Raw genomic sequence first — 57,058 nt, 5'->3', positions numbered from 1 at the left:
AGTGGGTTGAATGTTTTCGGCAAATCGTGACATAGATTCGCTTCCTTTCCGTATCGTTATTATTGATGGCTTATGGGGTAACAGTGTATGCTAATAGTGGTTGCACTATTAACTAGCCGACAGAATATAGGAGGGATATTCGATGAAACCGTTGCAAATTTCGGCGGATACCGCCGTGAAATTAGCCGCAAAACTCAAAGTGCCGATTGAGCACCTTATGCATATGCCGCAGCACATTCTATTGCAAAAAATCGCTGAATTAGCCAAAGAAGAGGCGGGCAACCCGCCTGCCGATTCGGAATGATCCCTTTTAATCAGTCGTGGCCCTATGACGTCGTCATGGGGGACGTTTATGTACATGAATGCCCGTTTTGCTCCAGCAGCAACGTGCTGCTGCCGCTGAAGCCCCGCGAGCTGAAGACGATCCATGAAGGGAAGAAGAAGCTGCTTGTCTTTCCCTGCTGCGGGAACAAGCTTCATGTCCTGGACTGCGACAACGATTACCTGTTAACCGATACGGTTGTTCGGTAAATCCAGCCGCTGAATTCCAAGACGCCTAGGAAAATCGATACGCAACGAAGGGCCGTTTCTTCCGAGACGGCCCTTCTTGATGCTTAACTCCCGTGAAGGCTTGTCCGTCAACCGCGCATTTCTTCAGGCAGCTCGTGCCCGCCGCTAAGCATTTCCTCGCGAAGCAGCGCCCACTGTTCGCGGGAAGCCCGGATCATTGCCGCATCCACAATTCGCTTGTCGTTGATGACGCGTCCAAACCATTTGACCGCATCGTTGTAATTGCCAACCCGCCGGTACAACTCGCCGATCAAATACATCAAGCGGGCATCGCTGCCGCCAACGCCTTCATTTTCGTATACGCGGATATAGGCCTCCAGCGCAAACTCCAGAAACCGTTTCTCCTGTTCGACATTGCTTTGATACCGGTACAGCCAAGCGATGTGATGCAGCAAGCTGGCAATGATCCGGTCGGTTTCTCCGATGGTCTGGGCGCAAATCAACGCAAGCTTGTAGGTCTCCAGCGCCGTTTCCCAATCGCGATGGCCGCCGTAGCTCTTCTTGTTGAATCGGCTGGCGATCGCGTCCTCGAATAGAGCGTTCTGCCGGTCGGTCAGGCGGGATACCGAATTCTCCGTCGAAGCAAATCCGCATGAGGGACATACCCGAACCACATAATAATCCGGGTTCTCCTTCTGATAATATCCGCAAAAGTCCGTATCCGTGCGTATGGCCCGTTTAAAGCTGGGACGCACGCGCGAGGTTGAAAATTCATTTTGGCAATGGATACAAGTGACTTTGATCTGATACAGAGGTTCAAGTTCCAAATCGTCCTACTTCCTTTCAATAGTCCGCTCGGCGGATGATCTGTTATCGACTAAGGTGTATTTACAAAATGAAAAGCCGGACCGGACAACCGCTCCAGCACGAATTCTCGCAACGGCTCCTCGACCCCTATCTCCTCCAGCGCGGCACTCATGCAGGCCAGCCAGGCCTCGGCGCGTTCCTGGGTTACCGGAAACGGCAGATGCCGAGCACGCATCATCGGATGGCCAACGGCGTCGGAATAGAGCGAAGGTCCGCCAAAAAACTGCGACAAGAACATAAATTGCTTCTCCATCACCGGGGTAATGTCTTCCGGGAATAAAGGGCCAAGCAACGGTTCACGCTGAACCCGGGGATAGAAGGCCTCCACCAGTCGCCGAATCGTCTCTTCACCGCCAAGATTGTCGTATAGGCTTGCGCCTTGATTCATCAGTTCACCGCCTCCGTTTTTCCTTATTATATCAAAAAAAAATAAAAGCTCCTACCGGAGCTTCTACTTATATGCGGGTCTGGAATCTATCAGTAGCTGCGCCAATCCTCTTCGCCGGAATGGACGAGAGAGGCGCGGATAACATAAACAAAAGCACAGACAAGGATCCCTGCGACAATGCTCATGAACATCACTCCATCCACAAAATTTGGCTGCTGCCACGTTTAGGATCGGATCATAGCTGGTTCAAAAGATCCAAATTGGTCTTCTAGAATCATTTTAACATAGAAGTTCAGAAATATCAGCTCTTCTTGAAACCGCTTCCTTTATTTTTTTGTGCTGTTTGTCCCAGCCAAAACATACACTTCACTATGATTTGATGTGGAGGCGTACCCCATGGTATTCAAACGCTTGACGGCTTTTCTATTCCTCTTTGCCGCACTTTTGCTAGCCGTACTGATGATCAGCTACCCGGAAGCCTCCTGGCAAGCCGGGGTCCGCGGTCTGGCCATTTGGTGGGACGTGCTGTTTCCGTCCCTATTTCCATTCTTTGTGATCTCCGAAGTCCTGCTTGGCTTTGGAATTGTCCATTTTCTCGGCAAGCTGCTTGATCCGTTGATGAAACCGGTGTTTCGGATCCCGGGCAGCGGCGGTTTTGTACTGGCCATGGGATTTGCTTCCGGCTACCCCGTGAGCGCCAAGCTGGCTACCAAGCTGCGCGAGCAGCGTCTCGTTTCCCGAGTAGAAGGAGAACGTCTTGTCTCCTTTACCACGTCGTCTGATCCGATCTTTCTGATCGGGGCGGTTTCGGTTGGCTTCTTCGGTAACCCGAAGCTGGCCGGCGCGCTCGCGTTATCCCATTACGGAGGGGCACTCTTGATCGGGCTGGTCATGCGGTTCTACCGCCCTGACCGCAACGAACCGGCAAGTCTCGATGAAGGTGGCGAATCCGGTCGCTTCAGCCTGAAGCTGGCGCTGAAGGCGATGCACGAGGCACGGATTCAGGACGGCCGCAGCCTCGGGGAACTGCTGCGGCAAGCGGTCGCCTCTTCCCTGCAACTGATGACCGTCGTCGGCGGCCTCGTTGTATTTTTTTCCGTCATTCTTGAAGTGCTCACCGCTTCGGGCTTCATGAACTCTTTATATGCCGGGTTTCGCCATCTACTGCCGCTCTTGGGGCTGCCCAACCAGTTGGCCGAACCCTTGATGGGCGGTCTGTTCGAAGTGACCCTGGGCGCCAAATCGGCCGCGGCGCCGGAAGGAATCCCCCTCATGTTCAAAGCCGCAGCAGCCGCATTCATCCTCTCTTGGGGCGGCCTATCGGTACATGCTCAGGTAGCCAGTATCTTAAATGGCGCTGACCTGCGTTATTTCCCATTCCTCGTGGCTCGTTTCCTTCACGCCGTGTTATCCGCCGGGCTGTTGCTGCTCATCTGGAATCCTCTCATGGGGGCCGCACCGGCTTGGGCTATCGCTTCGCCTAAGTTTGGACGAGAAGAGGTCCTTTACGGTTGGCAGGCCCTTCCGGGAGCGCTCCGATTCTTTCTGATGACGATGGCGATCCTGCTTATTTTGTCATTCCTGTCCGGATTCATTCATCGCATGCGGCAGCGAAAATGAAACGTTGTGTTCTGCTGGTGAATTGATTATGATCTTTACAAAAGGATATTCAAGCGCGTGTTCAAAACGGCGTTTTTTTGAACAGCCTCTTTCAAAGGAGCTTGTCAACTTGAGATACTATGTACTTGACCGTGGGGACCAACTATCCGTCGAATTAAGCCAAACCTTCCATAAGCTCGCGGCGGAGCAAGGGCTTGAGCTGGATGCGAAATCCCCGGATATCGTCGTCTCCATCGGTGGAGACGGCACGATGCTTCATGCCTTCCATACATTTATCGATCAAATTTCTTCCATCGCCTTCGTCGGGATTCACACCGGCCATCTGGGTTTTTACGCCGACTGGAAAGCGGACGAAATACCCGAACTGGTGCAGATGATGAGCGGACATTCGGATCCCGGATTGCTTAGGCCCCGCATTGTCCGTTACCCCTTGATCGAGCTGGAAATCCAGAAGAAATCGGGGACATCCTCTCACATCTGCCTGAACGAGTTTACGCTGAAGGGCGTCGACGGGACCGTTGTTGCCCAAGTGGATATCAACGACCAGATGTTTGAAATGTTCCGCGGCGACGGCATTTGCGTATCCACCCCTTCCGGCAGCACCGCTTACAACAAAAGCTTGGGGGGAGCCATGATCCACCCCACGATTGAGGCGCTGCAGATCACGGAGATTGCTTCCATCAACAATCGCGTGTTCCGGACGTTGGGTTCCCCGCTAGTGCTGCCCAAGCATCATCACTGCGATATTTATTCGCGTAAGGAACAAAATTTATTGCTGACGATTGACCACGTCAATCTGCCGATGAATGATCTGGTCTCCGTCCGCTGCCAGGTCTCCGAGCGGAAAATCAGCTTTGTCCGCTACCGGCCGTTTCCGTTTTGGAATCGGGTGCGTAACGCGTTCCTGGATTAATTGGACGGGGAAGACAAGCTCCTGAATATCGAAATTTATGTAAAGGAAGAACTGAATATGATCTTAACTTCATTCCGCAAGTATGCATTAATCCCGATGTTATCCCTCGCGCTGCTGGGCTTGCCGCAAGCAGCCGGAGCGGTGAAGGCGGCTGGAACAGCAAGTACCGCCGAGGCCGGAACGATCATTCAACTAGGTTCGACGGAAACCTCTTCCGATCTCCAAGCGCTCCAGGAAGTATTGGATTATTTGGAAGCTTACAATATTGAAGGGGTGGAGCGCCAAGAGTTCCTGGATAATGCGATCCGCGGCATGGTTTATTCGCTGGATGACCCATATAGCGATTATTTCTCGAAAGAGGATCTACAGGATTTCGAGAATGGCGTAAATCAGGAATTCGTGGGCATCGGAGTTACACTTCGCTTCTATAACGACAAGCTGTACATCACCGATGTGTTGCCGAATTCCCCCGCATCCAAAGCAGGTCTTCAAGCGGGCGATATCATCACCAAGGTGGACGGGCAATCGGTAACCAGCAGTGAGGACGTGGCGCGGATTCAGGGGGAGGAGAACACCCAGGTCAAGATCACGGTTAACCGGACCGGACAAGCTTTGGTTTATCCGATTACGCGAGCCCATTTCTCGCTGCCTTCGGTTACCGGATCGATCATTCCTTCGAGTAAGGTCGGTTACATCGCGATCTCCTCCTTCTCTGATACGGCGGACGAGGAATTCGTACAAAAGCTAACCTCCCTGCGCCAAGCTGGGATCGGTGCACTCGTCTTGGACCTGCGCGACAATCTTGGGGGTTACGTGGAGTCGGCCGCCAATATCGCTAAGCAGTTTATGAAAAATGGGGTCCTGATGTATACCACCGATCAAAGCGGCGAACTGCAGCCCGTAGAGATCACGGGCGGCGAAGACATCGGGATACCGGTAGTAGTACTAACCAACGGGCTCTCCGCCAGCGCTTCGGAAATTCTGACAGGGGCACTACGCGACAACGGGATCGCCAAGGTTGTGGGTGCACAAACTTACGGGAAAGCTCGGATCCAGAACGTGTTCCCGTTATCCAATGGCAGCTCCCTGAAGCTGACGGTTCAAGCTTACCTAACACCAAAGAAACTGGATTTCAACCACGTTGGTTTGAAGCCGGACTTGGAGGTAAAGAACAACGCGGCGGCGCAGTTGATTACCGGAATGTATGAAGCCGGCGTACGGCATGTCAGCGTAAGCGGAGGACCTGCTTCGTTGAACATTAACGGAACGGCTTTCCCGGGTTATATCGATGTCCTTCAGAGCGGTAAGCAAGTGTATGCTCCTTCCCGCTTGTTGTCCTCGCTGATTCAAGCCACCCCAGCCTGGACTCCAAGTAACGGGAAATTAACCGTCACGGATCACCTCGGTAAGCAAACCGGCTTCACGTTGGCCGCCAAAACGGCCAAAATCGTGGATGGCGAATCCTATCTGGAACTGCACGAGTTCCAGAAGAAATTTCCGAAGCTGACTTGGAGCTATAAACAAGGCCTTCTGAACTTATCCATAAACTAATTTCATAAGACGAAATAAAACGGCCTCCGATTATTCGGAGGCCGCTTCTGTTTCCTGCAGCTGTTCGACTTTTCCGTTTCCCGCGTCTTTGTCCTTAGGGTTGTCCTTGTCCTTATGGTTGTCCTTCACCTTCTGCAGGACGAAATAAGCGCAGCCGAAATTGCAGTATTCATTGATATAATCCGTGATCCCGGAATAAGCCGTATCTCGATTCGCCTTGGGATGATTGTCCCGCAGAAAGCCCTTAAGGCGGAGCTTCTCGTAACCCCAATCGCCAATAATATAATCGTAGCGGTCAAGGACCTCGCTGTACCGCTGCTTAAAAGCCTCGGGATCCCAAGCCTCCCGATAATTCTGAATCAGTTCGTAGGTTCTGCCGCCGATTTGAATCAAAGGATCCATCCTCCTTCTGGTTTACGACGAAGCGGGAACGCCTGCTTGTTTCTTGGCCGAATTGACCTGTTCATGGGCGTGATACGAGCTACGCACGAGCGGACCGGATTCCACGTGGCTGAAGCCCCGTTTCATCCCTTCTTCTTTCAACTCCGCAAACTGCTCGGGCTTGTAGTACTTCTCTACGCGCAAGTGCTGTGGCGTGGGCTGCAAATATTGTCCAATTGTCAAAATATCGCAGTCCACGGCCCGCAAATCGTCCATCGCCTGCAAAATCTCGTCCCACTCCTCGCCGACACCCAGCATGATGCTGGATTTCGTCGGAATATCCGGCTTCATCGTTTTCGCCCGCTGCAGCAGTTCCAGGGAGCGGCGGTATTTCGCTTTCGCCCGGACACGGTCGGACATCCGTTCCACCGTTTCGATGTTGTGGTTCAAAATATCCGGCTTCGCTTCCATTACGATACGCAGCGCTTCTTCGTCGCCCTGAAAGTCCGGGATAAGCACCTCTACGTTGCAGAGGGGCAACCGTTCGCGTAGCGCCTTGATCGTCCCAGCGAAAATACTGGCCCCGCCATCCTTCAGATCGTCCCTGGCCACGCTGGTAACGACGCAATGCTGCAAGCTCATTTGCTCCGCCGCTTCAGCAACACGCTGAGGTTCCTGCAAGTCAAGCTCGGTCGGCAGACCGGTATTTACCGCACAGAAGCGGCAGGCCCGTGTACAAATATCGCCCAAAATCATAAACGTTGCGGTGCGGTTCGCCCAGCACTCATATATATTCGGACAGCGCGCTTCTTCACAAACGGTATGTAAGGTTTTGGAGCGCATCATTTGCTTGATATCTTGGTAATTATCCCCTGTTGTTAGCTTGATACGAATCCAATCCGGTTTCGGTTCCTGGATTTGTTTTGCCAAAGCGCAAGACCTTCCTTCTTGTGATTTAAGCCGTAGCGCCATTTATTATATCATGAAACCGCTGGAAAAACCTACTTCGCAAAATGGAATAAAAACACAACATTTGCCTCAATCTAAGAGAGGTCACGAATCGCGTGCAAAATAAAGGCGAAGGAGGAATACTTGCCTTGAAGTCTCATCGATTTGCCCGCGGCAAAGCGGTTTGGTGTATCGTCAGCGTGTCGCTTCTCACCTCGTTATGGCCGGGAACAGGGATTGGCGCTCTCGATGCCGATGCCGCCCCGGGGACATCGGCAGAAGCGGTAACCAGCGTTTACGATCAAAGGCGCACGTTATACGAGGAAATGGAGCTGTTGACTAAAGTTCCCTGGTATTGGCTTGCCGCAGTGGATCAGTACGAACGTACCATCACGCCGCGGAAGGAGCAACAGCAGCTGGAACAGCGTATAACCGGATTCCGTTTCAAGGAAGCCTTTTGGACCGGCCCGCTTAATCCGGATCCTGAGGACCGGAACCCGGCCACGATCGAGTTATTTGGCGGCAGCGGGAAAGACGCCACCGCCGATGGCGCAGCCGATCCGAAGAACGATCGCGACGCCTTGTTTACATTGGCTTCTTATTTAACCGGTTTCGGCTATAAGGAAGAGGACTTCCGCATTGCCTTATGGCGTTACTATCAAAACGACTCTGCCGTAGAGCGAATCCGTCAATTCGCGAAAATGTACAGGAACTGGGGACGGCTGGATTTGAGCGACAGCGCATTCCCGCTTCCGTTACGCAGCATCTATACGTTTCGCGATACTTGGGGTGATCGGCGCGGCTGGGGTGGACTGCGTATCCATGAGGGAACCGACCTGTTCGCCCCGATGGGCGTAACCGTGCGCAGCGTTTGCTACGGGGTGGTGGAAACAAAAGGGTGGAACCCCTACGGCGGCTGGCGCATGGGAATTCGGGATATCAACAACCGATACCACTATTATGCGCATCTGCAAGGTTATGAAAAAGGCATTGAAGTCGGCCATTTCGTCGAACCAGGTCAAACCATCGGATGGGTTGGCAGCAGCGGTTACGGCCCGCCGGGGACATCGGGAAAATTCCCGCCGCACCTGCATTACGGGATCTACCGGGATACCGGAAGCACGGAATGGGCGTTTGATCCTTATCCACTGCTGAAAAAATGGGAGCAAGCCGAACGTTCCAAAAAAAATAAAAGGGCGTCCAAATAACCGGCGCCCTTTAATTATGTCCCCCTGCATTTGTTTCTGAATTGGAAGGTATCTCCGTGCCCGTATTCCCTGACTCTGCATTTCCACCAGCTTCTCCCGCTCCGTCGGCCCCGTCCGGCGTAACCGTCTCCTCCTTAGTTGTCGGCGGTTCGGCCGTATCCGTGCCACCCGGCAACGCGGGAAGAGCAATGTTCGGTGCATCTGCTTGGCCCTCGCCGACCGGATTGCCCTTACTGTCATAATAATACATGGGTACATCCCCGACCACGAGCAGGTAAGAGACCGGGATTTCCGTTTCCACCGCCTGTGATTCCATATCAAAGGGGACAACCACGGCCAGTTCCGTTTTCACCCGAAGGTATACTTCCACAAGAATCATATTAATGCCGGCATCCTGGCGTCGGGTGTTCAAGTCGACCTTCACATCCCCTTTCGGCTCGATCTTGATCGGAATACTCGGACCAAAGGAAGCCAGGAGCGGACTACCCAAGGCTTGCCCCAGCGGGATGGTTTCCGATAACCGGGCCACTTCGTCCAGCGTGTGCCGAACCGTTTGAATCGTCTCGGAGGTCACCTTCATGTGCGCGGAGTAGTTCAGCATAAATCCGGTGATTTTTCCGTTATCGTCCGTCTTCCAATCGATCAATTGCCCAACTTGTTCTTGATTCGCCACCTGAGCGGTAATCGCATCGTTGATCGATTCGGTGGCGATCTGTTTGACCCGAATCTGAGCCAAGTGAACGATCGGTCCTGTCATCCGTCGCTCCACATACTGAACAAATTGAACCATACCAATGATGGTAATGATCACGACAGCGATCCAGACTTTCCGTCTGCGCTTCGGCCGCCTTGTCCGGCTCCGCCATCCGCGGCGTCGTATCCGCATGTTTCACCCCCCCTGCAGCGGGAAAACTTCTAAAGCATGTTCTATATTTCCATCTCTAAAAGTTATGCGGGACAGGAGGAAAAAAGAAGGACGCGCAGGTGGAAACGGAAACTTGTATGATTTGTCTCTTGATTTTTCATAATCAATTGCTTATAGTTCTCTAGTATCACTTTTTTAGTCGTAAAGTTCTAGAAATCGGCTTCAAAAGCTCTCATGATTTGTGATATAGTATTCAATATAGCGTATAAATATACGAGGGGATCAACATCATGAACAGCCCAAAAACATTGTATCAAATCACCGTAGAGTTAAGGAAAGATCAGCTTGCATCCCGCATAACACCGTGGAGATTGCTCGTCGAGACGAATCGTTATTACGAGATCAAACCGATCACTGGATCGGTCAAACGGCTGTATAAAGAGAAGCTCAACACCGCCATCCAGGAAACGAAACATTACTCCGACGGCATCCTGGCCATTTCCGCCTTCTGCCAGGAGGAGCATATTGAGGATATACGTTCGCATCTCATTGAACAATTGGATGCTAAAATCAATAATTATTTAAAGGATCTAGAATTGAACAAAAAAGCGCTTTGCTCGAAACTAGCCATCAACAGCTTTACCTAAAGTAAACCCCGAAACCATAGTTTCGGGGTTTTATGATTCGGGATAAAGCTTAGAGCTCGATTAGTCGATGATCTTCAAACGAACCGAATAACTATAGTAGTCTTTCAGCTCCGCAGGGATCCCAATTCCGATTGCCATCAGCCGATCCCCTCTCATGACAAGTCCGCTCTCCTCGACCTTATAGAGCTTATCAGGATCCAGTCCTTTTAAACGCAACTTACGTTGCGGAGCATTGGGCTCCGCCAATACTTTGAAATAGTACGCCAAGGCTTCGCTGCGATCTTCGGAGACGAACATCCAGGCCGCTTCGTGCCCGGCAAACGGGCTGACCAGACGATACATATCGCCCTGCTGAACCAGTGAACGGATCTCTTTATACCGCTTGATTTGCGCTTTGGCCAAATCCTTCTCCTCGTCGCTGAAGCGGGTCAGATCCATCTCATACCCGAAATTGCCTGACATCGCTACATCGCCGCGCATTTGGAGCGAGGTGACCCGGCCCACTTGATGGTTCGGCACCGCCGATACATGGGCTCCCATAGCGCTTACCGGATAAACGAAGCTGGTCCCATACTGAATCTTCACCCGTTCAACGGCATCCGTATCGTCACTTGTCCAGGTTTGCGGCATGTAATACAGCATGCCTGGATCAAATCTTCCGCCGCCGCTGGCGCAGCTTTCGAACAAAATGTTCGGGAAGCGAGTCGTGAGGCGCTCCAGCAGCTCGTATAAACCTAACATATAGCGGTGCGCGATTTCTGCCTGTTGCTCTGGACCCGCCGTGGCCGACCCGATCTCCGTCATGTTGCGGTTCATATCCCATTTGACGTACGAGATCGGCACGGTGCTGAAGATCTCGCTTAGGTTATCGTAGATGTAGTCACGAACGTCCTGCCGAGAGTAATCCAGGATCAACTGCCAACGGAATTCCGTGCGGCGCCGGCCTTCCACGTGCAAACACCAGTCGGGATGACTTCGGTACAAATCGCTGTCCGGGGAGATCATTTCCGGCTCGAACCACAACCCGAACTGTACTCCAAGGTCGTTGACCCGCTTGGCCAAATTCGTTAAGCCACCAGGCAGTTTGCTCGGGTTAGGCGTCCAGTCCCCCAACGAGGAGTGATCATCCTCGCGGCGCCCAAACCATCCGTCATCCAGAACGAATAACTCGATCCCCAGTTCCGCCCCGGCTTTGGCGATGTCCTCGATCTTCTCCTCCGTAAAACTGAAGTAGGTTGCCTCCCAGTTATTGACCAGGATCGGCCGCACGCGATCGCGGTGCACGCCGCGGCACAGCCGCGTCCGGTACAATCGGTGATACGTCCGCGACATCTCGCCGAACCCGGCACTCGAGTAAACCAGTACCGCCTCCGGCGTTTGGAAGGCTTCGCCCGGTGCGAGTTGCCAGCTGAAATCAAACGGATTGATACCGATCCCCACCCGGGTTGTGCGGAATGGCTCCACCTCGGCGGAGATGAAGAAGTTTCCGCTGTAAACAAAGCTGAAGCCGAACACGTCGCCATGATCCTCGTCCGCATCCGGAGCAGCTAACGCGAGGAATGGATTCAGCAGATGCCCGCTGGCGCCTCTGCGACTTTCGATCGTCGTGCCGCCCGGACCGAGCGGACGGCGCTGAACATGCGCCTCCCGGTTCCAGGTGCCAGCCAGATACACCGCGTCCAGATCGGAGCGCGGCATATCGATGCTGGCGCTGAGCGCACGCAGCAGTTGCAGCGGCTGCTCGCCTTGATTGTCAATCCGAACGGATCTGGCGATGGCCGCGCTGTCCTCAAACACGCTGTAGCTCAGCGTAACGATCAACCCGCTGTAAGCGTCGCGCAGCTCCAACTCCAGCGTCTCGCCTTCGTTCTCCGTCTCGCAATAGACGGCCGGCAGCCCTTCCAGCTGGGGCTTCCCTTTCAGGATTCGATAAGCGCTGTAAACCAGCTCGGTGATCCGGCTGCCATCGCCCAGACGAACTTGATACGCCGGGCTGCGGAAATCGCCGGTGCCGTATTGCGGATACTCCTGCGGCAGCCGGTCCAACAAAAACAACGGGCCTTCGGGTAGATCCACAAAGCTGTGCGGCTGTTCCTCAAACGCCAGTTGCTTCCCCCAGTAAACATGCGCAGGATAACCGTTAACGATTTGCATGATGTAGCTTGTTCCTTTGGACTGCAAGTGAAAGATCCCCTGCTCCTCATATACGCGTATCGCCATGTTTCTTCTCCTTTTCCCGATAAGCATTCGCTTATTCTCTTATTCTCTCAGCCCATTAACCCTTCACCGCTCCGTCTGCCATCCCTTTAATGAAATACTTCTGCAAGAACAGGTAGACCACCGTCAAAGGCATCATGCCCATCAAACAACCGGCCGCGACCCAATTAATATTGCTCTGGTGCTGACTGATAAACATCGATAAGGCCACAGGAATGGTTTGTCTTCCCGATTTCTGCAGGAAGAACACTGAGAACTGATAGTCGTTCCAGATTTGCACGCCAACGACAATAATGATCGTTGCTACGATCGGCTTCAGCAGCGGTAAGATGATCCGGAAGAAAATCGAGTACCGACTGCAACCGTCAATCAATGCGGCTTCATCCAGCTCTTTTGGCACATTCCCCATAAATCCCGTAAGCAAGAAAATCGTGAGCGGCAAAGCAAACGTCACTTGCAGCAGGATGATCGACCAGTATTGGTTCAATCCTCCGATATCCACGACGAACTTGTACAAAGGAACCAAAATGGTCAAGCTCGGTACCACCAAACACGAAATGCACAAGGAATAGATAAAGCTGTTCCATTTCGTCCGGTTGCGGGCCAGCGGATAGGAGGCAAACGCGCCGACGAGAATGACGAGGAGCACCGAGAAGACCGTGACGGTCAAGTTCGTCATGATCGCTTTATCGATATGAGCCCGCGTCCAAGCATTCACGAAGTTATCCCAGTATAACGTCGATGCCGGCTGCCATTTGCTGCTGGTATCCTCCGGCGGCTTGAAGCTCAAGTTGATAAGCAAGTAGAACGGAATCAGATGAATCAGACAGATCAAGCTAAAGACAACTCGTCTCGCCGTTTTCATTACGCCCGCACTTCCTTTCTACGCAGGAAATGCAGTACGGTCAAGCTGAGGACGCAGATGAGCAGGAACATCACGTTCCCCATGGCTGCGGCATAACCGGCATCCTGTCTGGCGAAATACAGGTTATACATCATCGTGGACAAGGATTGGGAAGCATAACCCGGCCCCCCGTTGGTCAAAGCGACGATAACGTCAAACAACTTCAGTCCGCCGATCAGATTAATGACGACGTTCACCGTAATGGCTGGCGCTAGCAAAGGCCAGGTCACATTGGCGAAACGCCCCCACCAGCGGGCACCGTCGATTTGCGCGGCCTCGTAATATTCTTTCGGAATCGACTGCAGTCCCCCCAGGTAGATGATCATGGCGATCCCCAAATATTGATAAGTATTAACGAAGGTAATGATCCAAACCGCTCGCGAACCATTGGCTAACCAGTCTGCCGGTTCCATCCCGAGCAGAAGCATGATATCGTTAAATGCCCCGCCGTCATATTGAAAAATAAAGTAGAAAATATAACCCATAATGAGCGGGCTAATAATGACCGGCATATAAACGATCGTCCGTGCCAATCCTTTGCCCCGGATCTTGCTGTCCAGGAACAGGGCATATGCAAGCCCGATCAGGTTTTGCAGCAGGGTGCTGCCAACACCGTAGATGAGCGTATTTTTCATCGTTGTGCCGATATTTTTGTCATGAAACATCCGGGCGTATTTCTCGAAGCCAACCCAGCTATAATCCTGGGAATATCCGTCCCAGTTGGTGAAGGAGATTTGAATCCCCTTGATTAAGGGGTAAAGGATAAAGACGCCGAATAACAGTAGCGCCGGCAAATACATGAAGTTTAATGCGGTTGTTGATTGGAAAAATGTTCGAAGAACCCCCGGCTTGCTGAGATTTGACCGAGATGGGCTTGCGGGTTTGATGGGTTCTGCTTGCACGGTTTCTCCCCTCCTCTTGGTTGTTGCGCTTTATGTCTGTTTGTCCTTCACTAAAGGGATAGCCCGTGCAGTTCATGCCGCCGGGCTATCGATCTTTAGTGCGGGTAGAACTTATTTATCCGCCGCGCGCAAGCGTTCATATTCGTTTTTCATATTCGTAGAGAACTCTTGAACGGTAATCCCGCCGGCCAACAGGTCTTGACCGTTCTTGCACAAGACGTCCCACATGCCGTTTGGCAGATACTCGCGGTCAAAGAATGGGATGACGCGCAGGTTTTCATACGTTTTGAAATCCTCGGTAAGATCGCCCAAGTTTACGTCGACACCCTTCAGGCCAGCTGGCAAGACCATCGCACCCGCTACTCTAGCGACATTCTCCGGTTTCGCATAGAAGCTTACGAACTTCTTGGCTGCTTCAATATTCGGAGAATCTTTCCAAACGCCCCAAGTTGTCTTCTCCCCGCCGGCAAAGGTTGGTGTATCCCCTGGCTCGATCGAAGGAATTGGCAGCAAACCGCCTTTTACGTCTGGGTTGGTCTTCTTCGCTTCTTCTATAATGTATGGACCGTAAGCGAAGAAAGCGGCTTTCCCTTCCGCAAACGCTTTCGCAGAATCCATGTATTTTGCGGTAAGCACGTCTTTGTTCAAGTATCCGTTCTTTTGCAGATCCAACAACATCTGAGGCAGTTTATCGAATTGAGTCCAATCAAAGGTGCCATCGAGAAACTGTGCCGCATAGTTTTGTTCCGCGCTAATGAAAGCCGGAGTCGCGAAGTAATCGAAGAACTGTCCGAGCGGCCAGGAATCCGCGCCGCCTACATGGAACGCCGTCACTTTCCCCTCGCTTTTCGTCTTGATTTCCTCAGCAGCTTTCATCACCTCATCCCAGGTTTGCGGGACGGCGATGCCATACTGCTCCAGGACAGCCTTGTTATATACCAAACTCGATTTATCTTGATCCATCGGCAAGACATACACTTTGCCGGATTCATCCGTCACCGCTGGTTTGATCGCATCGTGGAGCTGGGAAGCCCATTCTTCGCCTTGAAGATCCGCCAAATATTCGCCGTAACGGACCTTGGCCCAGCCATGCGTTCCGAATACATCTGGCATTTCATTGGAAGCCATTTTGACTTTCATAATGTTCTCATAGTCTGCGCCAGGTGCACTGAAATCGACCTTAATTGAAGGATTTTCCGCTTCAAACTCTCTGGCAATCGCTTCGATTACCGCACCTTGCTCCCCGGCAGGGGTGCTGGACATGACGGTAAGCGTAATTTTCTTGTCGCTTGGCTTGTCACCGGTCGAATCAGCCGGCGCAGCTGAGTTATTGCTGTTGTTGCTCGAACCGCAGGCCGCGAGCGACAGGGAAAGCGCTAACACAATCCCGAGCTGTAACCCTCTTGTTCTTTTCATGAGTATCCCCCTTATATTTTGTAAGATTGCCTTACGAATCCATCATAAAGGTAAACCCCCTTTTTTTGTACGACACCATTCTCCAATGAAAGCGCTCTTTTCTACACTCCCACCGTTTCTAATTGACGTTTGGGCAGAAAGGAAGCTAAGGTTAAAGGGAAGGGGGAGGAGCATGCGCTTTTTTCAAACGCTTCGGTTTAAACTTACGATTCTCTACTTGCTGTTTATCGTCGTTCCCTTTGTCATCTCCGCCTTTGCCCTTCCTTCTTACATTAAAGGGATGCTGATGCGAGAGACGCAGAAATTAACGATATCCACGATGAATGCCGTCTCAAAGAACATCGAAACCTATCTGGACGACCTAGTCCGTTTATCCACAATGCCTTATCTAAACGATGATTTGATGTCTGCATTGAAAATCAAAGCGAACAATACCTACGAAACCGCTAACGATTATATCAAATTAACCACAGACCGAGCTCTTAAAGGAACGCTGCCGCAATACCTGACGAATACCCGCCCGGATATCTTGAGCACGTTGATTGTACCGGTCAAGGGGCAAGCTTATTTGACGTCGAAGGGTTCGATTTCCCTGAAGCCTGACTTCATCTTTCACACGCAAGATTGGTACCAACAGGCATACAACGGCGATGGACAAGCGGTTTTCATCAGCTCGCATCCCCAGGACTACCTAAACTTGGAATCCGTACCGCAAGCCTTCTCGGTGGCCCGTTTGATTAAGGACCCGGACACGAGACGCCCACTGGCGGTGATCATGGCGGATGCGGATAAGAAGGTGCTGGAGAAAATCGCCAGTGACGTTGACTTTAACGTCTCTTCCATCGTCGTGATCCTGGACCAAAGCGGGAACACCCTATACGCCAACCAAACCGTGCCCGAAGAGCTGAAAGAGCAATTATCCTCTTTTCGCCAGAAAGATCAGTACGAAAGTAACAACTATTTAGGCATTTCCAAAAAAATCAGTCCCGCGGACTGGCGAATCGTCGTGTTTCTGTCCAACCAGGAGAAGAAGGACCAAGTTCGGTGGATTTATATCGTCGCGCTCCTGCTCACGGCGGCTGCCCTATTAGTCACCTTCGGCGTATTGATTTATTTTACCCGCTGGATTGTGAAACCCTTCAAACGGATGAATCATGTCATGCACAAAGTAAAGAGAGGCGACTTGTCCGAGCGGTACACGTTACCCGGCAACGATGAGTTTGCGCAACTCGGTCATTCTCTCAACAGCATGGTTTCCCGCCTGGATGAGCTCATCAACCAGGAGTATTTAGCGAAGCTCGCCCAACAGGATGCCGAATACCGGGCGCTGCAATCGCAAATTCAGCCTCACTTTTTGTATAACACGCTGAACGGATTTATCGGCTTGAACCGGGAGGGCCGTGCGAAGGAACTGGAAACGGCGATTATCTCCTTGAGTTATATGATGCGCTACAGTTTGGAGCCGGTCCATGAGACAACCCTTGAGAAAGAGCTGGACATCCTGCGTAAATATTGCATGCTGCAGCAATTACGGTTTGATGATCGGTTGGCATTCCAGATCGACTGCGACCCGGACGCCGCTTCATTCCCGATCCCGAAGCTGCTGCTGCAGCCATTGGTCGAAAACTGCATCATTCATGGCGTAGAACCGGCCGACAAGGAAATGGTATCCGTATCGGTACGGGCTCGAAGAAGGGAAAGGGATTCGCAGGACTACATTGAGATCTTGGTCAAGGACGACGGCGTTGGGTTTGACCCTTCTGCCTCCAATTCCGAGGACCAAATTGGATTGTCCAATGTCCGAACCCGTCTGACCATGAGTTACCCGGATGCCGTGATGGAGGTGGAGAGCCGGCCGGGTGCCGGAACCACCATCTCGATTTATATTCCGACGAAGGAGTACTCCCTATGAAAATCATCATCGCGGATGACGAGAAGCTGATTCGCTCTACCTTAAGAAGTATGTTGCAGGAACTGGAGCTTAAGAACTTGCCATGCCAGCTGATCGGAGAAGCCCGAAATGGCGAGGAATTGCTAGAGTTATTGCGTAAAGATACACCGGATCTCGTATTCGTGGATATCAAAATGCCGAAGCTTGACGGCATCGAGGCTATTCGGATCGGCAAGACGCTCGCTCCGCAGGCAAGCTGGGTCATTCTTAGCGGGTTTATGGAATTTGATTACGCGCAGCAGGCGCTCCGGCTGGGAGCCAGCGATTACTTGCTGAAGCCGGCCGAGCCGGAGCAGCTGGAGAGATGTGTCCGGGAAGCGATGGAAGGACGCGAACGGGATACCCAATTCCTTGATTATGAATTCGAGCACTGGTTATCGAACCGTTATCGGGAGTTCCAAACGGGGACGGGGACGCAGCCGCTAGACCCCGCTTATGAAGGTTATTGCTTTTTCGGCGTGCTTTTCTATGGAGTTCACCGGAGTAGGCCGTCCGCTTCCCGGTTAAACGATCTGGCCTTGACCATTCAACAGGCTGCGCAAAAGCATGCCCTGGCAAAAGGAATTCGTTGCGGACATCTGCAATTGAGCGAGGATAATCTAACCTCCGTCTGGGCTTGGCCGACTTCGGGCGCTGGATCGAACGACGAGGTTCACCAAGCCCTGCAGCGCCAGATTATGATGGCCCTTGGGCAAGGTCGCCATGGGGAGATGCTCTTCTTCCCAGTGACGGTCATGCCAAGCGAGAACTGTCTCTCGGTGCGCGAACTGTTAGGACAGCTGGAGGAACTGCATGCTGCTTCTACGCTTAGAGCTACCCTGCCGTTAAACAAGCTATATCCCTTGGCCGAGCTTCGTGCTGAGACATCCAGGGAAGATGTTGCCGCCCTCGGCAGATCGATTCATCAACTCATCGGCTTATATCAGGACCGAGATTATGTCGGTTATCTCAATAAATTATCTGCGTTCGGTAAGCAGCATTTGCCTGGGTTGCAAGGGGATCCCGTGCGTTATGAACGGATCACCGTCTTTTTGAGAGAAGCGATCTGTCCTGCCCTTCAGGTGGAACTTCCGCCTGCAGAATGGATCGAAGCCCTCCAGCATCAAGGGGACCTCCTATTGATCCAAGAGGGGAAAGGTGCCGCTGCCGCAAGCGGTGACCTTGTGAAGCGGGCGATGGACTACGTAGACGAGCATTATCAAGAAGATATTTCCATCGGCTCTTTGGCGGAGGAGCTTCAGGTGACCCCCAATTATTTGAGCTCATTATTCCATAAAAAACAAGGCATCACCTTCGTCAAATATGTCACTAGCATCCGTATGCTGAAGGCCAAGGAATTGCTCCTGACCGAGCCGGACGCTAAGGTTCAGAATGTTGCCCAACGCGTAGGCTATTTCAGCTCCCGCCACTTCACCAAGCTGTTTGTCGATTACTATGGCTGTTATCCTTCCGAAATCCGCAAGAAGTTGGGGGATACCTAAAAAAGACCGGAAGAGATCTTTTCAAGCAGATCCTTCCGGCTTTTTGTTTTTGATTCTTTGTTTTCCGCCTCAACTAATACCAAAAGGTAGGGTACTTGCGATGACGATGCAGGTTATTGATAATTATCGCGATAACCACGATAAGAACAGAACCCACAAGTACGGGTGTAACTAGAAACGACCATCCGCTGCCTGCAAGGATAACCACTATCGGATCAGCCCCCGCGGGCGGATGCGTTGTTTTCGTCAACATCATGGCTGCAATGGCGCTGCCGACTGCCAAACCTACAACCCATACACCGTCGCCGAAAAGATGAAAATAGACTAAACCAACAAACGTAGAGACGAGATGTCCTCCTATGATGTTCCGTGGCTGCGATAGCGGGGCGTCCCAGATCCCAAAAGCAAGTACACAACTCGCTCCGAAAGGAGCCATAATCCATACGGCAGAAGTCATATCGGTTAAGAGGGAAAGCAAGGAAATCGTGACCAGGCCGCCTACAAAACCCATCCCTGCGTTTCCCGGCACCACTTTTAGCGGGCTGCTTCCAGCCCCCTTCATTTTATGTAAATAGGTTCGGATCATCCCGCAACATCCCCTTACAGTACAATTGGAAAATACCCATCTTTTATATATTGGGCGAACGGAAGATGTCCTCCCGTGTTTTCATTTCCGACAAGCGGCACCCCAGCTTCCTGCATTTCATCCGCGGTATCGAAGAATCCGGAACATGCTTGGCAGCCGCCTTTGACGATCCCCGACTTCATCGCTTGCTTATACACAGCGTTGAAAGGGTGCTCCGCCTTGCTGAACTCATTTGGCCACTCCGTCCCTGCTCCGTCGAAGAGGATATCCACTTCGAACCCTTCCTCGTGAAGCTCATATCCATACAGCAATCCGTGAACAGCCTTCCCTACATCCTGTTGATTCGCTTGGATAATGATCACAAATTTATTGGCTATTGTCATTGAAGCCAACCTCCTGATTATAAATTAGTGGTTGCGATATTGATGGGCTTGCCGGGGAAAACTCGTGAAATTCCCACATGATCGGTGTATCGTTCTCGATGTATATCACTTCGTCGATCGTGTACCTGACAAGCCTTTCCGCCCCTGGAACCCGGGAAATCTGCGCCTTGTCCCAGATCGTCTCGGTACGTCCGCTTAGCTGCAGTGAATGTCCGCCGTTAAAATCGATAAACAGCAGCCCGGCAGCTGGATTGCTGTATAAATTCCCAAGCGTATTATACATGGAGTTGCCGAAATAATCGGGAAAAAGCAATGTTCGATCATCTTCAATCTTCACGAATCCCGGCTGCCCCCCGCGATGCGAGGCATCCATTTTCCTTTCCGAACTGGCACTTCCGATAAAAAAAGTATCGGCCTTTCGAATCCAATCCTGTTGTTCCGCATTGAGGGCATGCCCGCGTTGGGACAAACGTTCCCTTCGGTAGGTTCCGCTTCCGGGTTGCAGCGAACGCTTCTGTATATATTTGGGGCAGTTGCCGTATGCCTGTTCGACCGTTACCCGAAGCTGCTCCCCGTCATATACACCCTTTCCATTGATTCTCATCCGAATTCTCCGGAAGAAGTCGATCGCTAAAAGACCAATATCGGGACGGTCCTGCAAGTCATGCCAGATGGGGTCGCTCGTCACTGGTTGTGAGCTCACGGTAAGTTCCTTCTCCGAGACCACGTGGATGAACCCTGGTTCACCCGTCAAAAACGAACACCATACTTTCCCGTCATTCGCCATGGTGGAACAAACGATCAGCGATTGGGTTCGCAAATATGAAAAAGCTCCTTGAACCACAACAGACTTGATACTCAAACCGTTCCGCTCTGCAACGATTTGCTCTCCGGCCAACGCCTGAACTGCCAATTCCCCGGCATGGTACACTCTGCTCTAGCCACCTCCCATTTAACCTCCTTAACTCTATAATGGGTATTATATTTCATTAACATTAACCTGTAAATAAGAATTTTGGGTATTAATAAAATCAAACAAAAAAAACCCGGATACTCATCCGGGGTTCTTAGTTTCTTCATTCTCCGCTCGTTTTCGTCTTTCCAAATAGGCAGCCACCTTCATTCGGTTCCCGCACGTCTTCTGGCTGCACCACCTTCTGGTGCTATTCTTGCTGTTATCGTAAAAATGCAACACACATTGGGGATTTTCGCACTTTTTTACCAATCTCAAATCATACTTCGTTAATAAATCCACCGCAGCTTCCGCGACGGGTAGAAGCAGGTCGGCCGGTCTCTGGGCTTCAATGTGCCGAACCGAAAAGAATTGGCCACCCTGTTGGAGCAATGTTGTTGTGATGACCTTGCTCCTAAGGAATCGGTTAACTCGCTCTACCTCTTCGAAGGCTGCTTCCGCCCCTTGCATCCCCTGTAGGAGGATGGCATGTAGGGCCGTCCGCAGTTCGATGGCTTCCTCGACCAATGAACTTCCTGCCCTCCATTGGGTTACGGAATCCGTTGGTTGATCGACGAGTAAATCGGTTTGATTCAACCAGTTCCATACATCGTCTGACGTTTGCAGCAGATCCACGAGTTTCCCGTCGGCAACTACCTTCGTATTCATAAAATCCAAAGCAAGGTGGTTCCCTATAAAGCAAAAGGACGGAGCTATCTTTTTCGGCATCCTACCGCGCTCCTTATTTGCATTTTATTTGCTGACCAAAGGCTTGCCTTAACGATAATGCCGCTGCCGCATCGCCTCATACAGCAGGACGGACGCGGCCATCGCCACGTTCAGCGATTCGGCTTGGCCGCGCATCGGAATGAGCAGCCCGTCGTCCATCAGCGTGCGGACTTCCGGGCTGAGGCCGCTGCCCTCGCTGCCGAACAGCAGCCACACCGGCTGCGTGAAGTCGTAAGCGAAGCAGTTCGCGGCCGCCTGCAGGCTTGTGCCAGCCAGGCGGATGCCCCGCTGCTTCGCCAGCGGCAGCACCTCTGCCAGGTCGCCGTGCACGACCGGCAGGTGGAACAGCGAGCCCATGGTGGCGCGCAGCACCTTGGGCCCGTAAATGTCGGCGCAGCCTGCGCCGACAATCACCCCGTCCGCCCCGACCGCGTCGGCGCTGCGGATGATGGTGCCGACGTTGCCGGGATCCTGCACGCCGTCCAGGACCACCACCAAGCTCCGCTCGAGGTCCAGGAGCGGAGCGATCGTCCCGCGGTCCTTACGCACGACCGCGAACACCGGCTGCGGCGACTTCGTATCGCTGCACTTGGCGATCACGGCGGCGGACACGCCGATCCAATCGACGTCCAGCCCTGCGGACGCCGCTGTCTGCAGCTCGGCTGGTATGCCGCCGAGGGTGTCGTAGCAGACGCATTCCACGTCCGCCTGCGCCTGAAGGGCCTCCTGCACCAGATGTAGGCCTTCGATTAAATATTTGCCTTGCTTGTCCCGGTTTTTCTTCTCGAGCAGCCCCGCCCATTCCTTGACGCGGGGGTTCTGCAGAGACAATATTTCCATACCTACTCCATCCTCAACCAATGTTTTTCCGACCGTTTGTCCTAGGACTCCGCGTAAGCCAGCTCCAGCTTCGTCAAATCGTTTTTCTCGCCGACGATAACAAGCACGTCTTCTTCCGTCAGCCGGTCTGTTGCTGCCGGAGAAATATTCATTTTGCTGCCCTGCTTGATCGCCATCACGTTGCAACCAAACCGTGCGCGGATATCCAGCTCCTTGAGGTTCTTCCCGATCATCTGCGAGCTAACTCGCATTTCCACGATGCTGTACTCGTCCGATAATTCGATGTAATCCAATATGTTCGGGGATGTAAGATGATGTGCCACCCGAAGCCCCATATCCCGTTCCGGAAAAATGACCTTATCGGCCCCAATTTTTTGCAGTACCTTGCCATGCAATTCGTTCTGCGCTTTTACGACGATAAGCGGCCCGCCCATATCCTTCAGAATCAGCGTCGTTAAAATGCTGGCCTGGATATCCTCGCCAATGGCCACAACGACGACATCAAAGTTGCGAATCCCGAGTGCACGAAGCGCATCTTCATCGGTGGAATCTGCGGAAACCGCGTGTGTCACCAGATTCGCCACAGCTTGCGTATGATGCTCGTCGGCATCGATGGCCAGTACATCAAATCCCATGTTGCTGAGTGCAGTTGCCACACTTAAACCAAACCGGCCCATCCCGATGACGGCAAACTGTTTTTTGGCTGCATTTGCCATACTCTCACCACCCATAACATAATTCTCATCCGAATTAGTATACCACAATCCCGCAAAGAGCCGCTTATTTACAAGCTTGCATGTTCATGAAACCGATCGGGCAAATTAACACCGGGCAATCACATATTTCAAGGAGGGAAAAAACGTGCCATCCATTACACTCGACCTGCGTCAAGCGGTTATGCACAAAATCCACGGCCAAGACGAGCAGGGGCTGCGGGAGATGATCGAAGGCTCGATTGATGCTCAGGAAGCCGCGTTGCCTGGCTTAGGTGTCGTTTTCGAAACGATCTGGAAGCATATCGATACGTCGGAACAAAATGAACTGGTATCCGTGCTCAAGCAGCAAGTGGATCAGGCCAGCCTCAAACCGTTGAAATAGAACTGCCCGCTAAAACAAAGACCGCCTGTTCAAGGGCGGTCTTTGTTTTAACTAATGCGTATCGCCGATTAAGGCGCAGTTTCCAGGAACTTGGCATCCGGATTCTTCTCCATGGCCGTCCGCATCGCATATTCGTTTTCGAACAATGCAACGTAATTGCCTTTCTTGTCCTTCACCAGCGTCGAATTGATCCGGAACTTGGACGGATCGATCTTGTCGCTTACGATCCAGCGCGCGAACTGAAACGGCATCCGCTGCAGCTGCACATCCACCCCGTATTCGCCTTTCATCCGGTACTCGAACACCTCGAACTGAAGCTGCCCGACCACGCCAAGCAACGTGTCTTCGAAGCCGACCGTCGTGAATACCTGGATCGTACCTTCTTCGGTCAACTGGTCGATACCCTTCTGGTATTGCTTATGCTTCAGCGCGTTCTTCACCGTCACCTTGGCGAAGATCTCCGGCGAGAACGTCGGCAGCTCGTCAAACACGATTTCGCTGCCTTGGCTAAGCGAGTCGCCGATCCGGAAAATCCCCGGGTCAAATAACCCGATGATATCCCCCGGGTAAGCCTCACTAACGATATCCCGGTCCTGTGCCAGGAATTGCTGCGGCTGGGACAATTTGATTTCCTTGCCCGCACGCACATGCTTCACGGACATGCCGCGTTCGAACTTGCCCGACACGATGCGCAGGAAGGCGATCCGGTCGCGGTGGGCCGGGTTCATGTTCGCCTGGATTTTGAATACATATCCCGAGAACTTCTCGTTTGTCGGTTCGATCATGCCTTGCGTGCTGCGGCGTGGTTCCGGCTTAGGCGCTAGCTGCAGGAAATTGTCCAGGAACGTCTGCACGCCGAAATTGTTGACCGCGCTGCCGAAGAATACCGGCGTCAACTGCCCGCGAAGAACCTTCTCCAAATCAAAGGGATCGCCTGCGACATCCAGCAACTCGAGGTCCTGGCACAGTTGATCATGAAGATAGTCGCCTGCCATTTCACGGATCACAGGATCGTTATAGCTCTCTACCTTCTTCACCTGGATCGTGGAATGGTCGTCGCCCTGGAACAGCTCTACCTGATTCTTCATTCGGTCATAAACACCGGATAGTTCGCGGCCCATCCCGATCGGCCAATTCATCGGTACCGAACGGATACCCAGCACCTGCTCGATTTCCTCCATCAGCTCAAACGGGCTCCGACCCTCCCGGTCCAGCTTGTTAATGAAGGTAAAGATCGGAATGCCCCGTTTGGCGCACACCTGGAACAGCTTGATCGTCTGCGCCTCGACGCCTTTAGCCACGTCGATCAGCATGACAGCGCTGTCCGCCGCGGTCAGCGTACGGTAGGTATCCTCCGAGAAATCCTGGTGACCCGGTGTATCCAAAATGTTCACCCGATGGCCGTTATAATCAAACTGCATGACGGAAGAAGTGACGGAAATCCCCCGCTGCTTCTCAATTTCCATCCAGTCACTTGTTGCGTGTTTACTCGCTTTACGCGCCTTGACCGATCCGGCGAGGCGAATCGCGCCGCCGAACAGCAGCAGTTTTTCGGTTAGCGTCGTTTTCCCGGCGTCCGGGTGGGAAATGATCGCAAACGTGCGCCGTTTGTCCACTTCCTGCTGCAGCACTTGGTCCAATGCTTTGCTCATGCTCACTTTCCTCTCGTTCCACAAATTCACGTTCTCTATTGTAACATATTTTGTCCTTCCGTTAAGCAAAAACACCTTATGTCCTCGCCGGGACATAAAGGTGTTTCCAGCTACCCCTATTCTATTCGCCCGCCACCCTTTCGGGTGACGGGGAGATCCATTAATTCGGACTGATCCAAATGACGTTGTCTTCCTCCTGACCGTTCACCGGCCACCAGTGGAAGCCATCCTTCGCAAGCAGCTCATCGGCTTCCTTCGGTCCCCAAGAACCGGCAGGATACGTGCTGATGTCGGACGGATTTTGCGCCCAGGCTGCAGCGATCCGATCAACGAAGGCCCATGCCGTCGCTACTTCGTCCCAGCGGGTGAAGTAGGTCGAATCCCCTTGCGCTGCGTCATGAATCAGGCGTTCATAAGCCTCTGGCGAGTTGATGCCCACCAGGCAGCTTTGGCAGAATTCCATCGCCAACGGTTCAATTTGCGATTCCGAACCCGGCTTTTTGGCATTGATTTTCACGTAGATGCCTTCCATCGGGTTCACGCGAATGACCAGCAGATTCGGCTCTAATGTATGTTTTTGACCGAGATAAACATTGGTTGGCATCTGCTTGAATTCCACGACAACTTCCGTTGTCTTGACGGGGAGCCGCTTCCCGGTGCGGATATAAAACGGTACGCCCGCCCAGCGGAAATTGTCCACGAACACTTTGGCCGCAAAATACGTTTCCGTGTTCGAGTTCGGGTCAACCTTGTCCTCCTGACGATAGCCCGGCAGCTTCTTGCCTCTAGTTTCGCCTTCGGTATATTGCCCACGCACCACGTATTCCTTGACTTCCTGAGCCGAATCGTAAGGCCGCAGCGATCGCAGCACCTTCACCTTCTCGTCACGGATGTCCTCAGGGAACAAACGGCTTGGCGGCTCCATGGCGATCATCGTGAGCATTTGCAACATATGGTTCTGCCCCATATCGCGGAGCGCACCGGCATGATCATAATACCCGCCGCGTTCCTCTACGCCGACCGTTTCGCTCAGCGTAATTTGCACATTGGCAATATGCTTATTGTTCCATAGCGGTTCAAAAAAGGCATTCGCAAAGCGAATCACTTCAATGTTCTGGACCATTTCCTTGCCGAGATAGTGGTCGATCCGGTAGATTTCCTCTTCCTTAAACACCTGGCTCAATTCTTCGTTCAGCTTCTGAGCCGATTGTAGGTCATAGCCAAACGGCTTCTCAATCACCAACCGATGCCAACCGCTGGTGCTCAGCATGCCGCCCTTCTGCAGGTTAAAGGATACGCTGCCGAACAGCTCCGGCGCCAGCGCCAGATAAAACAACCGGTTTCCGGGAATGCCAAATCGCGTTTCCACGGATTCGGTCAATTCTCTGAGCTCGCGATAGCCATCAACGTTATTGATGTCCAGCGACTTATAGGAGAAATGTTCGGCAAACCGCGCCCATTGTTCCTTGTCGCTGATCTTATATCGGCAAAATTCTTCGATAGAACGATAGAGATCGTCCTTGAATTCCTCGTCTGAACGCGGACGCCGGGCCACGCCAACCACGGCGAAATCCTCGGCCAATTTGCCTTCACGATATAAGGAATAGATGGCCGGGAAGAGCTTGCGGCGCGCCAAGTCTCCGGTGGCACCAAAAATGAAAAATACCGCCCCTGGGGGCCGAACAGTTTCCTGAGTTAGATTTTCAGCCATGGCTCCTCATTCTTTCTATGTAAGATTAGTGATGGTTCATTTAATTCCCGATCAAGTACATGTCTTTACATGGCATCACGGGATGTGATGCCATTTTAGCATATTCGCTACTTGGATGCCATCATATAAATTTCAGAAAACAATCGCTTTTCAGAAACTTATGCAAACCTTTCTACGAAGTCCTGTCATGAATAAGATACCCCGCTCGAGGCTTGATCTCTTCAAAACCTGCCGTGTGGTGGGTTTGATAGGTGATCGGCTTGTGGCTACCCACAATCATCATATTTCGCTGATCATGAGGTTGATCCGTCGGCAGTGTAAACACCCGAACACAGGTCATCACTTCCCGCAATGTCGAGGTCAGTGCAGCAACCCACGTGTCGTCGGCTCCCCGGCCGAACACGTTCAGAAGTAATAAACCTTCCGGACTCAACCTCTCCGCGGCAATTTGAAAGAAACCTAACGACGTCAAATGGGACGGCGTACCCTGTTCGGAAAAAGCATCGACAATAATTCCGTCGAAGATTCCCGGGTTCTCCTGTTCCAGCAGGTAGCGGCCGTCCCCGATTCGCACCGAATCTCCCGAATAACCGAAATACGTTCGGCTAATTTCCGCCACAAGCGGATCAATTTCCGCCACCATGATACGAACATCCTTCAAATGACTGGCCAACGTCCCCGCTCCCTGGCCGATCATGAACACCCGGCCTAGCGCCGGAACGTGTTGCCGAAGTAGATACAGCATCGCGCGCGGATATTCTAGTATGATCCGTGCGGGCTGGTTCATATCCATAGCGCCCTGCACCGCTTCGCTAGCGAATTGCAGGACGCGAAACAAACCACGCTCTCCATACAGCTCGTCCGTTTCATAGACGGAGATTTCCGAGTAGCGGCTTCGTTCATGCAGCAGCAGACGTCGCACCAGCTTCTCGCCTCCTTGATTTTCACTAATATTCCACGGTCAATAACGGTGTGCCGATCGTGATCTCATCCATTCCGATGCCGCTGTTTCGGTGGACCGCTAATTGCAGCGCCACGCGATGCCCGCCGCTTTGGACAGCAATCGGGAAGGCGTCAACCACGTAGGTGCGGCTAGCCGTTTGCTCGTCTGCAAACTCTTCTGCCTGCTTTAATTTAAGTTTGGGTATTTGATTGATTTTAGCTTCCAGTTTGTCGAACGTGACCGTTAGCTTGGCCTCCCCGGAATTCGTCTCCCCATTGGCTGCAACTGCAGGCCAAGCCACGCCCTGAACGGCTGCGTTCCAATCGGTTTGGACCCCTTCATCCGCCAGGGATTCCCCTGCGATCCGCTGCGCTTCCTGTAGACGCTCCAATGCCGCTTCTTTCCCACCTACCGCTTCCAATCGAAGCATCGCGTAGTGCGTGCCTTCCGCAAGGTTTGTCAGCTCCAACTCCGCCGGAAAACCTTCGATATGACCCTTGGCCTCATAAACCGCGCGCCCCTGAACGGATCCTGCTTTCGGGCTCGGCAATCCTAACCGGCTGGCTAACACACCGGCAGCTTCTTCCGGAGAAAGCAGCGAGCTCCATTCTCCCTGCCATTTCAACGTCAGTTGAAAGGGATTTGACGTCACCGCTTGGCCCATAGAATACAAGGCGGCCAGTTGAAACTCCGCCGCTTCTAGCGGGCCCGGGGCGGTGGCTTCCCGCCCCGTTTCTTTTATGCGCTGCAAACCAACTAGCAGCATGGCGCAAATGAGGATCAACAAACCGATATTCCATAACTTACGGTTTTGCATGCTACGAACCTCCTCTGCGAATAATAAACCATGAATAAAGAGCCAGAACATTTCAGATGGGAGTAGTCTATGATCCGCTCACCGAAGCCAACGAAACTTCATGCCATCATGACCTTGATGCTCACCATCGGGATCACCAACCATGTCTTCATCATACCCGCGTTGCTGCAAATGGCCAAACGCGATGCCTGGTTCTCCGTGCTCCTTGCTGCTGTACCTTTTGCGATTATGGTGTGCTTGATTGGGTTCGCTTCGTCTCGGATCGGCACTCAGCCCCTTCCCGAATGGATTCGCCAACAACTCGGGCGAATTCCTGCTTTTTTGTTTCAATGCATCATCATTGTGTATTTCTTCGCAACAGCGTGGTCTAGTTTATTCGATACCGGCGGTTACAGCGTTATTGCCTCAGATAAGCTGTACGACCGAAGTCTGGAAGGGGGAGGGCAAGCCCGTTTCCCAAGTGAAGCTAGTCGGCGCTTATGCTATTGCGCAAGGAGCAAATCGCGGACTCGTTAATCCAACTATGCTCCAGGGCGCCAGATATATCGCTTTCGATCGAATGGACAAATTTCCGTTGACGCTAACCTTGGAAGACAGTACGCCGGTAACGCTTAGCATTATCCATAGCCATTCGGACGTCGGGGTAAGCACTGAAGGGGAGCACCCTAAGGTTCGTATCCGAGCGCGGGTCAAAGCCTATATCGCGGATGCGGGCATGGCCAGGAGGGCCACCGCCGCCGCCATCGATGAGCTGGCGGAGAAGAAAATTGAACAAGACACCCGGCGTTCCTTTGATGCGGCGAAGGCCAAAGAAATCGATATCTACAACTTGGAAGAGAAGTTGTACCGCGATAACCAGGCACGTTGGAAAGAGCTAATGTCCCGCGGCAAGCCGCTAATCACCTTGATGGAACTGGACGAGGTCCAGGTCGAAATGAAGCTCGTTCATTCCTCCTCCTATAAATTGCTGAACCGGTAAAAAAAACGGTTTGTCGGAGATATTACTCCGCCAAACCGTTTTTATAAGCGTAAATAGCCGCCTGGGTGCGATCCTCAACCCCCAGCTTTGCCAATATATTGGTGACATGGAACTTAACCGTTTTGATCCCGATAATCAGATCATCGGCGATGTCTTGATTGGATTTGCCTTGGGCCAGCAAACGCAGAACATCCATTTCGCGTTCAGTTAGCTCCTCATGAGCCGGAGCCTCCACCTTCGGCTGACGGAACCGGTTCATCATCTTGGAAGCGACCTGCGATTCCAGGACCGATTGGCCCCGGGCCGCAGCACGGATCGCCTCAGCGATTTCGGATGCTCGCGACGTTTTGAGCAGATAACTGAAAGCTCCGGCTTCGATAACAGGGTACATCTTCTCGTCGTCCAGATAACTGGTAAGCACGATCACCTTGCAGTCCGGATGCTGCGCGAGCAGTTGCCGGGTAGCTTCGATTCCGTCCATCCCCTCCATGACGAGATCCATCAGCACGACATCTGGCCGGTATTCCTGCGCCAAGCGAATTCCTTCTTCCCCGCTGCTGGCCTCTCCGACGACCTCGATGCCGTCTTCGGTGCCCAGCACCGCCGCCAGGCCGATTCTCACCATTTCATGATCATCCACAAGCAGTACTTTAATCTCCTTGTCTTCCATCTCCATGGCTGATCTCTTCCCCGCTTTCTTCATTGATTAGTGGAACGGTAATCTCAATGCGCGTCCCTTTGCCGGGCGCGGTAATAAACTGAATCGATCCGCCGATTTCATGGATGCGTTCCTGCATGGTGGACAGACCGTAGGAGGCCTGCTTCTTATCATCCAGCTCGAAGCCGATGCCGTTGTCGCGCAGCGTCACCTTGACCGCTTCGCCCCGGCGGTGGATCCGGATCTCCATCTTGTCCGCCTTGGCATGTCGCAGCGTATTGGACATCGCCTCCTGAATGATGCGGAACAAATGGTTCTCGATGCCCTTGCCTAAGCTCAAATCCTCGTCCATCTCGAGCGTTAAATCCATCGGGACCTTGGTTTTCAATTCCTTGACCAAATCGCGCAAGCCTTGGGACAACTCCTTGCCTTCCAGGTAAACCGGCCGCAAATGAAGTAATAACGCTCGCATTTCCGACTGGGCGACCGAAGCCATTTCCTCGATCAATTCCACCTGGCGCTGTGCCCTATCGAAGTCCTTCTCCAGCGTTCTCCCTACGGCCGTGGCCGTCATCGAGATGGCGAACAGCTGCTGGGACACGGCATCATGCAGCTCACGAGCGAGCCGCTGCCTCTCCTCCACAATGGCTGAAACTCGAGCCTGCTCGGCTAATTGGGCATTATGCGTCGACAATCGCTGAAGGGAAGACACTTGCTCCTCCCAGCGTTTACCGATCCGCTCCAGTTGCTCGGCCAGTCGGCCGAGTTCATCTTCGCCGAGCTTTGGAACGCTCCCGGTTTGGTTGCCTTTCTCCCATTGCAGGAGCGCTTCGCGTAGTCCGTCAATTTGGCGTTTGGGACGATATCCCTGAATTAAGCCGTAAGCCGCACCGATGATGATCAGCAGCGACAGTAGCGTGACGCCGGCCTTAATCCCCGTCCTCCAGGACGTTTGGGGGTGAAAATACCCATATGTATACAGCACGTAAAAGGTGGCCGCCATCATAATGACAGACAGGAGAATTCCTCCGCGCATGCTGCGGGATACCATATTGCTTGGCTTTTTCGATTTCATGCGGGACGTTCCTCCTGTCTTAAGTTAAACGTATATCGACATCCCCTACAAGATAGGAAATGATGATTTTCACTTTTTGTTCACGGATCTCATAATTCGGCGACTTCCAATACAGCCGATTGAGCATGCCCGTTTCTTTATCTTGGCTGAAATCGATTTGCCCGAACAGAACGAACGCTTCGATCTCCACGCCGTAATCCTCCGGAATCACCAGATCGACATCCCCGACGATCCCTTGAAACATAAGGACGTTATGTCCCCCTTCCACCATCGCCAGCGACAAATCGATGTCCAGCTCCCCGAGCACATGCCACATGCTCGTATTCCGCAAGCTCCACGGATCGCGGTCCCATCGGATACTGGAGGTGATGTTTTGCTTCTGTACATAATTGCCCTGGGGCTGCGTTTTGCGAATTTTCGCGTAGTAATAACCAAGTGAGATCATCAGAATCGCCAGGACCAACATAAAGTGGTCAAGCAGGATCATCCCTCCGCCGATCGCAAGAAAGATATAGCCGGTTTTGACCTGCTCTCCCTGCCGGATCTTATAAATGCCGAACGCAAGAAACAAGAGGGCGACAATGGTGAAGAAACTCAGCCACTTCCCGAAAATCAACAGTACCCCAAATCCAATCAAAGCGATGGCTAAGAACCTTTTCCGTGTATCCATATGCCGCACCTCCCTGCAGGTTCATAGAGTTGTAAAAAGCCATAACGGTATGGGACCCCATACCGCATGGCTTCACCAGTATTTAGAATATCACAATGTCCAACGGACGTGTAGTTATTCCTTGTCTTCTTCGCGTTCCGCGGTCGGGTTCAATTTTGCTTTCAGCGCTTCAAGCTGCGCATCCACCTTCAACTGCTTCTCGGCATCTGCTGGGCTGACGTACGTGGAAGGCGATGTGCCCCGATAGACAACGCCGGCCACTTCGGCTTCGGCTTCCAACTGCATGATTTTCTCTTCCATCCGGTGGAATCCGAGCGAAGCGTTGCCGCTTTCGATCGTATGCAGGCTGCTGATTTGCGACATTTGCTTTCTAGCTTTCGCCATTTGCGCACGGCTCACCAGCTCGTTCCGTTTGTTGCGCAGTTTATAGAATTCGTCCTTCATCTCATGCAGCTGTTGCTTGAGTTCAGCCGCCTGGGCCTCGGATTGAGCATGCAGCTCGGCGAATTCCGTTTGCTTTTGATCGTAATGAATTTTCTCTTCCAGCATTTTGCGGGCCACTTCTTCTTGCCCGTTGCGGAGAGCAATTTCAGCTTGAGCTTCCCGTTGCGTGGAGATGCGAGCCGCTTCGTCCAAGCGTTGCTTCATCCGGCGTTCATTGGCCATTTGCTTGGCCACCGTCACTTCGGCGTCGCGAATTTCAGCCTCCATATCGCGCAGATACTGATTGAGCATGACAATCGGGTCTTCCACCTTATCCAGCAAGTCGTTAACAGATGCTTTCGTAATATCTTTAATTCTTTTGAATACTCCCATGTTTTACACTTCTCCCTTCTCGTAGTCGGAGAGCTTCTTACGCAGCTCATCCAGTTCTTTTTTCATCGCTTTCTTCTCGATATCTTCCATCATGGAATCCAGATTAGAAGCTCCCGGGGCGGCATGGAAGCCGGTTCCCTGAGCGCCCGCGCCGTATTGCGGCGGCTGGGTTCCGTAAGTATTTCCGTTGGGATTTCCGAACGGCGGGCGGGCACCGAAACGGGGATCCTCGTAGAAGTCCCGGCGTTTGGGGCCGTAACCCGGCTGCGGGCCTCCGCCCGGCCATCCGCCGTTATAGTACGGATCGTGAGGCGGATACGGCTCCTTGGAGATGACCAAGGTGGCGATAAAGTAGATGAAAATCGTTGTCCCGCCGGTGAAGAATATGCTTAGAAAGGCGATCAGCCGGAGCACGCCGACGTTAATGCCGAAATATTCGCCCAACCCGCCGATCAAACCGCTGATCCAGCGATCCCGTCGGGAACGATACAAAGGTCTTCCCATCGATCTTACTCCTCTCCCTTGTTATTCAGCTTCTGCTTCAAGCGGGAGAGCTCCTGTTCCAGAGTCGATTGAATGGCGGAACCGGCTTGGTTTACGAAATCCGTACCCGCTCTCCGCAATTCACGCAGGCTGCGGGCTTCCCATTCCATATCGGACACCCGATCCTCCAAGCGATGGAACATCTTCGGCACATCCTGCACGCCGTAACCGCTCATCCGCTGGTTCATCCGCTGCTGTAAACGAAGCGTCTCCATTCTTGCGTAATAATATTGACGTTTGCTATAGACGACCTGATATTCGGTCTTCAATTCATTCAGCTGAGCTTCCAATTCCTGCAGCGATTCCAAGCTTTGCGAGTACAATTCGGTGTATTGCTCCACCTTTTCCTCATACAGCATCTTCTCCTGCAAGGCCAGCTTAGCCAAGTGCTCCTCGCCTGCTTTCAAAGCGAGCAGCGCTTGTTCCTCGCGTTTGTCGCGCATGACCTTGGCTTGATCCACCTGCTGCTTCATTTGCTTAGCATGACCGCTGTATTGGTAATGCAGCTTCTCGGCTTCGGCGATTTCCTGCCGCGTCTCGATCAGGAACTGGTCGATCAATCTGACCGGGTCTTGGGATTGCTCCAACTTTTCATTCAAAGTAGCTACCGTAATATCTCGTACCCGACGAAATACACTCATGACACCCTTCCCTCCTAACCTTTCGGTCCTCATTTCAAGTTGTTTTGCGTGTATGCTATTTAAATCAGTAGCTCCGTCTTCCTCTAAGGGAAGAGATACCGTATACGATTAATCCGATACCCAAGAGCGGAACGATCAACCAGGCCAGCTTGGAGATCAGGGAAATGACCCCGAAAATCAGCACCAGCCATCCGAAGAAGGCGTTCCCCCGGCGAATCCCGTAATAGCCGAGACCGATCATCACGATCGCGATCACCAGGCCGAACAGGCTGCCCAGGAAGGGAGTCAACTTGCCGAGCAGAATCAGAGCGCCCAGGGCAATTAGTACAATAGCGAATACATTCGGTCGATTTGTTTTCATCGATTTATCACCGCCTCTCATTTGATCAACCTTATGTCTTTATTCTAGGTGGATTATAGGTTTTCCAAAACGGACTACGGACGGTTTTTCAACCTAGACCTAAGTCGAGGATGTGCTCAGCCCAAGGGTTTACAGGCTAGGAGGCCGTTCCCCCCGCAAATCCTTTACTTTTAAATAAAATCAGTCTATAATGATGTGAGTTAGACCAAACAATAGAAAATGAGAGTTATCGGAGGAGCCTGCCATGTAGCGGGCTCTTTTTGCCTTTTTTTCAACCAAAATGGCATAATTCTGTCCCTGCATGGCAATCTAAAGATACCTCGAATTACGGCAACCTTGGAGAGGAGAATTCATTTGGAGCAACAAGCAATCTGGGCTATTATCATCTTTTTATTAACGTATGCACTGATCATTTCGGAGAAAATCCATCGTACACTTCTGGCCATGGTCGGCGCCGTCCTGATGATCATCTTCGGCATCATTGACCAGGAATCGGCGATCCATCACATCGATTTTAATACGCTAGGTCTCTTGATCGGCATGATGATTATCGTGAATACTACAGCGGAAACGGGATTGTTCAAATATATCGGAATTTGGACGGCCCGGAAGGCCAAGGGTAACCCTGTAACGATCCTCTGGCTGCTCGCGCTAATCACGGCAGTGGGTTCCGCCTTCTTGGACAATGTGACAACAATCATTCTCATGGTGCCTGTCGCCTTCAGCATTACCCGTCAACTCAAGGTCAAGGCCTTCCCGTTCATTTTCTCACTGGTCGTCGCCTCGAATATCGGGGGTACGGCAACCTTGATCGGGGATCCGCCGAATATCATGATCGGCAGCGCCGTAAAGGAACTGACCTTTGTCGCTTTCCTGCAAAACCTGGCACCGATCGTCATCGTGATTCTGGCGGCCACTTTGCCGCTTCTGGTGATGATGTTCCGCAAGAGCATCCAATCGACACCGGAAAATCAGAAGAATATCATGAACATTAGCTTGAATGGCTTGATCACGGATCGGAGCCTTCTCACGAAATGCCTCATCATCTTAGGCCTGACGTTGCTGGGCTTCTTCCTACACCAGACATTCCATCTGGAATCAGCCACCGTGGCTTTGGCTGGGGCTTTCCTGTTGCTATTGCTCACCGGAGAGCATGTGATGGAAAGAGCGTTTCGCAACGTCGAATGGCCAACTATCTTCTTCTTTATCGGATTGTTCGTCTTGGTCGGCGGATTGATCGAAACCGGGACCATTAAGCGGTTGGCCGAGTGGGCCATCGACCTGACCGGAGGCGACCCATTAACGTCTTCCATGCTCATTCTTTGGCTAAGCGCGATTGCCTCTTCTTTCCTTGATAATATCCCGTTCGTCGCAACGATGATCCCGATGATCCAGGATATGGGGGCCATGGGAATCAGCAACCTGGAGCCGCTTTGGTGGAGTCTAGCGCTTGGCGCTTGTCTCGGTGGCAATGGATCGCTGATTGGAGCCAGTGCCAATTTGATTGCCGCAGGCATGTCCGCTAAGGAAGGGGAGCCGATTTCGTTTATGCGCTTCCTTAAATACGGCTTCCCGCTAATGCTCCTATCGATCGCGCTCTCGAGCGCGTATATCCTTATCCGGTATTTCCTTTGAAAAGGAAGATGTCGGTATGCTATCCTTAAGATAAGTAATTCGATGTCCAAGGGGAGGGATTAAGCATGAACACGCAAAACTCAAGTCTTCGCTGGTTGGTTGCTGTGATTTTGTCGTTGTTTATGGCTTTTTCCCTGCCTTCCTTCCTTTCAACCCCACTTCAGGCGGAAGCCAGCGGGGAAGAAACGTTAGAAACGGACTATCACACTGTCCACCACAAAGTACCGCTGCGCCTCAACAATGCAATGTCCAAAGGTAAACTGTTTATCGACAGAACCCCGCATCAACTGGATACCGTCCCGGCCCTGATCAGCTTTTTGCTGCTGGCGCCAGGGGTGCGTTTCCGCCCTTTATATTGCCTGCTGTTAAAGCGGCTCCTGCTTATGCCCATCAAATTTACGAGTATGTTCGTGGCTTAACCCAAGTTGACATGTTTTGAAACTAGCCTTCTGCCTTGCTTTCACGTTTTCAAAAAACGAAAAACGCATGAGGCTTATTTTGCAATACCCAAAATGGGAATGATGACTCTAAAAACTGGAGGCTTGACTCAAATGAATCTCAAAGAAACAGATCTGCCGGGAATCGGAAAAAAATTCGTGATCCAGGCTCGCAGCGGCGACAAACTGACGATTATTATTCATGATGACGGCAGACGCGAGCTATATCATTTCGATCACGACGATCCGGACGACAGCGTCTCCATGGTAACCTTGGACGACGATGAAGCGAGATACGTCTCGGCCATCGTCGGCGGCGTGACTTACAAGCCTACGGCTTTGGAGAACATTGAAGTCGCTTTAGGCGATCTGATCATTGAATGGTATAAATTAGAGCCTAATTACAAAGCCATCGGTCATACGATTGGCGAGCTCAAGATCCGTCAACGTTCCGGAGCGACCATCATCGCTGTTATTGAGAAAAATCACAAAAAACACATCAATCCTGGACCCGATCTCATGCTAACGGCCGACGCGATGGTCGTCGTGTTAGGCGAACGGCTCCACCAACAACAAATTAGACAGATCCTATTGAATGGAAGTGGTTGAATTGGATCATCTCGTGCTTGAGATCGGTCTGGCCATCGCCCTGATTGCGGCGGCCGGACTGCTCTCCGCTAAACTTCGTTTATCCGTCATCCCGTTCTACATTCTCATCGGGATGGCCGTTGGTCCGCACGCGATGGAACTCGGACATTTGGATTTCCGCTTCATTGAAAGCGCGGAGCTCATCGAGTTCCTCGGTCGGATCGGCGTCTTGTTCCTGCTCTTTTATTTAGGTCTCGAGTTCTCCGTCAGCCGGCTCATCAAATCCGGCAAATCGATCGTGCTTGGCGGAAGCATATATATCTCCATTAATTTTGCCTTGGGCATCATTTTCGGCTGGGTAGCCGGCTTCCAATTCGCGGAGGTCCTCCTGATTGCCGGTATCACCACCTTCTCCTCCAGTGCCATCGTGGCTAAAGTACTCGTCGATTTGAAACGGACCGCCAACCCCGAAACGGAGATGGTCCTAGGTATTACTATGTTCGAGGATGTTGTCCTCGCTCTCTACATTTCCGTCCTGTCGGGTTTAATCTTAAGCGGTTCGTCAACGATTGGCGGCATCCTGTTATCGACCGCCATTTCTTTTGGCTATATGCTTGTTCTGTTGCTTGTCGGCAGAAAAATTGTTCCCTTGCTCAACCGCGCACTAAATATCCGTTCGAATGAGTTGTTTATCTTAGTCGTGTTCGCGGTTCTCTTCCTGATTGCCGGATTCTCCGAAACGCTGCACGTTGCCGAAGCGATCGGTGCCTTGCTGCTTGGCCTCGTGCTCGCGGAGACGGAGCATGTAAAGCAAATCGAGAAATTCGTGATCCCATTCCGCGATTTCTTCGGAGCGATTTTCTTCTTCAGCTTCGGTTTATCGATCGACCCGACGGAGCTTGGCGGTGCCGTCTGGTATTCACTGGCTGCCGTAGCCATTACCTTGATCGGCAACATTACCGCCGGAATGATCGCCGGGCGAAAAGCCGGATTGTCTCCGAAGTCATCGATGAATATCGGCCTCACGATCATGGGCCGCGGGGAATTTTCCATCATATTAGTTAATCTGGGGAAAGCCGGCGGGCTGGCGTCCATTTTGCAGCCGTTTGCCGCATTGTACGTGCTGGTCCTGGCGATCCTGGGCCCGCTGCTCGCGAAGGAGAGCAAGCATGTCTTTAAGCTGCTGGATAAAGTGTTCCATTTCGAAGCGCGGCATGTGAAGCGGAAGGAGCAGCAACAACAGCTTCAAGAGGAAACTTCGCCGCAATAACGGCCTGATCCGGTTACCAGGTTTATGAACCGCCTACCCTTGAAGATGGTTTCATCCCGTAAGGAGGGGTCGGTTTGAAACACCAGATGAGAGTACATTCCTCCGGGAAGATTCGCGGTGGCATGAAGCATGTATTTCCGGCGTTTCCCCGTGCCGTTGGCGTCATTGCCGGGGCAATGCTTGCCTCCGTCGGCTTAGAGCTGTTCCTGATGCCCCACGGCATCGTCGTTGGAGGGATGACAGGTTTATCCGCATTACTGGCATTAAAGACGGAGTTGCGGCTCGGATTATTCTTGTTTTTGCTAAATCTGCCGCTGCTTCTGTTCCATCGCAACAACATCCATTGGTCCTACGGGATCTTCACAGTGATGGGAGTATTGGTATTCTCACTCGGGACCCTCGTGCTCCATCCCTACCCCTCCTTGATTGCCGAACCGCTGCTGGCGGCGCTAATTGGCGGGGTGGCTCTGGGACTTGGGCTCGGTTTATCCTTACGTTTTGGAGGGGCTTTGGACATCGCCGAGAAAGCCGTAAACCAGTTCCGCTATGGAAGGTTGTCCCCGGAACGGATCTTGCTTTTGCTGAACTGCCTGATCTTAATTGGGGCCGGCTTTCACTTCGGCTTCCTTCAAGCCCTTTATTCAATCATCGCCTACCTGTCTGCCTTTGAAGCAATCAAGCTTCCGGTACAAGGTACGCGCTTGGCCCAAACCGTGCATATCAAGAGTCGGCATTGCGCCGTCATCCAGGAGGAGCTGCTGCGGTACCTAAATCGCGTGGCAGTTTACCGGCAGGAGCCGACAGGGACCGGGAACGAGAACGGGATTGGCATATTGGAGTGCCAATGCCACCGGCTGGAGAGATCTCGATTCATCTCCGTCGTCCATCAATGTGACCGTGAAAGTGAAATCACGTTTGATCCGAAGGATTAGAAAAGCGAGCCGCAGAGGTTATCTCTCTGCGGCTCGCTTTGTTTACGGATACATTTATTTCACGGGCGCTAACCGAAAACTTGACTCGACATATATTGATTGAATTTTCGAGCGGCGGCGGACAAGGTCTTCTCCTCCCGATAAACCAGACAAATCCGTCGTCGGTTCAAGTATCCGGGAAGTTCAAGTTGTCGAAGCTCACCGGTCAAGGTCTCCCGCGCGATGCTGCGCCGAGGTAAGACCGCGATGCCGATATTAAAACTCCTCATATACCGCCGGGTCTTGATTTCTTAGCCGTCCATCCGGACGGGTTAAGCCGGAGATCCGGTCCATTTCTCCTTCATCCAGCGCGAAGTCGAAGAGGAAGAGGTTCTCCAGTTGACGAGCGGCGGAAGCCGATTTCGGAATGGATACGGCCCCCAACTGATAATGCCAACGCAGAATAATTTGGGATACCGACTTCCCGTGGCGTTCGGCGATTTGCCGGAGCAACTCGTGATTCAACACCTCGTTGCCATGAGCCAGCGGGCTCCACGATTCCGTGATGATCCCGTGCTCTTCGTGGTACTTGCATTGCTCGGCCTGATTAAAGAACGGATGTAGCTCAATTTGGTTTACGCTTGGCGTCACGCCGGTTTCCTCCACCAGGCGGTCCAGGTGGTCGGGCAGGAAATTGCTGACTCCGATGGAGCGGATCAGCCCCCACTTTTTCGCATCGATCAAAGCTTGCCATGCTTCCACATAGTGGCCTTGAATCGGATTGGGCCAGTGGATCAAATACAAATCGTAGTAATCCAATTGAGCGCGGTACAACGATTCTTGAATTGCCTTCACCGCTTTATCGTACGTATGGTAGCGGCCGGGGAGCTTGGACGCGATGATAAGCTCTTCTCTCGGTACCGCAGAGCGCCTTACGGCTTCGCCGACGGTTCCTTCGTTCTCATAGTTATAAGCGGAATCCAGCAAGCGGTAGCCGGACCGGATCGCATTTACGATCGACTGCACGCCTTCGCTGCCGCGAAGCGTGTAGGTGCCTAAACCGACCACTGGCAGCTTTAAACCGTCATTTAACGTAATTTTCGGAATGATTTGCTCCATAGTATGAACACTCCTTTTGAAGATGTACTCTCAGGATATCATATCCGATGTATGCGAAAAAACGAACAGAAATCGCCGATACCGACGATTTCTGAGGAATGTGTATGAAATTTCGTACAGATTTCCCACCAAGCAGGCCCAAGAGAGCGATTCTATATGAAATATCGAATAGAATCCTCTTTTCACGGGAGTAACGACAATTTCTATTCGAAAAATCGAATAGAATCCGATGTCTGCCTAGCCTGGGCAACCCAGGATGGAACGATTTGATGATACTATACTGCACTTGCCGTGTTAGGCCCGGCTCGGCCCCAACCCGCGATCCTTAAGCAGCTTGATGTACAATCCGCCAACCACGGTCCGGTGCTGGAAGCCGATTTGCGCCGACGTCTTGGTATCGTACCAATCCGTAAACGGGACGCGGTCCCGCGTCTCATTCAGGAAAGTCCAGAGCGGCGATACGATCCGTTCAAAATCCTCGCGACCTTCCGCCAAAGTTCCGGCCCATACCAACCAATCGGCTTTCGTATAGGCCGCCCGATTGTCCAACGGTGTTCCATACCGTTCCTGCTTCTCTACATACCAGGCAACCTCGCGACGGATCATGTCTTCCCCGAACAAGTCGGTCCCGAAGATGCCGTCCCAAACGAGGTTATATTTCAGACTCCAGGTCCCCGGCTGGCCGAAGGCCAGCATCGTATGGCTGTCGGCGCTCGGATCGGCAGCAAGCCCTTCCCATTTGCGGGCCATATCCGAGGCCGCCCGGCGGTAACGTTCTGCCGTTTCTTCTTCGCCTAGCAGCCCGCACAACAAGCCGTAGCTGGCTACACCCATCACCGCTTTGGCCGACAGGTTGGCGTTGCGCGCCAAATGTCCGGCGAAATCGTCAGTGCACAGCTGATTCTCCGGATCAAGCCCATGCTCCGCCAAATAGTCGGCCCACTGAGCGAGCAACTCACGATGCTCCAGCACGAAGTCCGTGTTCCCATCTGCCAACGTGACTGCAGCAGCCATGACAAGCATGTTGCCGCATTCCTCGACCGGCATTTGCGCCTCCAGCGCATTCTCCCCATACACCTGGCCGTTAGCAAGCGGATATTGGCCAACGTCATGCGGCGCAAAGTCGAACGTCCAGTCGTCGCTGGCAGCGTATTTGAAGATCGGCCGCATCATGCCGCGAACCAGCTCGGGCTGGTACAGCAAGAACAGCGGGATCGACGGATAGCTCACATCCACCGTCGCAATACAGCCGTTGCTGAAGCATTCCTTCGACATGAACAACACTTGCCCCTCAGGATCAAGGACCAGTTTATGCGCCGCAATCGCCTGCCGGTAGGCTAGGGACAGGATATCGGCGTACTTCTCCCCGCCGGAACGGATCGCATCCTCGCGCAGCTTGACATCAAACGTATCGCAACGTGCCATCAGATCCGGGTAATCTCGGAACGCTTCATCCAATAGGTTCGTGATTGTCTTTCCGTCCTTTTTCCAATAAGCCTCCAGCGGCTGGCCAAAATACTCGATCGCATACACATCGTCGTAGGCGAGAACAATCAATTGGGACTTCTCGTCCGTTCCGGCCACCTCGCCGATCTCCCACACGGAGGCCATAACCAACTCGGCATCCCGAACCGGCTGAGGTTGAGCGAGCGGTGCCGCGCCTTCATTGGACCGAATTTCACCATCCCGGACGAACTGCTTCCGGATCTGCGCCTTGTCCAGATAGGTCCGAACATCCGGAGCTTGTTTGACGGCCAGCATGAAAGTCCCCCAATCGATGCGCTGGTCATCGCCCGAAACATAGAGCGCCTTCTGCTCGGAATGGCTGACCTGCAATACGGTTAGACCACCTTGCTCCTCTTGCTGCCAAGTGATCGCCTGATCGGTTTCGTTAACGCACCATTCCCCGGTTACGTCAACGTACAGACGCACCTGATGAGGCGACCCATCAAGAGAACGTACGCGGAAAGAAACATAGGAAGCCGGCCGCGACAACAGCTCCAGATCGTCCGGCAGCAGCGGACTGGTAAAGGTCACGTCCAGCCCGACCCCTCCCGCTTCAAACTGGTAGCGGGTGGAGAGCGGCGTGACTTCAAGACCGGTTTGGTTCATCGCCTCCGGCTCCGTATAATACCGCTCCGGATTGGACTCGACGCGCCCGGCAAACCGCCAGGCCACGCCGTCGATATGAATCAAGCCGGTAAACGCCTGACGGCGCCCGGTCCAGTGGCGAGTGAAATCGTCTGTCAGACGATCCGCCATCGACCAAACGCTGAAATAAGGATCGATGGTTACCAAAGGTACTGCCGGTGGACGCAATTTCGTATTCATAGGTTATCTGCCTCCCATGCGGATATCGAGATTCTGTCGTTGTTCCTTCGTTTCCTACTTCTTCACCGTGATGCGAGTTCCTTCGTCCCCATGCTCGTAATGGATGAGCAATGTACGCGACTTCGCATCCCATTCGAATTGCGGCGATACGGTAGACGCTGTTGCAAGACCATCACCCTGTCCAAGATCAAGCTCCTCTGCAGAAACGGCCGCAGGACTTGAATCGCAACGTATCCGCGCCACGGCTCGCAGCGGGCGAGGTCCCTTGGCCGTAAACGTCATGCCGCGCTCATCCTCGCGAAAATCTTCGATCCGGGAGGAGGCAGCGATCAGGCCGGATCCGGAACTAAGGCTACCCGGCCCGGTGTACGCCAAATCATAAAGTAAGGCTTGGCGGCCCGGCTCGACCGTGGCCCGTTCTTTGACGGGCAAATCGGCCTCAAGAAGGTCGACGAAGAGACCTTCAAGTTCAAGCGGCGTTTCGCTAATCGATTCCTTCATAACGGAGGCAATGACGTAAGGACCGCGGCGGAGATGGAAAAAGTTCGCCGGTTCCCAGCTGAGCGCGTCCGGCAAAGACGGCTCTCCCGAAGAGCCGCCAGAGACTTCGTGCTGCGTGGAGTGAGCCGTATCTGCCATTCCCTGCATGCTGCCCAACGCCTCCATCGCTTCCCTTACCGCAGTACGGAACCGCGTAGCCGCTTCTTCACTTTCCGCGATCCGGTCCGGCCGCATCGGCAAATAGCTGACCAGTCCAGCGCCAACCCTTGTGATCCCCTCCACATTTGCCTCGGCCTCACATGGTAACCCAAGCGATTCGAATAAGTGGGCCCGGGGCGAAACGTAATGTCGCCTTCCCTGATTCCACCATTCTCGGACTCCATGATACGGATCGCTATCATCCCCGACGTAAAGGAGTGCGCCGCCTTCCCGCACCCATTGGGCCAATACCCCATGCAAATCCGGAGATTCCGGCTTCATAAACTCATAGCTTAATACCAGCACGCGGTAGTCGTCCAAATATCCGGGAAACCGCCGAACGTTATCGAGCTGCACCGGTCGGACCGGCAGCCCATGTTTGACAAGCGGCAACGTCAGCCCGTAAAAAGCCGAGAAATTGAGCAGCTCCACCGCGGATTCTTCCGTTAACTTCACTTCGTTGGTCCCGTCGTATTTCATCATGAAACCAGACGATTCCGTTCCGATGCGTTTTCGCTGGAACATAGCCGAGTCAGCCAGGAGCACGCCGGTGACGGCGGCATTACCAAACACCCGAACCTCCTCCTGTTCCATGTTCCCCAGTGTATGCATCACGTTCAGCAGGATCGTCGCGTAATCGGCCGGAATCCCCTCATTGCCTTTACCATCGGCGGACGGATAACTCCCCTTAAATATCCGCCGAGGCCAAGGTGCCACCTCATAGCGGGAAACGGCCGGATGCAACAGCGAGGCGATCAATGTCTTGACGTAGTTCTCGCGGTAATCCGCCCAGGTTCGCGTCGGATCGTCCTCAATCGGATCATGCAGGAACCACATGCGACGATGCGTCCCGCGCACCAATTCCTGCATAATTCCGTATTCCAGGAACGCGGTCTCGAATGTCCGCTCCGCGCGGTTCCCTTCGTATACATTGGCCGTCCGCGAAGTCCCCGTCCAAATCTGAGCGATGTAGCCGTCGATCGTCGGCACGTCGAGCAGCCGCGATTCCGGGCTGACGATCCGCCACTGGGTGTAGTTAATCAAGCTGTGCGTCGGCACAAAAAAACGCAGCGGCCGGTTATACCGGACCAACGAATACTCCTTTAGCGCCGAGCAGATACGATCCAGGCATCGCGTGTACAGATAAGCCTTCAGCTTGGAGGCACGATATTGCGCATCCTCCGAGGAATGGGGCGGTTGCCAGGGTTCGTTGTAATAATTTTGCCATTCGCGTTGGAACGCCTCGGAGTAACCGCCTTCTACCCAAAATTCCGGCTCCTCCAAATGGATGGCTTCCACACCGGCGTCAACAGCCGGTCGAATCCGTTCCACGAGAAAGTCGGCATAGCTGATCGTTGGCACCATGTAAGGAATATCTACCGAAGTTCCGTGGATAATCATCTCGCCGTCCTGATATTTCTGGGCTTCATCCCAATGGGGGCGACCGTCCGTCTTGCCGTTCAGGTAGTCTTGGTAACCTCCCCAGGACACCCCGGTCATCAGATGTACCCGATACCCCCGCGCCGCCCACTCTCGGATACGCTGGGGCATCGTTTCCCCTATGCCATACACCATCACGAAATCCGCCTGCAGGTCATACGAAGCACCATAACTGCTGCCTTCCTGGAACCCGGTCCGTTCCTCTGCCCGTGCTCTTCCCGTCACGCCATGCCCCTCCTTCGCAACTTAGAAGTTCGTTAGAAGCCTCCTACTCTATGGTTACGCCAACTGAACGCGAATCGTCTTAATCTCAAACGGTGTAAACGGTAAGCGAATTTGATTTGTATCTTCTGCCAATAGCGAAATGGGCTCCTCGAGCAGGTTCGTCTCTTCAATGGTTCGGCAAGTCATCCCGAAGCTCAGCCCACCATTTGCCCCGGCTCCCGCCGTTTCGTACAACCGGAAGATGAGATGATCGCTGTCCTCGGCCTTCTTGACGGCTTCCACCATCACGTTCGGATGGTCGATCGAAATGAGCGGCATCGGCCGCGATGCATGGATATCAGCAGCCCGGCTGCCATCCACCGTCACCGAGATCGCTTCCGCCGGAGTGAGCGGAATATTCAACTCATACCCTTTGCGATATACGCCTGCTTGGATGAAATCGCCCGCATGTGGATACAAAGCGTACGTGAAGCGGTGCTCCGCCCGATCGGCTTGCGGGTCCGGGTAGCCTGGACTGCGCAGCAGGTTCAGGTCCAAGACGCCGCCTTCCGCGCGATGCCCGTATTTGCTGTCGTTCAGCAGCGCTACGCCGTAATCCGGCTGCGACAGATCCAGATAGTGATGGGCGCAGATTTCGTCGCGGGCAAACTCGATCGCGTTGTTCCGCGTCGTTGGCCGTTTCAAGACCCCAAATTGGATTTCACAGTTTACCTGATCGCTAACCACCGCCACTGGAAAAGCAACCCGCAGCATTTTCCCGTGTTCTTGCCAATCCGCCTCCGTGTCAAATCGCAGCAGATCATCGCCTTGAAGCAGGCGGATCGTTTGTTTTAACGTTGATTCTCCAAAGCGGTATACCTGTTCAATGATCGCTTGCGGCCCAGAGACGTAAGCACGACGGCTTTCCAGCGTCATCGTCCCGGCGATGGTCTCGCGGTAGTCGCGCGGGAAGTCCCAGGCATCGCCATCGTCATGGTAGACCGTAAAGAGGTTTGCTTCCGTACCCGGCTGAACCGCTTCCCGCCCGGCAGCTTTGTCGTATAACGACACGATGCTGCCGTTCTCGGCGAAACGAACCTCAAGGCGCTCGTTCTCCAGACGGAGCTCCTCGGCAATCAGCCCCGTTGCCGGCGCTTCCGCAGCAGCCTGCTTCAACTCACGCCAGCCCATCGCCGGCACTTGTACATACTGCCAGCTGCCGCCGATCTCTATCCACTCCCGCCGCTCCCACGGCAAGGAATTGAACAGGACGGTCCCGCCGGCAGCAACGCCGGATCGGCTAGCCGCGCGCCCATAGGCTTCCGCAGTCATCGCCCGGACTTCGCCCAGCAATTTGGCGTAGCGCTCTAGCGACTCGTCGTACACGCGCGTGATCGACGAACCCGGCAAGATATCATGGAATTGGTATAACAGCATTTCCTTCCAAATCTCCTCCAGCCGAGCGGTCGGGTACGCCCCCGGGCTTTCGCCAAGCACGAGCTGCAGCGAAGCGGCAAATTCCAGCTCGCGCAGCGCTTTTTCCAGTTTGCGGTTATACCACTTGTTGCGCGCCTGCGTCGTCAAAGTCCCCTGATGCTTCTCGAGATACAGTTCGCCCCGGTAAGTTTGGAAACGGGAAGCTTCCTGCTCCAATCGCTCAAAAAATGCAAGCGAGGGCTCTTGGACGACCGGCGGAAGTCCCAGTAAGTTATGCTCGCGTTCAAGCCGCTCCAGATGCTCCTCCCCAGGTCCGCCGCCACCGTCGCCGATTCCGAACAACATCAAGGCGTGTTCCGAGACGTTCCGGTCTAAGTAAGATTGCTCAATTTTGGCCAGCGACCGCGGGGCCGCCGGGCTGTTGTAAGTATCCTCTGGCGGGAGATGCGTCAGCACCTTCGTCCCGTCGATGCCTTCCCAGAAGAAGCTGTGATGCGGATGGGTGTTGTAGGTGCTCCAAGAGAGCTTCTGCGTCATCATGTAGTCGACGCCGGATTTCTTGAGCAGCTGCGGCAGACTGCCCGTATAACCGAAGACGTCCGGCAGCCACAACACCCTCATGTCCTTGCCGAACTCCTCCCGGAAGAACCGTTTGCCGTACAGGATCTGACGCACCAGCGCCTCGCCGCCGGAAATGTTCGCATCCGGCTCGACCCACATCGCGCCTTGCGCCTCCCAGCGGCCCTCGCGGATTCGCTCCTTCACTTCCGCGTAAAGCTGCGGATAATACTCTTTCATCCATTGGTACAGCTGCGGCTGGCTTGCGCCAAACACATAACTCGGATACTTCTCCATGTTGCGCAGCACGGTCGAAAAGGTCCGTGCCCCTTTGCGAATCGTCTCGCGGATCGGCCAGAGCCAAGCCAAATCGATATGCGCATGGCCGATGGCGCTGACCGTCAGCACGGGATCGCCGCCTTTTTTCACCAGTTCGCGGGCCAATCGTTCCTTCGCCGAATGCACCGTCTTCTCATTGATCTCCGCCAGAAGATGTGCCGCCTCGTAGACGGACTGCAGCACTTGGGCTTTCCTTGCGCTGGAATCCGGCAGTTGTTCGACCAGCTCGATCAGTACCTCCAGATCGTAAGCCAATTGTCGGGCTTCCTCGTGGCAAACGGCAATTACCGCTTCCTTCAGCGTCCCGCTGCGATAATGGCCGAACAGGTCATTGCAGCCGCCATCTCCCCAGAGGTCAATGGCCTCCTCGCCCCGGGCGGCGGCACTTACGTCCACCACCCGTTTGCCAGGCCGCCCCAGGCTGTAGTCGAACTCGGAACTCACGTTGGTTAAGCCTTGGCGCGGGGTTCCGGCTTCGTCCACGAGGCATAGCTCGCCGTTAATGTCGATCAATAGAACGATTTTTTGGCCTACGGCCGTTTTCGGAACGGTACCCTGAAAATGAAACCAGGCGCAATCCCACAACTCTCCCCATTTATCTCCGGGTTGAAGCCGGACGTGTCGGCCGCTCATCCGCTCGGCAAAAGGAACCGGCTCTTTCGTCACCCAAGCTTCAACCTCAAGCCCGGCGATCGGGCGATAGACGTACTCTTGTAATTTGGCAAGCCTTTGCTTCGCCTTTTGGGTCATGATGTGATTTGATTCATAAGGCATGCTGCATCACTCTTTCAATGTAATTTACTTCGTAATGGCCTCCGCCTTCTTCTGCGCCTCGTCCATGATGGTTTGGACATCCCCTTTGGTCATCAACGCTTTGGTGACGGCTTCGCCGAAGATCTGCCAGATCTTCGAATCTTCTTTGGCAAACGTCGGCAGCCCTTGCACGTTACCGGACATCGCCAGATAATGCTGATACATTTCCGGATAACCAGCTTTGTAGGCATCGGTTTCGGCGATCGACTTCAAGACCGGCGAACGGACGCCGGTATCGGCAATCAGTTGCTGGATTTCTTCGCTGTACATCGCGCGAATGTACTCAAATGCGGCTTCCTTGTTTTTGGCATCCTTCGGCACGGCATGGAACGCAGCGCCGATCGTGATATTACCGGCTTGACCGTCTGGGGACAGCGGAATTTGCGACATGCCGTATTCGATGCCGATTTGCGAGCTTTCGATCGCCCGCCACGGTCCGTCGATCAGATAAGCGATTTGTCCTTTTTTGAACGCATCGAAATAGGTTCCTTCATTCGTGTTTGCCATCAATCCCGCAGGATGGTTTGCGTTAAGCTCTTTCAGGAACTTCACCGTTTCCACGTTGGCGTCAGAGTTGAACACAGGCTGGCCTTGATCATCGGCGAATCCTCCGCCATTTATCACTAGTAGTGTACCATACCGTAAATATCCCCCGGCGTTTGGACCGGCGTATACCCCGCCGCCATAGAATTTGCCCTTGCCGGCTTCGGTTACCTTTTGCACATTGGCCAATAATTCGTCCCATGTTGCCGGTGCTTTATCCGGATCCAAGCCCGCTTGCTTCACCAAATCCTTGTTCCAGAACAAGCTGCTTACGCCAGGCTGCGAGGCAAAGCCATAAATCTTACCATCATACTCCATCGGCTTCCAGGCAGCAGGCGCGACATTGTCGCGAATTTCCTGCGCCATTTCATCCGGGAACGGCTCAAGCAAGCCCTGTTGGGCAAACCCAGGCATTTGCGTTTCCCCAACGATGATGTCCGGCATGTTCTTGGCCAGGAATCCCGCTGTTTGCTTCTGGATCAGCGGCTCGCCCCAACCCCAGTCCTCAGTTTTAACCGTAATGTTTTTGCTTTGCATTTTCTCGTTTATAAACGATTGATAATAGTACGGGAAGAGGCCGGCTTTTTGCAACCGCTGACCGGGAGTATAGTTGTAATCCTCTTCTAATATCCGCGGGTTCAGCGTCTCGTCGGCAATGGTCTTTTGCTTATTCTTCTCCAGCAGGTCAGCGAGCACCCCTACCCCTACCCCAACGGCCCCTTCGTTCAGCACCGTAATGGTGGCGCCTCCCTCCGATGACTTGCCGTCATTGCCGGATGGCTGGTTCTGGTTGGTTCCCGGTTCGTTCGCGGCCTTGTTGCCGCCTGTATTGCCTCCCCCGGAACCGCAAGCCGCTAACAAGGTGATGATTAACAGCGATAGGAACATGACGTGCATTTTTTTCCACAACATACTTGAACCCCTCCAAATTTTATTTTATTCATTGTGAGTATCCAGTAAGTCAAGTTTCAACTCGGGTGTTTATCCATTCGATCCGTAACGGACCGTAATGACCTTATTTGGTCTTTCTCAAAGCGTGTTGACGGTTACCCTTACCCTTTGATGCCCGTATTGGCTAAGCCCTGCACGATGTACTTCTGGAAGAAGGCAAAGATCAGCAGTGCCGGAACCGTAATGCCCAAGCTTAAAGTAATGATCATCGGGTAGTTGATCACCGCACCCGGGCTAGCTCCAACGGAGGATATCCGTGTGATCGCCGCCGGAAGCGTTTGCAAACCATCGCTGGTCGTATAGAAGAACGGGGTAATAAAGTCATTCCACGTTCCGAGCGCCGTTGTGATCGCGATAAACGCCATGATCGGCAGCTGCAGCGGGAACAGGATCTGGAAGATCAACCGGAACGTCCCGGCCCCATCTACGATAGCGGCTTCGTCAATTTCCAGCGGCACCTTTTCCAGCGACTGCTTCACCAGAAACGTTCCCATGATGTTGATGCTGGGTCCGCCGATGAAGTAAACCCACCAAGAGTTCAGAATCCCGGTCCCCCCGGTGAATACATCGTTCCCTCCGGCGAACGGAAACCGAGCAAATTCAAGGTAGGTCGGAATGATGGCCAGTGTACCGGGAATCATTTGCGTGGCCAGCAAGATCAGAAAGATCGCGTCCCGTCCCTTGAACCGAAGTCGTGCGAATACGTATCCGGCCAGGAACGAGGTCAAAATCGCCCAAAACGTATTGTATACCGTACGAATAAGCGAGTTTTTCATATAGGTGGCTACGGCCGCGTCTGTGGATCCGGCGATCAGCGCTTTAAAGTTCTCCAGCGTCGGTGCTTTCGGAATCGGGAAAATGCCTAACACGGTCGAGGAGAATTCCGTCTTGGTAAAAAAGCCGGCAAGCACCATAAAAATGAGCGGATACAGCAGGATGATCCCGACACCAAGCAGGATGAGATGGCCCAGCAAATAAACGGGCTTAAACTGCTTGCTAACCTTGGCGTTTAGTGGACCGGGCATGCGGGAGCGCCTCCTTTCCTGCGGATTTGACGGGCTTCAGCGGGATGGTCGTCCGTCGGTCGGATTTCGTTGACCAGTTGTAGTACAGCACAGTAACGACGATAACGATCAGAGCCATGATCAACGAAGAGGCGCCAGCCATTCCCAAGTTGAAGTCCCAGAAGCCGTCCCGATAAATGCGGAACACCAGTACTTCGGTTTGCCCATATGGCCCGCCGTTGGTAATAAACAGCACCTGCTCGTAAATCTGGATCGCTCCGATCAAGTTCGTAATGACGATATACGTCGCGATCGGCTTAAGCCCTGGCAGCGTTACGTACCGCAGCTTATTCCATCGTCCCGCACCGTCGATTTCCGCCGCCTCGTATAAGGACAAATCCACAGATTGCAAACCGGCCAGCCAGATTAATGCCGCCCCGCCTACCCCTTTCCAGACGGAGTAAACCACGATCCAGAAAATGCCCCATCCGACAGAGTACTGCCAGACGATGGGTTCCTTGCCCATGGCTTTTAAAATGTTGTTAATGACCCCATTGTTTGAATCCAGAAAAATGTTGAAGACCTGCGTGGTCGCAACTGTTGCTGTGATGGCGGGGATATACCAGATCGAACGGTAAAATCCCTTGCCGAACAACGGCATATTCATCAGCAGTGCGGCAAAGAACCCTGCCCCAAGCGTAATGACTGTCACCAGTCCGCCCAACCAAATCGATCTCCACAAGGCATCCGTATACACCGGATTATTGAAGAAGCTGACAAAGTTATCGAACCAGATAAAATTAGGCGTATCCGCCAACCCCACCCATTCAAAGAAACCTAATACGAACCCGAATAAAGTGGGGAAACCCGAAACCACAAGCCATACCAAGAACATCGGCACTAGGATAACGGCGGCAATCAAAGCATCCTTATGTCTCCCTAACCTGCGCTGCAGCGGTATTTTCCGCTCCCGTAATCCCGCATTTTCCATCGTCCAAGCAACCCTCCTTACTGTGAAGTGCACTGATTAAGCATCGGTTGTTAGTTGTTTATCTATTTGTATTATTAACTATATTTCACTATGTCATTTATGTCAAGATATTAGATATATCATTTATCGCTAATTTTTCGCAAAAAAAGACACCTGCTTGTTAGCAAGCAGATGTCCTGTCAATCGTTCCTTTTTTACGTTGTCCGTTTCCGGAGCGGTCCGGTCGATTGGCTTTCGATTAATTTCGGCTCTAGGATCACTTTCGTGTATCCCGAATCCTTGGCATCAGGCTTCTGGAAAATGTCCAGTAGAATACGGGCTGCCGCCTCCCCCATTTCAATCTCGGATTGTGAGATATGTGAGAAGTACCCCCATTCATGCAGCCCCGGCGAGGGATCGTCAAATGTGAGGATCGAGACGTCTTCCGGCACCTTGAGTCCCAGTTCCTTGCAAATCGAGTAGATGTGCAGGCCAAGCCGCCCGTTTAGCGTAATATAGGCGGTGGCTATCTGGTTCTTGATGAACCGGTACAACGGGTGTTTCTTGTCGATCTCGCGATAATCCACATTGAAATCGGTTAGGATCAGCGCCGGATTAATCATCGCTTCCTTCTGTTTGAGCGCCTCCATATACCCGTTAATCCGCTCCTCCACCGTGATCGTGGGCAGTGGCGAATCGGAGCAGATGGCGATATCCCGATGCCCTAAGCCCCACAAATAATCGATAGCAAGCTGTCCACCGATTAACCCGTCGCTGCGCGACAAATTCGTGGCCACGCCAGGCAAATAACGATCAATCAAAACGAATGGGTAGCCCCGCATCTTGAGGGACAAGATTTCCTCGTTGTATGTCTCCGCGTCGCAAGGGAAAATAATGAGCCCGGCCGCCCCTTTACGAATCAAGTCGTTGATCGCTTCCTTCTCTCGATCGATGGAATTGTACGTCAACACAATCTGCAGGCTGTAGGGACTGTCGGCAATGATGTTATTAATCCCCTGTAGCAGCCGAATGGCAAAATAGTCGACCAGCATCGGCATGACCAGCCCGATCGTCTTTCGACCCGTAGCCTGGATCCCAGCTTCGCTTCCTCCCTGTTGAGCATCGGTTAAAGCACCGCCAAATGAAGTAACGTTATGCGTCAACGCCCCAAAGTTTCCATCAAGTACCGTCCAAGGCCCGCCGTCCGGTGCCGCCGAACCTTGGTGGCGTTGGAGCAGCTCGCTGATCCCTTCGCTCACGAAACTGCCCCTGCCGGGGATCCGGTAGATCCAACCGTCCTTCGCCAACTGCATCAGCGCATTGGCTACCGTAATCCGGCTGACGTCAAACTGCTCCATCAATTCCTTCTCCGATGGGATCTTATCGTTCTCTCGTAGCACGCCCTGCAAGATCATATCTTTGAAGTGCTGTTGAATCTGCATATATAACGGTTTACGTTCGTTTTGCATAAGACTTCTCCTATCTTCTTACTCTCCATATATTCACATTATATCATTTATAGCATTTCGTCAATCCATTAAATGTCGTACTCTTGCTTGACAATCACTATTGGATATATTAAACATATTATACAGGTGCTATCGTTAACTTTTGCACAATCGGCCGATAAAGGGGGGAATTCGAGGATCCGGCTTTCAAGAGGAACCTGAACGAACGATGGCCCTAAATATGAGGATACGAGGTGAACGCATTTGTTTCGCAAAATAACGATGACTTGTTTCGTTTTATTCTGCACAATGTCCCTAACCCTTGGCACCACCTCAGCAACGGCTCAATCCTCAACGGAGACTGCATCCAAGAACACGATTAGCTGGCCTAAATCGCAAGCGCTTCCAAGCTTTGGGAAGGTGAAACGGCTTGATGTAGTCGATGTGGTAAAATCCCCTGGCGATATCAAGATCTTGCTGGCAACACTGCAAGGTGTCATCAACCGTTCCGAACCCCGCATCTACTTGCTGGAAAACGAAGAAGAGGGCAAGTTAACCTGGCTGAACGATCTCAAGGTTCCATATCAGCTGAACGATGAAGCATTGGATCTCGTGAAGAAATACAAAAATGAAGTGAAAGGCATCATCATCTACGATCCGGAGGTTCCGGACTCGATTAACGTCGCGACGACCTTAGCCGGACTCAAAAACGCCGTTGTCGCGAGCCCTGAATTAGCTCAACAACTCAAGGTCTCTCCCTATCGCCTGAAGGTACTTGACGATCTGCGCGGCCGGTTCCAGGACCGCATGGACGCCTATACCTGGCAATACGAGCATCTGTGGAAACAAACGACGCACCGCATGCTTGTCGGTCTCAGTCCAAACGTCTCCGTAAAACTCCCTCCGGGACTCCCTGAATCATTTGAGGTGATTGCGGAGGAAACCGAACAAATTCGCGATGCCAGTAACAAAGACACTTACGATCTGGACCTGACTCCGTTTATGGGCGGGGATGCCGTCTATTTGCGTTTTGACGATGCATTTACGCAGGACGGCTGGGGTTCTGCCGTGCATGAAATCGTGATCCAGGCCGACGGACAAACGATCGCCCAGTTTATTCCGGGAACACCGGAGGAGGAACCGTTCCTTTACGATCGGCAGGACTCCCAGGTTTCAGCCGGAGATGGTGGACATCGTTTCGCCGATAACGGACGATACTTCGTTTATCGCTTTGTTCCGCCTGCAGGCACCCAGGAGCTAACGACCTCCGTCAACATGTGGAACCAGTACAAAGTTTCTGCCGGCAGCATTCAACCCCCTTCCTCCGAGCAGAAAGAACCGTACGGTTATCTCCGTGATTATGCGGTCGCCAACAAAGCCATGGTGTTCTGGCTGGAAGTGAATGATCCGGAGCAAAGAGCTTTGTTCGAGAAAATCATGGCTGACGTCGAGCCGGGTACGCCTTACCTCGGATGGTTCAGCAACGACGTAGCAGGTGAGTTCAGCTCCGTGGAAGTCACCTCCAACCATGGCGTCTACGTCTTGGCTGCCGACTGGTTTAGCAACTTGACCGTTTTCTCCGGTACCCAAGCGAAGCAGGTCAAGACCAAAGCACCCGCTGCGCCTCCATTAGAGAACAAAATCTATGTCACGTACACTTTCAGCGAAGGCGATAACTTCCAATATAATCAGCATCGCATGCGGATTTTGTGGGATGACCCTGCCCGCGGTCAGGTGCCGATCAACTGGACGTCCAGCCCGCTGTTGTACGATGCCGCACCGGCCATGCTTAATTATTTCCGGCAGACGGCAACTGCTAACGATCTGATTATCGCCGGACCGTCCGGCGCCGGTTATTTCTACCCTGAGGCTTGGCCAGAAGCCTCATTTGCGGACTATCTCAAGAAATCTTATAAATACTTGCAAAAGAGTGGAATGAATCTCACGTATGTACTGAATCGAATCGACGGGGAAAATGTACCGCTTGGCTCAGCTTATGCGGAAGCTTATGAGCGTTATTACAAAGCGCCTGGACTGTTCCTCAGCTGGGAGGACCGCCACGGGGTGGAGATCGTAAATGATTCTCTGCCGGTATCAACGATTCAGGGCATCAGTACCGTTCAGGACGGTTTGCGCATCCTCGAGGAAGCCAAAGCCAACTGGGATGGTCAATCCCCCTTGTTCGTCTCATTGGGCTTGCTAGCATGGAGCTTGACGCCGTCAGATGTTACCACGATGAGCGAAGCACTTGGATCGGAGTTTGAAGTCGTACGTGGCGATCATTACTTCTCTCTTATCCGTGAGGCCAACGGATTATCTGTGAAGCCACATTCTTTAGATACTAACGAGGATCTTCAGGAAAACCAGTAACGCAACGCTTTTACCAAACTTCATTGAATCGACCTAATAAATAAAAATAAAAGGCCTCAAGGACGTTCGTCCTTGAGGCCTTTTATTGTAATAGTGATGCCGGTGAAGGGACTCGAACCCCCACGGTTTCCCTCACGATTTTGAGTCGCGCGCGTCTGCCAATTCCGCCACACCGGCATATATAAAATTGTTCAAAAGTGCGGAAGACCAGACTTGAACTGGTACGGTAGTCACCTACCGCAGGATTTTAAGTCCTGTGCGTCTGCCGATTCCGCCACTCCCGCGAAACATGAATGGAGGCGCCACCCAGACTCGAACTGGGGATAAAGCTTTTGCAGAGCTGTGCCTTACCACTTGGCTATGGCGCCAAATATAAAAATGGAGCGGACGACGGGAATCGAACCCGCGACCCTCGCCTTGGCAAGGCGATGCTCTACCGCTGAGCCACGTCCGCTTATACTGGGGATATAGGATTCGAACCTATGCATGACGGAGTCAAAGTCCGTTGCCTTACCGCTTGGCTAATCCCCACTATATTTGATTGTTAAAGTAAATGGGGCGATCGATGGGACTTGAACCCACGAATGCCGGAGCCACAATCCGGTGCGTTAACCCCTTCGCCACGACCGCCATAATATGAAATTCACTACTTCTAAAAAATGTGGCAGGGGCAGCAGGAATTGAACCCACACCAAAGGTTTTGGAGACCTTTGTTCTACCTTTAAACTATGCCCCTATAAAACTGGTGGAGGCTGATGGATTCGAACCACCGAACTCGTCAGAGAACAGATTTACAGTCTGCTGCGTTTGGCCACTTCGCTAAGCCTCCACGTGGTGCCGGCGAGAGGACTTGAACCCCCAACCTACTGATTACAAGTCAGTTGCTCTACCAGTTGAGCTACACCGGCTCTTCAACGAAAAGTTGAATGGTGGCTCGGGACGGAATCGAACCGCCGACACGAGGATTTTCAGTCCTCTGCTCTACCGACTGAGCTACCGAGCCTTACATATAAAGTTAAATGGCGGAGCCGACGGGATTCGAACCCGCGGTCTCCTGCGTGACAGGCAGGCATGTTAGGCCTCTACACCACGGCTCCACACTTGGATGATGCCATCCTCTTGCGAGGATAATTGCGGGGGCAGGATTTGAACCTGCGGCCTTCGGGTTATGAGCCCGACGAGCTACCGGGCTGCTCCACCCCGCGTCAGTAATAAGATGTTATATGGTGGAGGCTGAGGGGATCGAACCCCCGACCCTCTGCTTGTAAGGCAGATGCTCTCCCAGCTGAGCTAAGCCTCCATGGGAAAAGACAAGTTTTATTGTACCAGATAACTCCACTATAAATCAAGTGAATCAATGAAGTAGCTGTCAAAGGAATAAAATGACCCGTAGGGGATTCGAACCCCTGTTACCTCCGTGAAAGGGAGGTGTCTTAACCCCTTGACCAACGGGCCATGCAGTAGAGCTGAAAGATTATGGCGGAGAGAGAGGGATTCGAACCCTCGAGACGCTTGTGACGCCTACACGATTTCCAATCGTGCTCCTTCGGCCAACTCGGACACCTCTCCATATAGTGGCTCCCCGAACAGGACTCGAACCTGTGACAACTCGATTAACAGTCGAGTGCTCTACCAACTGAGCTATCAGGGAACATTATGAACTTATCAAGGTTTAATCCTTGAAAACTGGATACGAAACGAATTTGCGTGTTAGTCTCCTCAAGTGCTCGGGTCGGCTTGTTCAGCCTGACGCCACTTTTCGGAGTTG

Annotated in this window: 54 protein-coding genes and 16 tRNA genes (1 of these 70 cut by a window edge); 18 read left to right on the top strand and 52 right to left on the bottom strand. The window is 52.8% G+C overall.

The window, feature by feature from the left end; translation table 11 throughout:
• A protein-coding gene (locus tag IM700_RS09670; protein ID WP_193417354.1) for a M3 family oligoendopeptidase crosses the window boundary here: on the bottom strand, nt 1-33 show its 5' portion. It extends 1,770 nt beyond the left edge of the window; 33 of the gene's 1,803 nt are visible here — the first part of the coding sequence; it begins with the start codon at nt 31-33; the stop codon falls past the left edge of the window.
• Between the two features lie 109 nt (nt 34-142).
• On the opposite strand from IM700_RS09670, the gene IM700_RS09665 reads away from it, so the two are divergent.
• Complete coding sequence (locus tag IM700_RS09665; protein ID WP_155606144.1) at nt 143-304, top strand: YycC family protein; 162 nt, start codon at nt 143-145, stop codon at nt 302-304.
• Nucleotides 301-531, top strand: coding sequence for a hypothetical protein (locus IM700_RS09660; protein ID WP_059041126.1), 231 nt, complete (start codon nt 301-303; stop codon nt 529-531). Before IM700_RS09665 ends, IM700_RS09660 begins: the two co-directional genes overlap by 4 nt.
• Before the next feature lie 107 nt (nt 532-638).
• On the opposite strand, the gene IM700_RS09655 is transcribed toward IM700_RS09660, so the two are convergent.
• Both IM700_RS09655 and IM700_RS09650 read right to left on the bottom strand, forming a co-directional pair.
• Nucleotides 639-1,337 (bottom strand): DUF2225 domain-containing protein, encoded by a 699-nt coding sequence (locus tag IM700_RS09655; RefSeq protein WP_155606143.1) that lies wholly within the window; start codon nt 1,335-1,337, stop codon nt 639-641.
• Between the two features lie 50 nt (nt 1,338-1,387).
• The gene (locus IM700_RS09650; protein WP_193417353.1) at nt 1,388-1,765 is read right to left on the bottom strand and encodes a globin domain-containing protein; all 378 of its coding nucleotides are present in this window, start codon (nt 1,763-1,765) and stop codon (nt 1,388-1,390) included.
• Between the two features lie 396 nt (nt 1,766-2,161).
• Here IM700_RS09650 and ylbJ point away from each other — a divergent pair, with 396 nt between their 5' ends.
• The 3 genes from ylbJ to IM700_RS09635 all read left to right on the top strand — a co-directional run bounded on the left by ylbJ (nt 2,162) and on the right by IM700_RS09635 (nt 5,849).
• On the top strand, nt 2,162-3,385 hold the full coding sequence (ylbJ, locus tag IM700_RS09645; protein WP_193417352.1) for a sporulation integral membrane protein YlbJ: 1,224 nt from the start codon (nt 2,162-2,164) through the stop codon (nt 3,383-3,385).
• Between the two features lie 109 nt (nt 3,386-3,494).
• The gene (locus tag IM700_RS09640) at nt 3,495-4,298 is read left to right on the top strand and encodes an NAD kinase (protein ID WP_155606140.1); all 804 of its coding nucleotides are present in this window, start codon (nt 3,495-3,497) and stop codon (nt 4,296-4,298) included.
• Nucleotides 4,299-4,355: 57 nt separating this feature from the next.
• Nucleotides 4,356-5,849, top strand: a complete 1,494-nt coding sequence (locus IM700_RS09635; RefSeq protein WP_193417351.1) for a S41 family peptidase — start codon at nt 4,356-4,358, stop codon at nt 5,847-5,849.
• A gap of 30 nt (nt 5,850-5,879) precedes the next feature.
• On the opposite strand, the gene IM700_RS09630 is transcribed toward IM700_RS09635, so the two are convergent.
• Complete coding sequence (locus IM700_RS09630) at nt 5,880-6,251, bottom strand: YutD family protein (RefSeq protein WP_239483754.1); 372 nt, start codon at nt 6,249-6,251, stop codon at nt 5,880-5,882.
• A gap of 12 nt (nt 6,252-6,263) precedes the next feature.
• On the bottom strand, nt 6,264-7,160 hold the full coding sequence (gene lipA, locus IM700_RS09625) for a lipoyl synthase (RefSeq protein WP_193417350.1): 897 nt from the start codon (nt 7,158-7,160) through the stop codon (nt 6,264-6,266).
• Between the two features lie 167 nt (nt 7,161-7,327).
• On the opposite strand from lipA, the gene IM700_RS09620 reads away from it, so the two are divergent.
• The gene (locus tag IM700_RS09620; protein WP_193417349.1) at nt 7,328-8,386 is read left to right on the top strand and encodes a M23 family metallopeptidase; all 1,059 of its coding nucleotides are present in this window, start codon (nt 7,328-7,330) and stop codon (nt 8,384-8,386) included.
• 10 nt (nt 8,387-8,396) lie between these two features.
• On the opposite strand, the gene yunB is transcribed toward IM700_RS09620, so the two are convergent.
• Nucleotides 8,397-9,272: a sporulation protein YunB gene (yunB, locus tag IM700_RS09615; protein ID WP_193417348.1), complete on the bottom strand. Its 876-nt coding sequence runs from the start codon at nt 9,270-9,272 to the stop codon at nt 8,397-8,399.
• A gap of 269 nt (nt 9,273-9,541) precedes the next feature.
• On the opposite strand from yunB, the gene IM700_RS09610 reads away from it, so the two are divergent.
• Nucleotides 9,542-9,898, top strand: coding sequence for a hypothetical protein (locus IM700_RS09610; protein ID WP_155606136.1), 357 nt, complete (start codon nt 9,542-9,544; stop codon nt 9,896-9,898).
• Nucleotides 9,899-9,958: 60 nt separating this feature from the next.
• On the opposite strand, the gene IM700_RS09605 is transcribed toward IM700_RS09610, so the two are convergent.
• The 4 genes from IM700_RS09605 to IM700_RS09590 all read right to left on the bottom strand — a co-directional run bounded on the left by IM700_RS09605 (nt 9,959) and on the right by IM700_RS09590 (nt 15,337).
• On the bottom strand, nt 9,959-12,118 hold the full coding sequence (locus IM700_RS09605) for an alpha-galactosidase (protein ID WP_193417347.1): 2,160 nt from the start codon (nt 12,116-12,118) through the stop codon (nt 9,959-9,961).
• Nucleotides 12,119-12,173: 55 nt separating this feature from the next.
• Nucleotides 12,174-12,980, bottom strand: coding sequence for a carbohydrate ABC transporter permease (locus IM700_RS09600; RefSeq protein ID WP_193417346.1), 807 nt, complete (start codon nt 12,978-12,980; stop codon nt 12,174-12,176).
• On the bottom strand, nt 12,980-13,819 hold the full coding sequence (locus tag IM700_RS09595) for a carbohydrate ABC transporter permease (protein ID WP_193417476.1): 840 nt from the start codon (nt 13,817-13,819) through the stop codon (nt 12,980-12,982). Before IM700_RS09595 ends, IM700_RS09600 begins: the two co-directional genes overlap by 1 nt.
• A 213-nt stretch (nt 13,820-14,032) precedes the next feature.
• Entirely contained in the window at nt 14,033-15,337 is a 1,305-nt protein-coding gene (locus tag IM700_RS09590; protein ID WP_193417345.1) for an ABC transporter substrate-binding protein, read from the bottom strand.
• A gap of 172 nt (nt 15,338-15,509) precedes the next feature.
• Between IM700_RS09590 and IM700_RS09585 the strand changes: the two genes are divergently transcribed.
• Together IM700_RS09585 and IM700_RS09580 are read left to right on the top strand one after the other, a co-directional pair.
• Complete coding sequence (locus tag IM700_RS09585) at nt 15,510-17,249, top strand: sensor histidine kinase (protein ID WP_193417344.1); 1,740 nt, start codon at nt 15,510-15,512, stop codon at nt 17,247-17,249.
• Nucleotides 17,246-18,769, top strand: a complete 1,524-nt coding sequence (locus tag IM700_RS09580; protein ID WP_193417343.1) for a response regulator — start codon at nt 17,246-17,248, stop codon at nt 18,767-18,769. Before IM700_RS09585 ends, IM700_RS09580 begins: the two co-directional genes overlap by 4 nt.
• Nucleotides 18,770-18,842: 73 nt before the next feature.
• Here the strand turns inward: IM700_RS09580 and IM700_RS09575 are convergent, their stop codons facing one another.
• From IM700_RS09575 to IM700_RS09550, 6 genes are all read right to left on the bottom strand, one after another.
• Nucleotides 18,843-19,355: an HPP family protein gene (locus tag IM700_RS09575; RefSeq protein WP_193417342.1), complete on the bottom strand. Its 513-nt coding sequence runs from the start codon at nt 19,353-19,355 to the stop codon at nt 18,843-18,845.
• 14 nt (nt 19,356-19,369) lie between these two features.
• A complete protein-coding gene (locus IM700_RS09570) occupies nt 19,370-19,738 on the bottom strand; it encodes a hypothetical protein (RefSeq protein WP_193417341.1) in 369 nt (122 codons plus the stop codon).
• Nucleotides 19,722-20,669 carry a pyridoxamine 5'-phosphate oxidase family protein gene (locus IM700_RS09565; RefSeq protein ID WP_193417340.1) on the bottom strand — a complete coding sequence of 316 codons (948 nt, stop codon included), beginning with the start codon at nt 20,667-20,669 and terminating at the stop codon, nt 19,722-19,724. Before IM700_RS09565 ends, IM700_RS09570 begins: the two co-directional genes overlap by 17 nt.
• Nucleotides 20,670-20,792: 123 nt before the next feature.
• Nucleotides 20,793-21,419, bottom strand: coding sequence for a CGNR zinc finger domain-containing protein (locus IM700_RS09560; RefSeq protein WP_193417339.1), 627 nt, complete (start codon nt 21,417-21,419; stop codon nt 20,793-20,795).
• A 48-nt stretch (nt 21,420-21,467) separates the two neighbouring features.
• A complete protein-coding gene (locus tag IM700_RS09555; protein ID WP_193417475.1) occupies nt 21,468-22,259 on the bottom strand; it encodes a TrmH family RNA methyltransferase in 792 nt (263 codons plus the stop codon).
• Between the two features lie 41 nt (nt 22,260-22,300).
• Nucleotides 22,301-22,975: a potassium channel family protein gene (locus IM700_RS09550; protein ID WP_155606134.1), complete on the bottom strand. Its 675-nt coding sequence runs from the start codon at nt 22,973-22,975 to the stop codon at nt 22,301-22,303.
• 145 nt (nt 22,976-23,120) lie between these two features.
• Here IM700_RS09550 and sspI point away from each other — a divergent pair, with 145 nt between their 5' ends.
• Nucleotides 23,121-23,357 carry a small acid-soluble spore protein SspI gene (gene sspI, locus IM700_RS09545; protein ID WP_193417338.1) on the top strand — a complete coding sequence of 79 codons (237 nt, stop codon included), beginning with the start codon at nt 23,121-23,123 and terminating at the stop codon, nt 23,355-23,357.
• A 68-nt stretch (nt 23,358-23,425) separates the two neighbouring features.
• Here the strand turns inward: sspI and IM700_RS09540 are convergent, their stop codons facing one another.
• From IM700_RS09540 to IM700_RS09525, 4 genes are all read right to left on the bottom strand, one after another.
• A complete protein-coding gene (locus IM700_RS09540) occupies nt 23,426-25,009 on the bottom strand; it encodes a peptide chain release factor 3 (RefSeq protein ID WP_155606133.1) in 1,584 nt (527 codons plus the stop codon).
• Between the two features lie 160 nt (nt 25,010-25,169).
• Nucleotides 25,170-26,720: a glucose-6-phosphate dehydrogenase gene (gene zwf / locus IM700_RS09535; protein WP_155606132.1), complete on the bottom strand. Its 1,551-nt coding sequence runs from the start codon at nt 26,718-26,720 to the stop codon at nt 25,170-25,172.
• Nucleotides 26,721-26,892: 172 nt separating this feature from the next.
• A complete protein-coding gene (locus IM700_RS09530; RefSeq protein ID WP_193417337.1) occupies nt 26,893-27,642 on the bottom strand; it encodes a fused MFS/spermidine synthase in 750 nt (249 codons plus the stop codon).
• 25 nt (nt 27,643-27,667) lie between these two features.
• Nucleotides 27,668-28,480 (bottom strand): YwmB family TATA-box binding protein, encoded by an 813-nt coding sequence (locus tag IM700_RS09525; protein WP_193417336.1) that lies wholly within the window; start codon nt 28,478-28,480, stop codon nt 27,668-27,670.
• A gap of 69 nt (nt 28,481-28,549) precedes the next feature.
• On the opposite strand from IM700_RS09525, the gene IM700_RS23145 reads away from it, so the two are divergent.
• A complete protein-coding gene (locus IM700_RS23145; protein ID WP_239483753.1) occupies nt 28,550-28,996 on the top strand; it encodes a GerAB/ArcD/ProY family transporter in 447 nt (148 codons plus the stop codon).
• A gap of 7 nt (nt 28,997-29,003) precedes the next feature.
• The gene (locus IM700_RS23140; protein WP_272491437.1) at nt 29,004-29,459 is read left to right on the top strand and encodes a Ger(x)C family spore germination C-terminal domain-containing protein; all 456 of its coding nucleotides are present in this window, start codon (nt 29,004-29,006) and stop codon (nt 29,457-29,459) included.
• 22 nt (nt 29,460-29,481) lie between these two features.
• Here IM700_RS23140 and IM700_RS09515 read toward each other — a convergent pair whose 3' ends face one another.
• The 7 genes from IM700_RS09515 to IM700_RS09485 form a co-directional block, all read right to left on the bottom strand.
• Nucleotides 29,482-30,135, bottom strand: a complete 654-nt coding sequence (locus IM700_RS09515) for a response regulator (protein WP_155606127.1) — start codon at nt 30,133-30,135, stop codon at nt 29,482-29,484.
• On the bottom strand, nt 30,110-31,192 hold the full coding sequence (locus IM700_RS09510) for a sensor histidine kinase (RefSeq protein WP_193417335.1): 1,083 nt from the start codon (nt 31,190-31,192) through the stop codon (nt 30,110-30,112). Before IM700_RS09510 ends, IM700_RS09515 begins: the two co-directional genes overlap by 26 nt.
• A 19-nt stretch (nt 31,193-31,211) precedes the next feature.
• Nucleotides 31,212-31,862 carry a cell wall-active antibiotics response protein LiaF gene (liaF, locus tag IM700_RS09505; RefSeq protein WP_155606125.1) on the bottom strand — a complete coding sequence of 217 codons (651 nt, stop codon included), beginning with the start codon at nt 31,860-31,862 and terminating at the stop codon, nt 31,212-31,214.
• 114 nt (nt 31,863-31,976) lie between these two features.
• Nucleotides 31,977-32,678 carry a PspA/IM30 family protein gene (locus tag IM700_RS09500; RefSeq protein WP_155606124.1) on the bottom strand — a complete coding sequence of 234 codons (702 nt, stop codon included), beginning with the start codon at nt 32,676-32,678 and terminating at the stop codon, nt 31,977-31,979.
• A gap of 3 nt (nt 32,679-32,681) precedes the next feature.
• Complete coding sequence (locus IM700_RS09495) at nt 32,682-33,182, bottom strand: PspC domain-containing protein (protein ID WP_155606123.1); 501 nt, start codon at nt 33,180-33,182, stop codon at nt 32,682-32,684.
• 5 nt (nt 33,183-33,187) lie between these two features.
• On the bottom strand, nt 33,188-33,862 hold the full coding sequence (locus IM700_RS09490) for a PspA/IM30 family protein (protein ID WP_155606122.1): 675 nt from the start codon (nt 33,860-33,862) through the stop codon (nt 33,188-33,190).
• Between the two features lie 64 nt (nt 33,863-33,926).
• Nucleotides 33,927-34,223 (bottom strand): hypothetical protein, encoded by a 297-nt coding sequence (locus tag IM700_RS09485; RefSeq protein WP_059041158.1) that lies wholly within the window; start codon nt 34,221-34,223, stop codon nt 33,927-33,929.
• 354 nt (nt 34,224-34,577) lie between these two features.
• Here IM700_RS09485 and IM700_RS09480 point away from each other — a divergent pair, with 354 nt between their 5' ends.
• The 5 genes from IM700_RS09480 to IM700_RS09460 all read left to right on the top strand — a co-directional run bounded on the left by IM700_RS09480 (nt 34,578) and on the right by IM700_RS09460 (nt 39,085).
• The gene (locus tag IM700_RS09480; RefSeq protein WP_193417334.1) at nt 34,578-35,858 is read left to right on the top strand and encodes an ArsB/NhaD family transporter; all 1,281 of its coding nucleotides are present in this window, start codon (nt 34,578-34,580) and stop codon (nt 35,856-35,858) included.
• A gap of 65 nt (nt 35,859-35,923) precedes the next feature.
• Nucleotides 35,924-36,277 (top strand): hypothetical protein, encoded by a 354-nt coding sequence (locus IM700_RS09475; protein WP_193417333.1) that lies wholly within the window; start codon nt 35,924-35,926, stop codon nt 36,275-36,277.
• A gap of 132 nt (nt 36,278-36,409) precedes the next feature.
• Entirely contained in the window at nt 36,410-36,904 is a 495-nt protein-coding gene (locus IM700_RS09470) for a cation:proton antiporter regulatory subunit (RefSeq protein WP_155606119.1), read from the top strand.
• A gap of 1 nt (nt 36,905) precedes the next feature.
• On the top strand, nt 36,906-38,153 hold the full coding sequence (locus IM700_RS09465; protein ID WP_193417332.1) for a cation:proton antiporter: 1,248 nt from the start codon (nt 36,906-36,908) through the stop codon (nt 38,151-38,153).
• A gap of 74 nt (nt 38,154-38,227) precedes the next feature.
• The gene (locus IM700_RS09460) at nt 38,228-39,085 is read left to right on the top strand and encodes a YitT family protein (RefSeq protein ID WP_193417331.1); all 858 of its coding nucleotides are present in this window, start codon (nt 38,228-38,230) and stop codon (nt 39,083-39,085) included.
• Between the two features lie 68 nt (nt 39,086-39,153).
• Here IM700_RS09460 and IM700_RS09455 read toward each other — a convergent pair whose 3' ends face one another.
• The 9 genes from IM700_RS09455 to IM700_RS09415 form a co-directional block, all read right to left on the bottom strand.
• The gene (locus IM700_RS09455) at nt 39,154-39,354 is read right to left on the bottom strand and encodes a LysR substrate-binding domain-containing protein (protein ID WP_193417330.1); all 201 of its coding nucleotides are present in this window, start codon (nt 39,352-39,354) and stop codon (nt 39,154-39,156) included.
• A complete protein-coding gene (locus tag IM700_RS09450) occupies nt 39,341-40,183 on the bottom strand; it encodes an aldo/keto reductase (protein ID WP_193417329.1) in 843 nt (280 codons plus the stop codon). The genes IM700_RS09455 and IM700_RS09450 overlap by 14 nt, the downstream gene beginning before the upstream one ends.
• A 294-nt stretch (nt 40,184-40,477) precedes the next feature.
• A complete protein-coding gene (locus tag IM700_RS09445; RefSeq protein WP_193417328.1) occupies nt 40,478-42,514 on the bottom strand; it encodes a glutaminase family protein in 2,037 nt (678 codons plus the stop codon).
• A gap of 54 nt (nt 42,515-42,568) precedes the next feature.
• Nucleotides 42,569-44,878, bottom strand: a complete 2,310-nt coding sequence (locus IM700_RS09440) for a hypothetical protein (protein ID WP_193417327.1) — start codon at nt 44,876-44,878, stop codon at nt 42,569-42,571.
• A gap of 54 nt (nt 44,879-44,932) precedes the next feature.
• Entirely contained in the window at nt 44,933-47,965 is a 3,033-nt protein-coding gene (locus IM700_RS09435) for an alpha-mannosidase (RefSeq protein WP_193417326.1), read from the bottom strand.
• Nucleotides 47,966-47,989: 24 nt separating this feature from the next.
• The gene (locus IM700_RS09430) at nt 47,990-49,459 is read right to left on the bottom strand and encodes an extracellular solute-binding protein (RefSeq protein ID WP_193417325.1); all 1,470 of its coding nucleotides are present in this window, start codon (nt 49,457-49,459) and stop codon (nt 47,990-47,992) included.
• A 140-nt stretch (nt 49,460-49,599) separates the two neighbouring features.
• On the bottom strand, nt 49,600-50,523 hold the full coding sequence (locus IM700_RS09425; RefSeq protein ID WP_193417324.1) for a carbohydrate ABC transporter permease: 924 nt from the start codon (nt 50,521-50,523) through the stop codon (nt 49,600-49,602).
• Nucleotides 50,495-51,493, bottom strand: a complete 999-nt coding sequence (locus IM700_RS09420) for a carbohydrate ABC transporter permease (RefSeq protein ID WP_193417323.1) — start codon at nt 51,491-51,493, stop codon at nt 50,495-50,497. The genes IM700_RS09425 and IM700_RS09420 overlap by 29 nt, the downstream gene beginning before the upstream one ends.
• A 194-nt stretch (nt 51,494-51,687) precedes the next feature.
• On the bottom strand, nt 51,688-52,941 hold the full coding sequence (locus tag IM700_RS09415) for a GntR family transcriptional regulator (RefSeq protein ID WP_193417322.1): 1,254 nt from the start codon (nt 52,939-52,941) through the stop codon (nt 51,688-51,690).
• Between the two features lie 399 nt (nt 52,942-53,340).
• On the opposite strand from IM700_RS09415, the gene IM700_RS09410 reads away from it, so the two are divergent.
• A complete protein-coding gene (locus IM700_RS09410) occupies nt 53,341-55,290 on the top strand; it encodes a GxGYxYP domain-containing protein (RefSeq protein WP_336244891.1) in 1,950 nt (649 codons plus the stop codon).
• Nucleotides 55,291-55,387: 97 nt separating this feature from the next.
• Here the strand turns inward: IM700_RS09410 and IM700_RS09405 are convergent.
• The 16 genes from IM700_RS09405 to IM700_RS09330 form a co-directional block, all read right to left on the bottom strand.
• A tRNA-Leu gene (locus IM700_RS09405) sits at nt 55,388-55,467 on the bottom strand.
• 21 nt (nt 55,468-55,488) lie between these two features.
• A tRNA-Leu gene (locus tag IM700_RS09400) sits at nt 55,489-55,574 on the bottom strand.
• 10 nt (nt 55,575-55,584) lie between these two features.
• Nucleotides 55,585-55,658, bottom strand: a tRNA-Cys gene (locus IM700_RS09395).
• Nucleotides 55,659-55,669: 11 nt separating this feature from the next.
• A tRNA-Gly gene (locus tag IM700_RS09390) sits at nt 55,670-55,744 on the bottom strand.
• Nucleotides 55,745-55,749: 5 nt separating this feature from the next.
• Nucleotides 55,750-55,821 (bottom strand) — tRNA-Gln (locus IM700_RS09385).
• Between the two features lie 23 nt (nt 55,822-55,844).
• Nucleotides 55,845-55,920 (bottom strand) — tRNA-His (locus IM700_RS09380).
• 32 nt (nt 55,921-55,952) lie between these two features.
• Nucleotides 55,953-56,026, bottom strand: a tRNA-Trp gene (locus IM700_RS09375).
• Between the two features lie 7 nt (nt 56,027-56,033).
• Nucleotides 56,034-56,119 (bottom strand) — tRNA-Tyr (locus IM700_RS09370).
• A 3-nt stretch (nt 56,120-56,122) separates the two neighbouring features.
• Nucleotides 56,123-56,198: transfer RNA gene (locus tag IM700_RS09365), tRNA-Thr, on the bottom strand.
• Nucleotides 56,199-56,217: 19 nt separating this feature from the next.
• Nucleotides 56,218-56,293: transfer RNA gene (locus IM700_RS09360), tRNA-Phe, on the bottom strand.
• Nucleotides 56,294-56,310: 17 nt separating this feature from the next.
• A tRNA-Asp gene (locus IM700_RS09355) sits at nt 56,311-56,387 on the bottom strand.
• 34 nt (nt 56,388-56,421) lie between these two features.
• Nucleotides 56,422-56,495: transfer RNA gene (locus tag IM700_RS09350), tRNA-Met, on the bottom strand.
• Nucleotides 56,496-56,514: 19 nt separating this feature from the next.
• Nucleotides 56,515-56,590 (bottom strand) — tRNA-Val (locus tag IM700_RS09345).
• A gap of 83 nt (nt 56,591-56,673) precedes the next feature.
• Nucleotides 56,674-56,745, bottom strand: a tRNA-Glu gene (locus IM700_RS09340).
• 22 nt (nt 56,746-56,767) lie between these two features.
• A tRNA-Ser gene (locus IM700_RS09335) sits at nt 56,768-56,859 on the bottom strand.
• Nucleotides 56,860-56,865: 6 nt separating this feature from the next.
• A tRNA-Asn gene (locus IM700_RS09330) sits at nt 56,866-56,941 on the bottom strand.
• Nucleotides 56,942-57,058 lie beyond the last annotated feature (117 nt).

Origin of the sequence: Paenibacillus rhizolycopersici, assembly GCF_014947195.2 — a bacterium.
Lineage (GTDB): Bacteria > Bacillota > Bacilli > Paenibacillales > Paenibacillaceae > Fontibacillus > Fontibacillus rhizolycopersici.
This window is presented reverse-complemented; position numbering and strand designations above follow the sequence as displayed.

What these genes read in the sequence shown, in the direction of transcription:
- IM700_RS09455 (WP_193417330.1), bottom strand. Translation starts at nt 39,354, where the DNA reads ATGAGGAGTTTTAATATCGGCATCGCGGTCTTACCTCGGCGCAGCATC.
- yunB (WP_193417348.1), bottom strand. Translation starts at nt 9,272, where the DNA reads ATGCGGATACGACGCCGCGGATGGCGGAGCCGGACAAGGCGGCCGAAG.
- IM700_RS09445 (WP_193417328.1), bottom strand. Translation starts at nt 42,514, where the DNA reads ATGAATACGAAATTGCGTCCACCGGCAGTACCTTTGGTAACCATCGAT.
- IM700_RS09605 (WP_193417347.1), bottom strand. Translation starts at nt 12,118, where the DNA reads ATGGCGATACGCGTATATGAGGAGCAGGGGATCTTTCACTTGCAGTCC.
- IM700_RS09495 (WP_155606123.1), bottom strand. Translation starts at nt 33,182, where the DNA reads ATGGGAAGACCTTTGTATCGTTCCCGACGGGATCGCTGGATCAGCGGT.
- IM700_RS09575 (WP_193417342.1), bottom strand. Translation starts at nt 19,355, where the DNA reads ATGATCCGAACCTATTTACATAAAATGAAGGGGGCTGGAAGCAGCCCG.
- IM700_RS23145 (WP_239483753.1), top strand. Translation starts at nt 28,550, where the DNA reads ATGATCCGCTCACCGAAGCCAACGAAACTTCATGCCATCATGACCTTG.
- IM700_RS09430 (WP_193417325.1), bottom strand. Translation starts at nt 49,459, where the DNA reads ATGTTGTGGAAAAAAATGCACGTCATGTTCCTATCGCTGTTAATCATC.
- liaF (WP_155606125.1), bottom strand. Translation starts at nt 31,862, where the DNA reads ATGGATACACGGAAAAGGTTCTTAGCCATCGCTTTGATTGGATTTGGG.
- IM700_RS09560 (WP_193417339.1), bottom strand. Translation starts at nt 21,419, where the DNA reads ATGCCGAAAAAGATAGCTCCGTCCTTTTGCTTTATAGGGAACCACCTT.
- IM700_RS23140 (WP_272491437.1), top strand. Translation starts at nt 29,004, where the DNA reads ATGCTCCAGGGCGCCAGATATATCGCTTTCGATCGAATGGACAAATTT.
- IM700_RS09515 (WP_155606127.1), bottom strand. Translation starts at nt 30,135, where the DNA reads ATGGAGATGGAAGACAAGGAGATTAAAGTACTGCTTGTGGATGATCAT.
- IM700_RS09665 (WP_155606144.1), top strand. Translation starts at nt 143, where the DNA reads ATGAAACCGTTGCAAATTTCGGCGGATACCGCCGTGAAATTAGCCGCA.
- IM700_RS09540 (WP_155606133.1), bottom strand. Translation starts at nt 25,009, where the DNA reads ATGAGCAAAGCATTGGACCAAGTGCTGCAGCAGGAAGTGGACAAACGG.
- IM700_RS09475 (WP_193417333.1), top strand. Translation starts at nt 35,924, where the DNA reads ATGAACACGCAAAACTCAAGTCTTCGCTGGTTGGTTGCTGTGATTTTG.
- IM700_RS09635 (WP_193417351.1), top strand. Translation starts at nt 4,356, where the DNA reads ATGATCTTAACTTCATTCCGCAAGTATGCATTAATCCCGATGTTATCC.
- IM700_RS09510 (WP_193417335.1), bottom strand. Translation starts at nt 31,192, where the DNA reads ATGAAATCGAAAAAGCCAAGCAATATGGTATCCCGCAGCATGCGCGGA.
- IM700_RS09420 (WP_193417323.1), bottom strand. Translation starts at nt 51,493, where the DNA reads ATGGAAAATGCGGGATTACGGGAGCGGAAAATACCGCTGCAGCGCAGG.
- IM700_RS09570 (WP_193417341.1), bottom strand. Translation starts at nt 19,738, where the DNA reads ATGACAATAGCCAATAAATTTGTGATCATTATCCAAGCGAATCAACAG.
- IM700_RS09425 (WP_193417324.1), bottom strand. Translation starts at nt 50,523, where the DNA reads ATGCCCGGTCCACTAAACGCCAAGGTTAGCAAGCAGTTTAAGCCCGTT.
- IM700_RS09450 (WP_193417329.1), bottom strand. Translation starts at nt 40,183, where the DNA reads ATGGAGCAAATCATTCCGAAAATTACGTTAAATGACGGTTTAAAGCTG.
- IM700_RS09585 (WP_193417344.1), top strand. Translation starts at nt 15,510, where the DNA reads ATGCGCTTTTTTCAAACGCTTCGGTTTAAACTTACGATTCTCTACTTG.
- IM700_RS09490 (WP_155606122.1), bottom strand. Translation starts at nt 33,862, where the DNA reads ATGAGTGTATTTCGTCGGGTACGAGATATTACGGTAGCTACTTTGAAT.
- ylbJ (WP_193417352.1), top strand. Translation starts at nt 2,162, where the DNA reads ATGGTATTCAAACGCTTGACGGCTTTTCTATTCCTCTTTGCCGCACTT.
- IM700_RS09610 (WP_155606136.1), top strand. Translation starts at nt 9,542, where the DNA reads ATGAACAGCCCAAAAACATTGTATCAAATCACCGTAGAGTTAAGGAAA.
- IM700_RS09595 (WP_193417476.1), bottom strand. Translation starts at nt 13,819, where the DNA reads ATGTATTTGCCGGCGCTACTGTTATTCGGCGTCTTTATCCTTTACCCC.
- IM700_RS09590 (WP_193417345.1), bottom strand. Translation starts at nt 15,337, where the DNA reads ATGAAAAGAACAAGAGGGTTACAGCTCGGGATTGTGTTAGCGCTTTCC.
- IM700_RS09600 (WP_193417346.1), bottom strand. Translation starts at nt 12,980, where the DNA reads ATGAAAACGGCGAGACGAGTTGTCTTTAGCTTGATCTGTCTGATTCAT.
- IM700_RS09630 (WP_239483754.1), bottom strand. Translation starts at nt 6,251, where the DNA reads ATGGATCCTTTGATTCAAATCGGCGGCAGAACCTACGAACTGATTCAG.
- IM700_RS09555 (WP_193417475.1), bottom strand. Translation starts at nt 22,259, where the DNA reads ATGGAAATATTGTCTCTGCAGAACCCCCGCGTCAAGGAATGGGCGGGG.
- IM700_RS09435 (WP_193417326.1), bottom strand. Translation starts at nt 47,965, where the DNA reads ATGCCTTATGAATCAAATCACATCATGACCCAAAAGGCGAAGCAAAGG.
- IM700_RS09550 (WP_155606134.1), bottom strand. Translation starts at nt 22,975, where the DNA reads ATGGCAAATGCAGCCAAAAAACAGTTTGCCGTCATCGGGATGGGCCGG.
- IM700_RS09580 (WP_193417343.1), top strand. Translation starts at nt 17,246, where the DNA reads ATGAAAATCATCATCGCGGATGACGAGAAGCTGATTCGCTCTACCTTA.
- IM700_RS09525 (WP_193417336.1), bottom strand. Translation starts at nt 28,480, where the DNA reads ATGCAAAACCGTAAGTTATGGAATATCGGTTTGTTGATCCTCATTTGC.
- IM700_RS09660 (WP_059041126.1), top strand. Translation starts at nt 301, where the DNA reads ATGATCCCTTTTAATCAGTCGTGGCCCTATGACGTCGTCATGGGGGAC.
- zwf (WP_155606132.1), bottom strand. Translation starts at nt 26,720, where the DNA reads ATGGCTGAAAATCTAACTCAGGAAACTGTTCGGCCCCCAGGGGCGGTA.
- IM700_RS09470 (WP_155606119.1), top strand. Translation starts at nt 36,410, where the DNA reads ATGAATCTCAAAGAAACAGATCTGCCGGGAATCGGAAAAAAATTCGTG.
- IM700_RS09500 (WP_155606124.1), bottom strand. Translation starts at nt 32,678, where the DNA reads ATGGGAGTATTCAAAAGAATTAAAGATATTACGAAAGCATCTGTTAAC.
- IM700_RS09415 (WP_193417322.1), bottom strand. Translation starts at nt 52,941, where the DNA reads ATGCAAAACGAACGTAAACCGTTATATATGCAGATTCAACAGCACTTC.
- IM700_RS09485 (WP_059041158.1), bottom strand. Translation starts at nt 34,223, where the DNA reads ATGAAAACAAATCGACCGAATGTATTCGCTATTGTACTAATTGCCCTG.
- IM700_RS09650 (WP_193417353.1), bottom strand. Translation starts at nt 1,765, where the DNA reads ATGAATCAAGGCGCAAGCCTATACGACAATCTTGGCGGTGAAGAGACG.